At 60.9% G+C, this 56,604-nt stretch carries 49 protein-coding genes, 1 tRNA gene and 1 pseudogene; 26 read left to right on the top strand and 25 right to left on the bottom strand.

Translation table 11 applies throughout. The annotated features are described in order from the left end of the window. Positions 1–65: 65 nt before the first annotated feature. Together gap and tkt are read right to left on the bottom strand one after the other, a co-directional pair. Complete coding sequence (gap, locus tag J1777_RS09355; RefSeq protein WP_207575463.1) at positions 66–1,064, bottom strand: type I glyceraldehyde-3-phosphate dehydrogenase; 999 nt, start codon at positions 1,062–1,064, stop codon at positions 66–68. 43 nt (positions 1,065–1,107) lie between these two features. Beyond that, positions 1,108–3,129 carry a transketolase gene (tkt, locus tag J1777_RS09350; protein ID WP_207575462.1) on the bottom strand — a complete coding sequence of 674 codons (2,022 nt, stop codon included), beginning with the start codon at positions 3,127–3,129 and terminating at the stop codon, positions 1,108–1,110. Between the two features lie 181 nt (positions 3,130–3,310). On the opposite strand from tkt, the gene J1777_RS09345 reads away from it, so the two are divergent. Together J1777_RS09345 and J1777_RS09340 are read left to right on the top strand one after the other, a co-directional pair. Then, a complete protein-coding gene (locus tag J1777_RS09345) occupies positions 3,311–4,045 on the top strand; it encodes a nucleotidyltransferase family protein (RefSeq protein WP_207575461.1) in 735 nt (244 codons plus the stop codon). A gap of 74 nt (positions 4,046–4,119) precedes the next feature. Further along, positions 4,120–5,604 (top strand): M20 family metallopeptidase, encoded by a 1,485-nt coding sequence (locus J1777_RS09340; protein WP_207575460.1) that lies wholly within the window; start codon positions 4,120–4,122, stop codon positions 5,602–5,604. Positions 5,605–5,711: 107 nt separating this feature from the next. Here the strand turns inward: J1777_RS09340 and J1777_RS09335 are convergent, their stop codons facing one another. The 4 genes from J1777_RS09335 to J1777_RS09320 all read right to left on the bottom strand — a co-directional run bounded on the left by J1777_RS09335 (position 5,712) and on the right by J1777_RS09320 (position 9,591). Then, positions 5,712–6,125, bottom strand: coding sequence for a barstar family protein (locus J1777_RS09335; RefSeq protein WP_207575459.1), 414 nt, complete (start codon positions 6,123–6,125; stop codon positions 5,712–5,714). 13 nt (positions 6,126–6,138) lie between these two features. Beyond that, a complete protein-coding gene (locus J1777_RS09330; protein ID WP_341352954.1) occupies positions 6,139–6,459 on the bottom strand; it encodes a guanyl-specific ribonuclease in 321 nt (106 codons plus the stop codon). A 181-nt stretch (positions 6,460–6,640) separates the two neighbouring features. Next, positions 6,641–8,953, bottom strand: coding sequence for an NADP-dependent malic enzyme (locus tag J1777_RS09325; RefSeq protein WP_207575458.1), 2,313 nt, complete (start codon positions 8,951–8,953; stop codon positions 6,641–6,643). 395 nt (positions 8,954–9,348) lie between these two features. Beyond that, the gene (locus tag J1777_RS09320; RefSeq protein WP_423220540.1) at positions 9,349–9,591 is read right to left on the bottom strand and encodes a DUF2061 domain-containing protein; all 243 of its coding nucleotides are present in this window, start codon (positions 9,589–9,591) and stop codon (positions 9,349–9,351) included. Positions 9,592–9,791: 200 nt separating this feature from the next. Between J1777_RS09320 and J1777_RS09315 the strand changes: the two genes are divergently transcribed. The 3 genes from J1777_RS09315 (at position 9,792) to J1777_RS09305 (ending at position 12,204) form a co-directional block, all read left to right on the top strand. Further along, complete coding sequence (locus J1777_RS09315) at positions 9,792–10,310, top strand: GNAT family N-acetyltransferase (protein ID WP_207575456.1); 519 nt, start codon at positions 9,792–9,794, stop codon at positions 10,308–10,310. Positions 10,311–10,428: 118 nt separating this feature from the next. Continuing rightward, positions 10,429–11,592 carry a GGDEF domain-containing protein gene (locus J1777_RS09310; protein ID WP_207575455.1) on the top strand — a complete coding sequence of 388 codons (1,164 nt, stop codon included), beginning with the start codon at positions 10,429–10,431 and terminating at the stop codon, positions 11,590–11,592. A 108-nt stretch (positions 11,593–11,700) separates the two neighbouring features. Beyond that, positions 11,701–12,204: an NUDIX hydrolase gene (locus J1777_RS09305; RefSeq protein WP_207575454.1), complete on the top strand. Its 504-nt coding sequence runs from the start codon at positions 11,701–11,703 to the stop codon at positions 12,202–12,204. A gap of 79 nt (positions 12,205–12,283) precedes the next feature. On the opposite strand, the gene trxA is transcribed toward J1777_RS09305, so the two are convergent. Next, positions 12,284–13,240: a thioredoxin gene (gene trxA, locus J1777_RS09300; protein WP_207575453.1), complete on the bottom strand. Its 957-nt coding sequence runs from the start codon at positions 13,238–13,240 to the stop codon at positions 12,284–12,286. Between the two features lie 350 nt (positions 13,241–13,590). Between trxA and purB the strand changes: the two genes are divergently transcribed. The 5 genes from purB to J1777_RS09275 all read left to right on the top strand — a co-directional run bounded on the left by purB (position 13,591) and on the right by J1777_RS09275 (position 18,587). Beyond that, entirely contained in the window at positions 13,591–14,967 is a 1,377-nt protein-coding gene (purB, locus tag J1777_RS09295) for an adenylosuccinate lyase (RefSeq protein WP_207575452.1), read from the top strand. Positions 14,968–15,083: 116 nt separating this feature from the next. Beyond that, positions 15,084–15,644, top strand: coding sequence for a YaeQ family protein (locus J1777_RS09290; protein WP_207575451.1), 561 nt, complete (start codon positions 15,084–15,086; stop codon positions 15,642–15,644). 74 nt (positions 15,645–15,718) lie between these two features. Next, entirely contained in the window at positions 15,719–16,912 is a 1,194-nt protein-coding gene (locus J1777_RS09285) for a phosphoglycerate kinase (protein ID WP_207575450.1), read from the top strand. 437 nt (positions 16,913–17,349) lie between these two features. Next, complete coding sequence (locus J1777_RS09280) at positions 17,350–18,036, top strand: hypothetical protein (RefSeq protein WP_207575449.1); 687 nt, start codon at positions 17,350–17,352, stop codon at positions 18,034–18,036. After that, positions 18,036–18,587, top strand: coding sequence for a FlgO family outer membrane protein (locus tag J1777_RS09275; protein ID WP_207575448.1), 552 nt, complete (start codon positions 18,036–18,038; stop codon positions 18,585–18,587). Before J1777_RS09280 ends, J1777_RS09275 begins: the two co-directional genes overlap by 1 nt. A 165-nt stretch (positions 18,588–18,752) precedes the next feature. Here J1777_RS09275 and J1777_RS09270 read toward each other — a convergent pair whose 3' ends face one another. The 6 genes from J1777_RS09270 to J1777_RS09245 form a co-directional block, all read right to left on the bottom strand. Next, the gene (locus J1777_RS09270; RefSeq protein WP_207575447.1) at positions 18,753–20,303 is read right to left on the bottom strand and encodes a methyl-accepting chemotaxis protein; all 1,551 of its coding nucleotides are present in this window, start codon (positions 20,301–20,303) and stop codon (positions 18,753–18,755) included. Positions 20,304–20,516: 213 nt separating this feature from the next. Then, positions 20,517–21,935 (bottom strand): Re/Si-specific NAD(P)(+) transhydrogenase subunit beta, encoded by a 1,419-nt coding sequence (pntB, locus tag J1777_RS09265; RefSeq protein WP_207575446.1) that lies wholly within the window; start codon positions 21,933–21,935, stop codon positions 20,517–20,519. Positions 21,936–21,962: 27 nt separating this feature from the next. Then, positions 21,963–23,537 carry a Re/Si-specific NAD(P)(+) transhydrogenase subunit alpha gene (locus J1777_RS09260; RefSeq protein WP_242700474.1) on the bottom strand — a complete coding sequence of 525 codons (1,575 nt, stop codon included), beginning with the start codon at positions 23,535–23,537 and terminating at the stop codon, positions 21,963–21,965. A 241-nt stretch (positions 23,538–23,778) separates the two neighbouring features. Beyond that, a complete protein-coding gene (fba, locus tag J1777_RS09255; protein ID WP_207575444.1) occupies positions 23,779–24,843 on the bottom strand; it encodes a class II fructose-bisphosphate aldolase in 1,065 nt (354 codons plus the stop codon). 116 nt (positions 24,844–24,959) lie between these two features. After that, positions 24,960–26,396, bottom strand: a complete 1,437-nt coding sequence (gene pyk / locus J1777_RS09250) for a pyruvate kinase (RefSeq protein WP_207575473.1) — start codon at positions 26,394–26,396, stop codon at positions 24,960–24,962. A gap of 126 nt (positions 26,397–26,522) precedes the next feature. Continuing rightward, the gene (locus J1777_RS09245) at positions 26,523–27,452 is read right to left on the bottom strand and encodes a hypothetical protein (protein ID WP_207575443.1); all 930 of its coding nucleotides are present in this window, start codon (positions 27,450–27,452) and stop codon (positions 26,523–26,525) included. A gap of 216 nt (positions 27,453–27,668) precedes the next feature. Here J1777_RS09245 and J1777_RS09240 point away from each other — a divergent pair, with 216 nt between their 5' ends. Next, positions 27,669–28,379 (top strand): histidine phosphatase family protein, encoded by a 711-nt coding sequence (locus J1777_RS09240; protein WP_207575442.1) that lies wholly within the window; start codon positions 27,669–27,671, stop codon positions 28,377–28,379. Next, positions 28,376–30,541: a putative bifunctional diguanylate cyclase/phosphodiesterase gene (locus J1777_RS09235; RefSeq protein ID WP_207575441.1), complete on the top strand. Its 2,166-nt coding sequence runs from the start codon at positions 28,376–28,378 to the stop codon at positions 30,539–30,541. Before J1777_RS09240 ends, J1777_RS09235 begins: the two co-directional genes overlap by 4 nt. Positions 30,542–30,608: 67 nt before the next feature. On the opposite strand, the gene J1777_RS09230 is transcribed toward J1777_RS09235, so the two are convergent. From J1777_RS09230 to J1777_RS09220, 3 genes are all read right to left on the bottom strand, one after another. Beyond that, positions 30,609–31,928 (bottom strand): hemolysin family protein, encoded by a 1,320-nt coding sequence (locus tag J1777_RS09230; RefSeq protein ID WP_207575440.1) that lies wholly within the window; start codon positions 31,926–31,928, stop codon positions 30,609–30,611. Between the two features lie 18 nt (positions 31,929–31,946). Further along, the gene (locus J1777_RS09225) at positions 31,947–32,783 is read right to left on the bottom strand and encodes an undecaprenyl-diphosphate phosphatase (RefSeq protein ID WP_207575439.1); all 837 of its coding nucleotides are present in this window, start codon (positions 32,781–32,783) and stop codon (positions 31,947–31,949) included. Positions 32,784–32,980: 197 nt separating this feature from the next. Next, on the bottom strand, positions 32,981–33,274 hold the full coding sequence (locus J1777_RS09220; protein ID WP_207575438.1) for a hypothetical protein: 294 nt from the start codon (positions 33,272–33,274) through the stop codon (positions 32,981–32,983). On the opposite strand from J1777_RS09220, the gene dinG reads away from it, so the two are divergent. Further along, positions 33,252–35,429, top strand: a complete 2,178-nt coding sequence (gene dinG, locus J1777_RS09215; RefSeq protein ID WP_207575437.1) for an ATP-dependent DNA helicase DinG — start codon at positions 33,252–33,254, stop codon at positions 35,427–35,429. The two genes, J1777_RS09220 and dinG, sit on opposite strands and share 23 nt — an antisense overlap. An 807-nt stretch (positions 35,430–36,236) precedes the next feature. Here dinG and J1777_RS09210 read toward each other — a convergent pair. Further along, the gene (locus J1777_RS09210) at positions 36,237–36,734 is read right to left on the bottom strand and encodes a Spy/CpxP family protein refolding chaperone (protein ID WP_207575436.1); all 498 of its coding nucleotides are present in this window, start codon (positions 36,732–36,734) and stop codon (positions 36,237–36,239) included. Positions 36,735–36,958: 224 nt separating this feature from the next. Here J1777_RS09210 and J1777_RS09205 point away from each other — a divergent pair, with 224 nt between their 5' ends. Beyond that, a complete protein-coding gene (locus J1777_RS09205) occupies positions 36,959–37,996 on the top strand; it encodes a recombination-associated protein RdgC (protein ID WP_207575435.1) in 1,038 nt (345 codons plus the stop codon). A gap of 9 nt (positions 37,997–38,005) precedes the next feature. Here J1777_RS09205 and J1777_RS09200 read toward each other — a convergent pair whose 3' ends face one another. Further along, positions 38,006–38,800, bottom strand: a complete 795-nt coding sequence (locus tag J1777_RS09200) for an HTH domain-containing protein (protein ID WP_207575434.1) — start codon at positions 38,798–38,800, stop codon at positions 38,006–38,008. 434 nt (positions 38,801–39,234) lie between these two features. On the opposite strand from J1777_RS09200, the gene J1777_RS09195 reads away from it, so the two are divergent. Then, positions 39,235–39,612 (top strand): type I restriction endonuclease subunit R, EcoR124 family, encoded by a 378-nt coding sequence (locus J1777_RS09195; RefSeq protein WP_341352953.1) that lies wholly within the window; start codon positions 39,235–39,237, stop codon positions 39,610–39,612. On the opposite strand, the gene cueR is transcribed toward J1777_RS09195, so the two are convergent. Both cueR and J1777_RS09185 read right to left on the bottom strand, forming a co-directional pair. Continuing rightward, positions 39,609–40,031: a Cu(I)-responsive transcriptional regulator gene (gene cueR, locus J1777_RS09190; RefSeq protein ID WP_242700473.1), complete on the bottom strand. Its 423-nt coding sequence runs from the start codon at positions 40,029–40,031 to the stop codon at positions 39,609–39,611. The two genes, J1777_RS09195 and cueR, sit on opposite strands and share 4 nt — an antisense overlap. Continuing rightward, positions 40,018–40,215, bottom strand: a complete 198-nt coding sequence (locus tag J1777_RS09185; protein ID WP_207575432.1) for a heavy-metal-associated domain-containing protein — start codon at positions 40,213–40,215, stop codon at positions 40,018–40,020. Before J1777_RS09185 ends, cueR begins: the two co-directional genes overlap by 14 nt. Before the next feature lie 175 nt (positions 40,216–40,390). Between J1777_RS09185 and J1777_RS09180 the strand changes: the two genes are divergently transcribed. Beyond that, positions 40,391–42,013, top strand: a complete 1,623-nt coding sequence (locus J1777_RS09180) for a methyl-accepting chemotaxis protein (protein WP_423220539.1) — start codon at positions 40,391–40,393, stop codon at positions 42,011–42,013. Between the two features lie 68 nt (positions 42,014–42,081). Here the strand turns inward: J1777_RS09180 and gstA are convergent, their stop codons facing one another. Further along, positions 42,082–42,690: a glutathione transferase GstA gene (gstA, locus tag J1777_RS09175; protein ID WP_207575430.1), complete on the bottom strand. Its 609-nt coding sequence runs from the start codon at positions 42,688–42,690 to the stop codon at positions 42,082–42,084. Between the two features lie 216 nt (positions 42,691–42,906). Between gstA and mnmG the strand changes: the two genes are divergently transcribed. The 5 genes from mnmG (at position 42,907) to J1777_RS09150 (ending at position 47,904) form a co-directional block, all read left to right on the top strand. Continuing rightward, positions 42,907–44,865: a tRNA uridine-5-carboxymethylaminomethyl(34) synthesis enzyme MnmG gene (mnmG, locus tag J1777_RS09170; protein ID WP_207575429.1), complete on the top strand. Its 1,959-nt coding sequence runs from the start codon at positions 42,907–42,909 to the stop codon at positions 44,863–44,865. Continuing rightward, a complete protein-coding gene (rsmG, locus tag J1777_RS09165) occupies positions 44,862–45,536 on the top strand; it encodes a 16S rRNA (guanine(527)-N(7))-methyltransferase RsmG (RefSeq protein ID WP_207575428.1) in 675 nt (224 codons plus the stop codon). Before mnmG ends, rsmG begins: the two co-directional genes overlap by 4 nt. A gap of 61 nt (positions 45,537–45,597) precedes the next feature. Beyond that, positions 45,598–46,368, top strand: coding sequence for a ParA family protein (locus tag J1777_RS09160; protein ID WP_207575427.1), 771 nt, complete (start codon positions 45,598–45,600; stop codon positions 46,366–46,368). A 77-nt stretch (positions 46,369–46,445) separates the two neighbouring features. Further along, complete coding sequence (locus tag J1777_RS09155) at positions 46,446–47,012, top strand: RBBP9/YdeN family alpha/beta hydrolase (RefSeq protein WP_207575426.1); 567 nt, start codon at positions 46,446–46,448, stop codon at positions 47,010–47,012. Further along, the gene (locus tag J1777_RS09150) at positions 46,999–47,904 is read left to right on the top strand and encodes a ParB/RepB/Spo0J family partition protein (RefSeq protein WP_207575425.1); all 906 of its coding nucleotides are present in this window, start codon (positions 46,999–47,001) and stop codon (positions 47,902–47,904) included. The genes J1777_RS09155 and J1777_RS09150 overlap by 14 nt, the downstream gene beginning before the upstream one ends. 100 nt (positions 47,905–48,004) lie before the next feature. Here the strand turns inward: J1777_RS09150 and J1777_RS09145 are convergent, their stop codons facing one another. Both J1777_RS09145 and J1777_RS09140 read right to left on the bottom strand, forming a co-directional pair. Then, entirely contained in the window at positions 48,005–48,829 is an 825-nt protein-coding gene (locus tag J1777_RS09145) for a hypothetical protein (RefSeq protein WP_207575424.1), read from the bottom strand. An 89-nt stretch (positions 48,830–48,918) separates the two neighbouring features. Further along, entirely contained in the window at positions 48,919–49,530 is a 612-nt protein-coding gene (locus J1777_RS09140; RefSeq protein WP_207575423.1) for a tetratricopeptide repeat protein, read from the bottom strand. Between the two features lie 111 nt (positions 49,531–49,641). Between J1777_RS09140 and J1777_RS09135 the strand changes: the two genes are divergently transcribed. Next, a complete protein-coding gene (locus tag J1777_RS09135; protein ID WP_207575422.1) occupies positions 49,642–50,529 on the top strand; it encodes a class I SAM-dependent methyltransferase in 888 nt (295 codons plus the stop codon). 24 nt (positions 50,530–50,553) lie between these two features. Here J1777_RS09135 and J1777_RS09130 read toward each other — a convergent pair whose 3' ends face one another. Continuing rightward, positions 50,554–51,075 carry a flavodoxin family protein gene (locus tag J1777_RS09130; RefSeq protein ID WP_242700472.1) on the bottom strand — a complete coding sequence of 174 codons (522 nt, stop codon included), beginning with the start codon at positions 51,073–51,075 and terminating at the stop codon, positions 50,554–50,556. A 149-nt stretch (positions 51,076–51,224) separates the two neighbouring features. Between J1777_RS09130 and J1777_RS09125 the strand changes: the two genes are divergently transcribed. Further along, entirely contained in the window at positions 51,225–52,475 is a 1,251-nt protein-coding gene (locus tag J1777_RS09125) for an MFS transporter (protein WP_207575421.1), read from the top strand. Positions 52,476–52,582: 107 nt separating this feature from the next. Further along, positions 52,583–54,211, top strand: coding sequence for a peptide chain release factor 3 (locus J1777_RS09120; protein ID WP_207575420.1), 1,629 nt, complete (start codon positions 52,583–52,585; stop codon positions 54,209–54,211). Between the two features lie 70 nt (positions 54,212–54,281). Here the strand turns inward: J1777_RS09120 and J1777_RS09115 are convergent. Beyond that, a tRNA-Thr gene (locus J1777_RS09115) sits at positions 54,282–54,356 on the bottom strand. Positions 54,357–54,501: 145 nt separating this feature from the next. Between J1777_RS09115 and serA the strand changes: the two genes are divergently transcribed. After that, positions 54,502–55,731, top strand: a complete 1,230-nt coding sequence (gene serA, locus J1777_RS09110) for a phosphoglycerate dehydrogenase (RefSeq protein WP_207575419.1) — start codon at positions 54,502–54,504, stop codon at positions 55,729–55,731. Between the two features lie 21 nt (positions 55,732–55,752). Next, a pseudogene (locus J1777_RS09105) lies at positions 55,753–56,604 on the top strand (hypothetical protein); the annotation flags it as partial.

The raw sequence follows: 56,604 nt of genomic DNA, 5'->3' as shown, positions 1-56,604 counted from the left end.
TGATGTTGAAATCCTTTATTTACAAGCGCAACAAGCTATGGTTTTATATTGACCACGGTGCCGGCTTACTTGGCAATCACGCGCACCATTTCCAGGCACTTGTTGGAGTAGCCCCATTCGTTGTCGTACCAGGCCACGACTTTCAGGAAGGTTTTGTCCAGGGCAATGCCGGCTTCAGCGTCGAACACGCTGGTGCAGCTTTCGCCACGGAAGTCGGTGGCCACCACTTTGTCTTCGGTGTAGGCCAACACGCCTTTCAAAGCGCCTTCGGACTGGGCTTTCATTTCAGCGCAGATGTCTTTGTAGTCGGCTTCTTTTTCCAGCTCGACGGTCAAATCGACCACCGAAACGTCGGAGGTGGGCACGCGGAAGCTCATGCCGGTGAGCTTTTTGTTCAGCGCCGGAATCACCACGCCCACCGCCTTGGCCGCGCCAGTGCTGCTGGGGATGATGTTTTCCAGAATGCCACGGCCACCGCGCCAGTCTTTGTTGCTGGGGCCGTCCACGGTTTTTTGCGTGGCGGTCGCTGCGTGCACGGTGGTCATCAGGCCGCGCTTGATGCCCCACTTGTCGTTCAGCACCTTGGCCACGGGGGCCAGGCAGTTGGTGGTGCAGCTGGCGTTGGAGACGATGTCCTGGCCGGCGTACTCGGCGTGGTTCACGCCAAAGACGAACATGGGGGTGCTGTCCTTGGAGGGGGCCGACATCAGCACCTTTTTGGCACCGGCAGCAATGTGCTTGCGGGCGCTGGCATCGTCCAGGAACAGGCCGGTGGCTTCAATCACCACGTCGGCACCGACTTCGCCCCACTTCAGATTGGCCGGGTCGCGCTCTTGCGTCAGGCGGATGGTTTTGCCATTCACCACCAGGTTGCCATCCTTGACGGCCACATCGCCCTTGAAGCGGCCATGCACGCTGTCGTACTTGAGCATGTAGGCCAGGTAGTCGGGCTCCAGCAGGTCGTTGATGCCGACCACTTCGATGTCCGAGAAGTTCTGCACGCACGCGCGGAACACCATGCGGCCAATGCGGCCAAAACCGTTGATACCAATCTTGATAGCCATAGTTGCCTCTACTTTCTGGATAAATGGCGAGAGAAAAAAAAACTTAAGCCAGCACTTGCTTGACGGTGGCCGCCACGTTGGCGGCGGTAAAGCCAAAGTGCTCGAACAGCACCGGCGCGGGGGCCGAGTCACCAAAGCGGTCGATGCCAACGACGGCACTGACGCCGTATTTCCACCAGCCATCGCTGCTGCCCATTTCCACGGCAATGCGTGGGATGTCGTCGGGCAGCACGGCCGCTTGCACTTCGTCGCTTTGGCGGTCGAACACGCTGGTGCTGGGCATGGAGACTACGCGCACGGCGATGTTCTCGGCCGCCAGCAGTTGCTGCGCCTGCAACGCCAGCTGCACTTCCGAGCCGGTGGCAATGATCACGGCCTGCGCTGCGCCGCCTTCGGGCTCGGACAGCACATAGGCACCGTTGGCGATCTGGTCCAGGGCGGCTTCGCTCTTGGCCAGGTAGGGCAGGTTTTGGCGCGACAGCAAGAGCGCGGTGGGGCGGTTGGCCTGGGCCAGGGCCAGCGTCCAGGCCACGGCGGTTTCGGCGGTGTCGGCGGGTCGCCACACGTCCAGGCCCGGAATCAGGCGCAGGCTGGCGGCGTGCTCGATGGGCTGGTGCGTGGGGCCGTCTTCGCCCAGGCCAATCGAGTCGTGCGTGAGCACATGGATGACGCGCTGGCGCATCAGCGCGGCCATGCGGATGGCGTTGCGGCTGTAGTCGCTGAACGTCATGAAGGTGCCGCCGTAGGGGATGTAGCCACCGTGCAGGGTGATGCCGTTCATGATGGCGGCCATGCCAAATTCGCGCACGCCGTAGTTGATGTGGCGGCCAATCTGGCCGTCTTCGGTTTTCACCACGTTGCCCTTGTCATCCACGCGCAGGGCGGGGGTGCCCTTGGTGTTGGTGAGGTTGGAGCCGGTCAGGTCGGCACTGCCACCCAGCAGCTCGGGCAGGGCGGCGGTCAGGCCTTCCAGCGCCAGCTGGCTGGCTTTGCGCGTGGCCACGGTGGCGGCTTCATCGTGCGCCTGCGAGGCAATTTGCGCGGCAATTTCAGCAAAGTTGGCGGGCAGCTCGCCGCGCATGCGGCGGGTGAAGGCAGCGGCCTGCTCAGGGTAGGCGGCGCTGTAGGCGGCAAAGCGCTCGTTCCAGGCGGCTTCGCGCTGGGCACCGGCGGCCTTGGCATCCCAATCGGCGTACACCTCGGCGGGGATTTCAAATGGGCCATGGCTCCAGCCCAGGGCAGCACGGGTCAGGGCGATTTCATCGGCCCCCAGCGGCTCGCCGTGCGCCTTGGCGGTGCCAGCGCGGTTGGGCGAGCCAAAGCCGATGCTGGTGCGGCAGCAGATCAGCGTGGGTTTGTCGCCGCTTTGCTTGGCCTGGGCAATGGCGGCGCTGACGGCGGCGGTGTTGTGACCATCCACGGCGCGGATCACGTTCCAGCCATAGGCCTCGAAGCGGGCGGGGGTGTCGTCGCCAAACCAGGGGGTGACCTGGCCGTCGATGCTGATGCCGTTGTCGTCCCACAGGGCGATCAGTTTGTTCAGCTTCCAGGCACCGGCCAGGGCGCAGGCCTCGTGGCTGATGCCTTCCATCAGGCAGCCATCGCCCAAAAAGACGTAGGTGTGGTGATCGACGATGCTGTGGCCGTCGCGGTTGAACTCCGCGGCCAGCAGCTTTTCAGCCAGCGCCATGCCCACGGCATTGGTAATGCCCTGGCCCAGCGGGCCGGTGGTGGTTTCCACGCCGGGGGTGTGGCCCACTTCGGGGTGGCCGGCGGTTTTGCTGCCCAGCTGGCGGAAGTTTTTCAGCTCTTCAATGGGCAGGGCGTAACCCGTCAGGTGCAAGAGTGCGTAAATCAGCATCGAGCCGTGGCCGTTGGACAGCACAAAGCGGTCGCGGTTGGCCCACTGCGGGTTGGCCGGGTTGTGCTGCAGATGCTGGCCCCACAGCGCCACGGCCATGTCGGCCATGCCCATGGGGGCACCGGGGTGGCCGGATTTGGCTTGTTGAACAGCGTCCATAGCCAAGGCGCGGATCGCGTTGGCCATCGTCTGGGTGTTTGCCATGGGAGAAAAGCTCCGAGTGGATGGAAGTGAATGGAGAGAAAACCCCGGATTTTAACGGCGCAAAGCCCTCGGGTTTCCACGTGGTTACAGAGCCCAGGTTCTTGGGGGTAGTAAGTGAGGATACTGGGCAACCACTACATTCACGGCTCTTGCCGTATCCATTGCTTTGTTCCTTGCTGGTATGACTCCTTCTTTTTCCTCGCCGGCGGCCATGCTGCTGGCCGCCGGCCGCGGTGAGCGCATGCGCCCGCTGACCGACCACACCCCAAAACCCCTGCTGCCCGTGCAGGGCCGAGCGCTGCTGGATTGGCACATCGCCGCGCTGCTGCGCGATGGCGTGGCGCAGGTGCTGATCAATACCGCCTGGCTGGGCGCACACATTCCGCAGCACCTGGATGCCACTTGGCGCGGCAGCCCGCTGCAATTGCGCTATTCGCATGAGCAGGACGATTTTGGCCATGCCCTGGAAACCGCGGGCGGCATTGCCCGCGCCCTGCCCCAGTTGCCGCCGGTGTTCTGGCTGGCCGCGGGCGATGTGTTTGTGCCAGACTTTGTGTTTGACCCGGCCGCCCATGCCGCCTTTGCCGCCAGCGACGATCTGGCCCACCTGTGGCTGGTGCCCAACCCAGCGCACAACCCGCAGGGCGACTTTGGCCTGGCCGCTGGCCGGGCGCTCAACCTTCCTGCCGACAGCCCCATGCCGCGCTACACCTACAGCACCATTGGGCTGTTCAAAGCGGCACTGTTTAGCGCCCCGTGGTGTGCGCTGGCCCCCGGCAACCCCACCGGCCAGGCCGCCCCCCTGGCCCCACTGCTGCGCCGCGCCATGGATGCCGGGCGGGTGGGGGCCAGCCTCTACACCGGCCGCTGGACCGATGTGGGCACGCCCCAGCGCTGGGCCGAGTTGCAACAATAGGCGCAAAATTTTCACCCCTCTTTGCCCCCTCTTCTGCACACTTTTGCGCATTCCTGCGCACAACGGACTTCACCATGACGCACTCCCCCCTCAACCCCAGCCAGGCGCTGGCGCAAGTGAGCCACCAGTGGGACCGCAGCATCCTGCCCCAGCTCAAGGACTACATTGCCATTCCCGCCAAATCGCCCATGTTTGCGCCCGACTGGCAGCAGCAAGGCCTGCTCGACCAAGTGGTGCGCAACGCCGCCCAGTGGGTGGAGGCGCAAAAGGTGGCGGGCCTGAAGCTAGAAATTTTGCGCCTGCCGGGGCGCACGCCGCTGTTGTTTTTTGAAGTGGCGGGCACGCAAGAGAACGCCGCCAGCCGTCCCACGGTGCTGATGTATGGCCACCTCGATAAGCAGCCCGAGTTTGACGGCTGGCGCCGCGATCTGGGGCCGTGGACCCCTGTGCTCGAGGGCGACAAACTCTACGGCCGGGGCGGCGCAGACGATGGCTACGCCATTTACGCCAGCATTGCCGCCATCCAGGCGCTGAAAAGCCAGAACACGCCGCACCCGCGCATCGTCGGCCTGATTGAAACCAGCGAGGAAAGCGGCTCGGGCGACCTGCTGCCCTATATCGACGCACTCCAACCCCAGCTGGGCGATATCGGCCTGGTGATCTGCCTGGACAGCGGCGCGGGCAACTACGACCAGCTGTGGCTGACCACCAGCCTGCGCGGCATGGCCAGCGGCACCCTCAAAGTGCAAATCCTGACCGAAGGTGTGCACTCGGGCGATGCCTCGGGCGTGGTGCCCTCGTCGTTTCGCATCCTGCGCCAGGTGCTGGACCGGCTGGAGGACAGCGCCACCGGCCGCATCCTGCCCGCCAGCTTTCACTGCACCATCCCCACCGAGCGCGTGCAGCAGGCGCAGGCCACTGCCGCCATTTTGGGCAACACCACCTGGAACACCTTCCCCTGGGCGCAGCACGATTGCGGCAGTGGCAGCCCCCGTTTTGCCCTGCCCATGACGGACGACCCCGCCCAGGCGCTGCTCCAACGCACCTGGCATCCCACCCTGTCCGTCACCGGTGCCGAAGGCCTGCCCGCCCTGCGCGATGCGGGCAATGTGCTGCGGCCCTACACGGCGTTTCAACTGAGCCTGCGCCTGCCGCCGCTGGCCGATGCCGCCACCTGTGTGGAAGAACTCAAAACCCTGCTGGAAGACAACGCGCCCTACCACGCCAAAGTCACCTTTGAAGGGGCCTCAAGCGCCAACGGCTGGAACGCCCCCGGCATGGCCCCGTGGTTTGAAACCGCCCTGCACGCCGCCAGCCGCGCCCACTTTGGCGCCGACTGCGGCTACATCGGCCAAGGCGGCACGATTCCGCTGATGAACATGCTCAGCCAAGGCTTTCCTAAAGCGCAAATGATGGTCTGCGGCGTGCTCGGCCCCAAAAGCAACGCCCACGGCCCGAACGAGTTTTTGCATGTGCCCTATGCGAAAAAGCTGACCGCCGCCGTGGCGCAGGTGGTGGCGGCCATGGCAGCCAACGCGGCAGCCACAGCCACGGGGTAAAGCAGCAAAGCTTTAAAAAAGAAAGCACCTTGCGCAGGTGCTTTCTTGATTTTTGGCGTTAAACCCGTGAAAACGTTTTATTTAAAGCGGTAGCAGCTCTTGGTTTTTTACAAATACGAATAAAAACACCGAAACGCCACGCCCTGCTCAGCCCAGAAATCGGCCGCATCCTGAAAGCAATCGAGCAATTGCTCGCGCACGGTTTTGTCAAACTTGGCGGTGACGGGCAGTTGGTCCAGCACCACGACAAAGCCCGGCTGCTGGCAAGCGCGGGCCAGGGGGGTGGTCAGGCAGTCGTACAGGGCATCAAAGTTTTTGCCAAAGTAGGCGGGCAGGTGAAATTCCTGGCCAATCAGCTCCAGGGCCTCGGCCTTGGTGTCGATGTGGGCCAGGTTGGCATACAGAAAATGCTGGCCGCTGGCCTGCGCGGCGGCTTGCAAGTCGGGCACGCGAAAGGCGCGGATGGACTGCACCACCTGGGGTGGGAGGTTGCTCAGTAAATGGGCGGTATCAGCAGTCATGGCAGGGGTGGGCTTAAGGGGTGATGCGGGCAAAACTGGCGTAGTGGTCGGCGGTGTAGTAGCAGGCATCGGGCCGGGTGGCTTGCCAGCCGCCGCAGACGATGCGCCGCGCCCCCCGGCTGCGTTCGCGCGGGGTTTTGACGGTGTATTCGCGGTAGTAGCCGCGTTTTTCGGCCGGCAACAGGCGCTCGCGGTTGCCAAAGATGCTGCCGTCTTTGTCGTAGGGAAAGGGGCCACCGTTGTGGATGCGCTCATAGGTGGTGCGGGCCTGCACGGGCAGCTGGGCCAGGCTGACTTGACTGGCCGTTTGGTCGGCGCAGGCGGTGTGCAACACGCTGGCTGCCAGCGCGGCCGCCACCAGCCGCCAGCGGCGGGGTGCTACAAGGTTTGCAGTACGCTGCGCAAGTGAAATAAGAGATTTCACAGATAAAGGCTTAAAAGTAAGGTGAAGTGTGCGCGAGCAGCTCTTAAAAACAAACTCGCGCCCAGGTTGTGCCAGCAAGGTTTAGCGCGGATTAGCGCCCCACGTTGGCATCGGCCACGGTCAGCGCGGTCATGTTCACGATGCGGCGCACGGTGGCGCTGGGGGTGAGGATGTGTACCGGGCGGTTGGCCCCCAGCAGCACCGGGCCGATGGCGATGCCGCCGCCAGCGGCTTGCTTGAGCAGGTTGTAGCTGATGTTGGCCGCGTCGATGTTGGGCATGACCAGCAGGTTGGCATCGCCCTCCAAGGTGCTGCGCGGCATGAGGGCGCGGCGGGCATCGCCATCCAGGGCGACATCGCCGTGCATCTCGCCATCGACTTCCAGCCACGGGGCTTTGCTGCGCAGCAGCGCCAGGGTTTGGCTCATTTTGACGGCGCTGGGCTGGGTGCTGGAGCCAAAGTTGCTGTGCGAGAGCAGGGCCACCTTGGGCTTGATGCCAAAGCGGCGCACCTCTTCGGCGGCCATGATGGTGATCTCGGCCAGCAGCTCGGCGCTGGGGTCGTAATTGACGTGGGTATCGACGATGAACACCTGGCGCTCGGGCAGCAGCAGGCAGTTCATGCAGGCGTAGGTGTGCGCTGTGGGGCTGCGGCCAATGACCTGGTCGATGTACTGCAGGTGCAGCTGGGTGGTGCCCCAGGTGCCGCAGATCAGGCCATCGACTTCGCCCTTGTGCAGCAGCATGGAGCCGATCAGCGTCAGGCGGCGGCGCATTTCGATCTTGGCCATGGGGGCGGTCATGCCCTTGCGCTCGGTCATCTGGTGGTAGGTCTGCCAAAAGTCGTGGTAGCGCGCGTCGTGCTCGACATTGACCACGTCGTAATCGCGCCCTTCTTGCAGGCGCAGGCCGAATTTTTCGATGCGCTTGGCAATCACGCTGGGCCGGCCAATCAGGGTGGGGCGGGCGATGCGCTCGTCAATCACCACCTGGGCGGCGCGCAGCACGCGCTCTTCTTCGCCTTCGGCGAAGGCGACACGTTTTTTGGTCGCCTTTTTCGCGGCCATGACGATGGGTTTCATCATCGTGCCCGAGGCATAGACAAAGGTTTTGAGCTGCTCGCGGTAGGCGGCCATGTCGGCAATCGGGCGCTGGGCCACGCCGCATTCGGCCGCCGCTTGCGCCACGGCCGGTGCCACGATGAGCATCAGGCGCGGATCAAACGGTTTGGGAATCAGGTATTCGGGGCCAAAGCTCAGGGTGTGGCCAATGTAGGCGGCGGCCACTTCTTCGCTTTGCTCGGCCTTGGCCAAATCGGCAATGGCGTGAACGGCGGCCACTTCCATCTCTTTGGTGATGGTGGTGGCACCGCAGTCCAGCGCGCCCCGGAAGATGTAGGGGAAGCACAGGACGTTATTCACCTGGTTGGGGTAGTCGGTGCGGCCCGTGGCGATGATGGCATCGCTGCGCACGGCTTTGACATCCTCGGGCAGGATTTCGGGCGTGGGGTTGGCCAGGGCAAAGATGATGGGCTTGGCGGCCATGGTGGCCACCATCTCTTTTTTCAGCACATTGCCCGCCGACAGGCCCAGGAAGGCATCGGCCCCCTCAATCACCTGGGCCAGGGTGCGCAGCTCGGTTTTTTGGGCAAACAGGGCTTTGTCCTCGTCCATCAACTCGGCGCGGCCCTCATAGACCACACCGGCCAGGTCGGTGACAAAGACGTTTTCGCGCTTCAGGCCCAGCACCAGCAGCAAATTCAAGCAGGCCAAGGCCGCCGCACCGGCACCAGAGGCCACCAGTTTGACCTCCTCAATTTTTTTGCCCGCCACGCTCAAGGCATTGACCATGGCCGCCGCCACGGTGATGGCGGTACCGTGCTGGTCGTCGTGGAACACGGGGATGTTCAGGCGCTTGCGCAGCTCGCGCTCGACGTAAAAGCAGTCGGGCGCTTTGATGTCTTCGAGGTTGATGGCGCCAAAGGTGGGCTCCAGCGCGGCAATCACTTCCACCAGTTTTTGGGGGTCTTTTTCGTTGATTTCGATGTCAAACACATCAACCCCGGCGAACTTTTTGAACAGCACGGCCTTGCCCTCCATCACCGGCTTGGAGGCCAGCGCACCAATGTCGCCCAGGCCCAGCACGGCGGTGCCGTTGGAGATCACGCCCACCAGATTGCCCCGACTGGTGTAATTGAAGGCGGCGGCGGGGTCTTTCACGATTTCTTCGCACGGCGCAGCCACACCGGGGGAATACGCCAGCGCCAAATCGTGCTGGTTGGCCATGGGTTTGGTGGCCGCAATGGCCAATTTGCCGGGCTTGGGAAACTGGTGGTACTCCAGTGCGGACTGGCGCAACAGTGCTTTTTTATCAACCAGGGCGGGGGAGGTGGTGTTTTGGGGCATGGCAGGCGGGCGGTGTCTGCGCCTGGGACCATTGAGCACAGTCCAAGGCGCAGGCAAGTCAATGAAACAAAAACAGCTTGGCATTGTAGGCTGCTGCCCAAAGAAATGCCCTTGGGTAGGAGGCTTGCCCTTGAGAAAAATTACTGAAAAACGCCCGGTAGAACCAGCAGGTTCTAAGAACGTGTTCACAATCTCCTCGCGGGTGTGCAGTCGCGGCCTCGGGCGGTCTGCGGCGTTGCAAATCCTCGCCATAGCTACCGCTATGTCTGTGGTTTGCGCCTTGCAGCCCATCCCGATCCGCATCCCGCACCCCTTCGCGCGCAGATCGTGAACACGTTCTAAACAAAAAAAGAGCTATTAGCGCAGTAAATACAATAAAAATATCTATTAATGCACTAATTCAATGGTGTGGCTTGCGCAACATGCTCTTTATTTTTTCGATCCCATAATTTTTCGTGGAGAAAAAAGAACAGCATCTGCACCGTTGGCTCCAGCAAACTCAAGGTCATGGCCACCCACCAATTGCCGGTGACCACATAGGCCACCGCAATGGCCACGGTGATGTGCAGGCAGTAATAGCTCAAGGTTTTCAGCAGGGTGTGCCGGTGGCGGCGCAGCAAGGCGCTGATACCTGTCACGATGGGGGCGGTGGCAGTGGTGGCAGTGGTGGCAGTGGCGGTGTTCATGGCGATCTCCTCAAGGTGCTCAAATAATAATGATTCTTATTGACTGATGGATCTTTTTTCCCTATCTCCAAAATCTGCAAATTCGATTACGCTTGCCCAGTGCCTGTTTCTTTTGCTTCGCTCCCCACTTTCGCATGCCTGCTGACCTGCTTTTGCCTACCGTACCCTGGACACTTCGGCCCTTGACCCCCGCCGATGTGGACGATGTGATGCGCATTCAAGCGCAAACCTATGGTGCCCCATTTCAAGAGGACAAGGCGGTCTTTGCGCGGCGACTGGCCGCGCGGCACCAATGTTCGCTGGGTGTGCAGCGCACCACCGATGCCAGCCTGCTGGCCTATGCGGCAGCGTATTGGTCGGCACCGGGCCACATTACGCCGTTGAATGGTGATTTTGAGCTGCCGATTGCAGGCCCATCGTCCTTGTATTTGCACGATATTTCAGTGCTGCCCGCGCTGGCAGGGCAAAAAGTGGCCCACGCCTTGGTGGTGCACCTGATTGAATTAGCACGCTCCAAGCACATGACTTCTATGGGCCTGGTTGCCGTGCAAGGTTCGGCCCGGTTTTGGCAGCGCTATGGCTTTGCGGAACACAAAATCTCCGATCCAACGCAGCGCCAGCACCTGGCCAGCTACGGCACAGGGGCGCACTACATGGTGCGGCGCTTGTAGCGTGTGTTGTGAGCGCAGGTGCGCCATGCGCGCTGGCGCATAGCACAGCAAAAAGCCTGATCTGCATCAATGCTATCCTTGCTTTTTGCGACTTTTTCTGTTGCCCCCAGCGCCCCCTATGACCGCCGATGTCCCCACCCTGTTGTTGATGATCATTGTGACCTCGCTGGTAACTTCTGGGGCCTTGCTGGTACTCAACGGCAACCAGCGCAATGACGGTTTGCAGTATTGGGCCGGCGGCCTGCTGCTAAGCGCCTTGGCGCATGCACTGCTGCTGTTGTATGGGCGTATTCCGTACCTTCTGGCCATTGTGCTGGGCAACGCGCTGCTGTCCTCGGCCTTGGCCAGTTTTTGGCTGGCGGTGCGCCGCTTTCATGGCTTGGCACTGCATTGGGCCCGCACGCTGGCACTGCTTGCCGCCATCGCGCTACTCATGTGGCTGTTACAGCACCAGTTTGCCAGCCGCGTGGTCATCATGGGGCTGATCCTGGGCCTGCAGGCGGCGCTGGTGCTGTGGGTACTGCGCCAGCGCGCGTTGGGTGCAGAGCAGCAGCGCAGCCGGGGGGCGTTGCTGCTGGTCTGTGGACTGGGCCTGATTGTGCTGACCATGCTGCTGCGGGCCGGTGCGGCGCTGTTTTTCTCCCTCAACATTGCCAGCATCTTGCAAAGCAATTTGGTGCAAACGCTGACCTTCATGGTCTCGTTCTTGGCCACCTTGGTCAGCTCATTTGGCTTTGTGTTTATGGCCAAAGAGCGTGCCGATCAGGCCAACCTGCGCCTGGCCAGCCAAGACCCGCTGACCGGTGCCGCCAACCGCCGCGCCCTGATGCAAGCGCTGGAGACCGAGCTGGCCCGCGCCAGCCGCCAACACACGCCCCTGGCGCTGCTGATGGTGGACATCGACCACTTCAAGCGCGTCAATGACCACTACGGCCATTTGGCCGGCGACCACGTGCTGCGCCACATCGTCGGCGTGCTGCGCCAGCGCCTGCGTGCGTCCGATGTGCTGGGCCGCTACGGCGGTGAAGAATTCATGCTGCTGCTGCCCGACACCGACCTGCACGGCGCGGCGCAACTGGCCGAGCAACTGCGCCAAGCCGTGCAAGCCGCGCCCTGCGAATGGCAAGGCCAGCGCATCCCATTTACGGTCAGCATTGGCGTGGCCGCCAGCGCCGACACGCCGGCCGACCCCAGCCGCACCAGTGAGGCCCTGCTGCAAGCGGCCGACCAAGCGCTGTACCGCGCCAAAGACGATGGACGCAACCGGGTCGCGCTGGCTTAGCCGCGCCCCACCGTCTTGCCCTGGCCACACCAGATGCAAGGGCGGCACGCCAAACAATTTCTGCATTTTTCAGCGGCCTGGGGGTTGGACTGCCGATAATGCCCGGTTATGCCTGATCGCTGGAAACCCAATGTCACGGTGGCGGCCATTGTGCAGCGGCACGACCGCTTTCTCTTGGTCGAAGAGCACACCCGCGACGGTCTGCGCCTGAACACCCCGGCCGGCCACCTAGACCCTGCCGAAACCCCGCAGCAAGCCTGCGTGCGCGAGGTGCTGGAAGAGGCCGCTTACGACTTCACCCCCACCGCGCTGGTTGGCGTGTACATGAACCGCTTTGTGCGCACCCGCACCGGCGCAGACATTACCTATTTGCGCTTTGCCTTCACCGGCGACCTGGGCCAGCACCATGCCCAGCAGCGGCTGGACGAGGGCATTGTGCGCACCGTCTGGCTCACCTACGAAGAGCTGCAAGCCAGCGCCCACCTGCACCGCAGCCCCGTGGTGCTGCAAAGCATTGGCGACTACCTGGCCGGTCAGCGCTTTGACCTGAACCTGATCCAAGCCGATGCCAGCATTTTTAGCCCGCCTTCGGCCATGGCGGTGCCGCTCTGAGGGGGGGGCGGCCTGGTGCTGATACGCTACAAACAATAAAGCGCCTACCGCAGGCGCTTTATTATTTTTAAGGTATTTTTTAGTTCAAAGCCATACTGAGCTTGCGGCGGTAGCTATTGATAAGCTGAGTCACGGTGTCTTGCTGGGCGGCATTTTTGCCCGGCAGCTCGATGCCACCGGCGGTTTTTCCGGGCACGGCATCTTGCTTTTTCGGCTTGGGCGGGGTGAGCAATTCCAAAATGGCGATGAACAGCTTGCGCGCGGCCTGCTCGTTCCAGGTTTTGTCGCGCAGGATGATTTCCAGCAACTCGTCCATGCTGTCGGTCCACTGCCCGGCCGCAGCCAGCAGCTGGGCCTTGGCAAAGCGGGTGTCAAAGTCACGCTTGTTGTGCTCAATGGCGGCATCAAACTGCGCCAGCGGCCAGTCGGCGCGGGGGTCGGTTTGGGCAAAGGCCACACACTGCAGCCATTCTTGCAAGGCGGCAAAGCGCAGCGGCTGAGGGATGCGCTTGAGCGGCTCGTGCAGCAGTGCGCTGGCTTCTTCCAAGCCGCCGCTGGCGATCAAGAGGCGCACGTAGTCAAAGCGGGCATCGTCGTTGCTGGGATCGGCGGCCACGGCTTCGGCCAGTTTTTGCAGGGCGGCCTCGGTGTCGCCCTCCTGCATGAGCTGCTGGGCCTCTTGCGCATCGGCTTCGGCGTGCAAAGCGTCTTCGCTGGGCAGGTGTTTGTCCAAGAATTGGCGCACCTGACCCTCGGTTTGTGCGCCCATAAAGCCATCCACGGGCTGGCCGCCGACCATCAGCACACAGGTGGGCACGCTGCGCACGCCAAACATGGCGGCAATTTGCTGGTTGGCATCGACATCGACTTTCGCCAAGATAAAGCGCCCGCCGTAATCGGCCTCCAGCTTCTCCAGCACGGGCACCAGCGTTTTGCAGGGGCCGCACCAAGTGGCCCAAAAATCGACCAGCACCGGGGTGTGCATCGAGGCGGCGATCACCTCGGTTTCAAACGTCTCTAGCGTGATGTCAATCATTTTTTTACTCCTGGGGATGATGGCGGGATTCTCTCGGATATATCGAGGCACTGCGCCGTTTTGCCAGACACCGAGGCAAACATTCATAAAAAACGTAAAAAACTTGTAAAGCGCTGGAACTTCTGCCTTCATGCCCCACCTTATGCTGGGTAAGACCTCTGGTTTTGCGGACTTTTTCGCTGTGGGGCACGGCCATCGTCTTGAATGCCAAGCCTGGGGGTGTCTCTCCTCCCTCCCTCTCTTAAATTGCCCACGGGTTGCCCTGCAGCGTTTTTTTATTCTTGGCCCCAGCTTGTTTCGCGCAGGCTGGGGCCTTCGCTTTTCTGGGGTGGCATTTACAATCGCCGCCCATGAACCTGTCTGCCCTTACCGCCCTTTCTCCGCTGGACGGCCGCTACGCCGCCAAACTTGCCACCCTGCGCCCCATCATGAGCGAATACGGCTATATGCACCGCCGTGTTCAGGTGGAGGTGACGTGGTTCATCGCCCTGTCCGATGCCGGGCTGCCCGAATTTGCGCCGCTGTCCAGCGCGGCGCGTGATTTTTTGCTGGGCCTGGTGGCCAACTTCAGCGAGGCCGATGCCCAGGCCATCAAGGATGAAGAAAAGGTCACCAACCACGACGTAAAAGCCGTCGAGTACTGGATCAAAAAACAATTCAAAGGCCATGCCGAGCTGGAAAAAGCCGCCGAATTTGTCCACTTTGCCTGCACCAGCGAAGACATCAACAACACCAGCCACGCCCTGCAAATGCGCGCTGGGCGCGAGGTAGTGGTCAGCGGGCTGAACGCCATCACCACCAAGCTGCGCAGCATGGCGCACCAGTTTGCCGCCGTGCCCATGCTCAGCCGCACCCACGGCCAAACGGCCAGCCCCACCACCGTGGGCAAAGAGTTTGCCAACGTGTTTGTGCGCCTGAGCCAAGCCATCGAGCAGATCGAGGCCGTGCAAATCCTGGCCAAAATGAACGGCGCTGTGGGCAACTACAACGCCCACCTGAGCGCTTACCCCACGCACGATTGGGAGGCCTTCAGCCGCCATGTGGTGGAAAGCGCCGAACCCGTCGGCCTGGGCCTGACCTTCCAGCCCTATTCGATCCAGATCGAACCGCACGACTACATGGCCCAGGTGTTTGATGCTGTGGCCCGTGCCAACACCATCTTGATCGACCTGTCGCGCGACATCTGGGGCTACGTCAGCCTGGGCTACTTCAAGCAAAAGTTGAAGGACGGCGAAATTGGCTCTTCCACCATGCCGCACAAGGTCAATCCCATCGACTTTGAAAACGCCGAGGGCAACCTGGGTCTGGCCAACGCCGTGCTGCGCCACCTGGCCGAAAAACTGCCCATCAGCCGCTGGCAGCGCGACCTGACCGATTCGACCGTGCTGCGCAACATTGGCGTGGCGCTGGGCTACGCCACGCTGGCCTACAACTCGCTCATGACCGGGCTGAACAAGCTCGAACTCAACGAAGAGCGCCTGGCCGAAGACCTGGATGCCGCCTGGGAAGTGCTGGCCGAACCCATCCAAACCGTCATGCGCCGCTACGGTGTGGCCGGGGCCTACGAAAAGCTCAAAGAAGTCACCCGTGGCAAGAGCGTGCTGGCCGAGGATTTGCACCAACTCATCCGCAGCCTGGACATCCCCGAAGCCGACAAACAGCGCCTGCTGGCCATGACCCCGGCCAGCTACATCGGCAAAGCCACCGAGCTGGCCCAACGCGTTTGAAGCCCTATTTAATAGCTCCAACCGCTGATTAAATAATCATTTCAATCCATAAAGAGCTGCTAAACCAGGTATAGCCTGCGCTAGCAGCTCTTATTTTTTATATACCCCCACGCCTTATGGCCCTGAAATCCACCATCTTCAAAGCCAACCTGTCGATTGCCGACATCGACCACGGCTACTACGCCGACCACAACCTCACCCTGGCGCGCCACCCCAGCGAAACCGACGAACGCATGATGGTGCGGCTGGTGGCGCTGGCGCTGAACGCCTGGCAGTTGCAGGCGCTGTGCAACGGCGACGGCACGCTGGCCTTTGGCACGGGCCTGTCTGACCCGGACGATCCGGACGTCCACATCACCGACTTCACCGGCGCCAAGCGCCTGTGGATTGAAGTGGGCCAGCCCGAGGAAAAACCCCTGAGCAAAGCCTGCAGCAAAGCCGACCACGTGCTGCTCTACCCCTTTGGCCCGGCGGCCGAAGTGTGGTGGAAGGGCATGGAGGGCAAAGTGGCCCGCCAAAAAAAACTGGCCGTCTGGCGCATCCCGGCCGACACCGCGCAGGAACTGGCCGCCTTGGCGCAGCGCAGCATGCAGCTGCAAGCGACGATTCAAGAGGGCGAGCTGACCCTGTCCAGCGAGCAAGGCATGGCGGTTGTGGCACCGGTGCTGTGGAAGTAACCTGCCCGTAACCGGGCGGGGCTACGCTCTACAATACCGCGCAAAAATTTTTTCACTTTCTCTATCGAGCTGCCATGCACATCCTGCGTTTTTCCGACCTCTGCGCCCAGGGCCAAGCCCAAGGCAAGCGTGTATTTATCCGTGCCGACCTGAACGTGCCCCTGAACGATGCCGGCCAGATCACCGAAGACACGCGCGTGCGTGCCTCGGTGCCCGCCATTGAAATGGCGCTGAAAGCAGGCGCTGCCGTCATGGTCACCAGCCACCTGGGCCGCCCCACCGAAGGCGAGTTCAAAGCCGAAGACTCGCTGGCCCCCGTAGCCAAGCGCCTGTCCGAGCTGCTGGGCCGTGAAGTGCCCTTGGTGGCCAACTGGGTGGATGGTGTGCAAGTGCAACCTGGCCAAGTGGTGCTGCTGGAAAACTGCCGCGTGAACGTGGGCGAGAAAAAGAACAACGAGGCGCTGGCGAAAAAGCTGGCCGCGCTGTGCGACATCTTTGTGCACGATGCCTTTGGCACCGCCCACCGCGCCGAGGGCACGACCTACGGCATCGCCCAGTTCGCCCCCATCGCCTGCGCCGGCCCGCTGCTGTCGGCCGAGATCGACGCCATTCAAACCGCCCTGGCCAACCCGGCACGCCCGCTGGCAGCCATCGTGGCCGGTTCCAAGGTATCGACCAAACTGACCATCCTGCAAAGTCTGGCCAAAAACGTCGATCAACTGATTGTGGGTGGCGGCATTGCCAACACCTTCATGCTGGCGGCGGGCCTGAACATCGGCAAATCTTTGGCAGAACCCGATTTGGTCGGCGAGGCCAAAGCCGTCATCGCCGCCATGGCCGCGCGCGGTGCCGAGGTGCCGATTCCCACCGACGTGGTGACCGCCAAAACCTTTGCCGCCGATGCCGTGGCCACCGTGAAAAAAGCCACCGAAGTGGCCGACGACGACCTGATTTTGGATATTGGCCCCGAAACCGCCGCCAAACTGGCCGCGCAGCTCAAGGCGGCCGGCACCATCGTCTGGAACGGCCCGGTGGGCGTGTTCGAGTTCGACCAGTTTGCCGGTGGCACAAAAGCCATCGCCCAGGCGATTGCCGAGTCAAAAGCCTTCAGCATCGCCGGTGGTGGCGACACCTTGGCTGCCATTGCCAAATACGGCATCGAAGACAAGGTGGGCTACATCTCCACCGGCGGCGGTGCCTTCTTGGAAGTGCTGGAAGGCAAAACCCTGCCCGCGTTTGAAGTTTTGCAGAAACGCGCTGCAGGCTAACAACCACCTTGCATACACCCAAAAAAAGCCGCTTGTAATAACCAAGCGGCTTTTTGCATCTAAACCAGAAAAATGTTGTTTTGCAACGTCATTTGGCAACAGGATGTTTAGAAATTCTATTTTTTTGGATTGGACGTGCTAAAGGTCAAAAAACTGCCAGTATTTTCGATTTTGCAAAAACGTGCCCAGAGGTAAAAACTGCCTTGCCATCCTAAAAAAAGCCGCTTGCAATAGCCAGACGACTTTTTTAGCTGAGCCTAAGAAATGTTGTTTTGCAACGTCATTTCTCCGCAATATGCTTAGAAAGCCTATCCTTTTCCTAGAATAATAGCCAGCTTAATGCGTCGCCAGCCTAGCGCTGTGCACCTTCTTGCGGGCCATCAAACCATGCCCTGCATTCTTCAGGGCAGAAGCCCAATTTAGTACAAGGAAAATCTATGCGCTTATGGAAAAGCATTGGTCTTATGGCCTTGGTGGGCGGCAGCGCGACCGTCTTAACTGCCTGCGGTTCGGCACCCATTCCAGTGGCCACCAACTTTGACTACGCCACCCAACAAAAAGCCCGTTCGGCAGGGCATTGGGATGTCATGTCGCGTGACGTTGTCGTACAGAGTTTGCAGACACTTGAAGGTATCGGAATTCAGCGCAACACCCCTGTGTATGTTGCTCTGCCCAAGCAAGCCAGCGAATTTGATCAGGGTTTCCGAGAAATGCTGCTGACCAAGTTAGTGCAAAGCGGCGTAAGCGTGCTGGACAACAACCGCGGTGCTGATTTACAAATTTCTTATACCACCCAGGTGGTAGTTCATAAGAGCGATCGTCCCTACTTCATCCCCGGCCAGTTCACCATGCTGGCCGGCGGCTTAATGGCCGCATATGGTTTGCGCACGGAGCATTTAGATGTCAAATTGCTGGGCACGTTGGGCTTGGCCGGTGCTGCTGATTTTGCAGCCAGCGTCAATGCTGGCGGTCCCACCCACACGGAGGTAATTTTGACCACTTCAGTCAAGCGCGGCGATCAATATCTCGCCCGCAAAACCGATGTGTATTACCTAGAAGATGTCGATGCCCCGCTGTTCTGGAAGCAGGTGCCCGCTACTCGCTTTAACGTGGTGGATCGATAATGAAAAAACAAGCATTTTTGACAATTTTTCTGGCTGCTGCGCTCGCCGGTTGTGCAACCCAAACCGTGCAAAGCCCAGCCTACGTGGGTCCAACATATACCGCTGCGTCCAGCAACCCGTTTATCAATAGCAGCCGTGAAGCGGTGGATACCCTGATGAACGGATTTGATCCAGGATCACTGGGCAAGGCTCCGGTTCTGGTAGCCACAGTCGTCAATATCAACGACTTGAAAAACTCGGCCCCTTTAGGCAGGACGTTGGGTGAGATGTATGCATCTCAACTGGCCAACAAGGGCTTGAACGTCACGGAAATGAAACTGCGCGGCGATGTTTATGTGCGGGAAGGAACCGGGGAGTTGCTGCTGTCACGCGAAATTCGTGAAATTGCCGCACAACACGCTGCGGGGTTGGTTTTGGTAGGTACATATTCTCAAGCCAGCCAATACACCTATATCAGCATGAAACTGGTACGCACCACGGACAGTCGCATCATGCGCAGCCACGATTACGCGATTCCGAATGACATGGATGTGCGCCGCATGCTGAAATAATCAGCAGCACATAATTCACGATTTAAAAAACCTGTACTGAACTCACCCCAAAGCTTGGATGCATTCCAAGCTTTGGGGTGTTTTTCATGACGCAACGCGATCAGAAATTCAAGCTTGCGATGGTTTCGGCCTACGAGGTGGGATTAGGCGGTTTTTTTACGCCCTCTACTGCGCCAAGCGGGTGTGGTCTTCCAGGCGGAACGCGGCCACGGAGTGCAGCAGCTCTTGGCCCTGGGTCTGCAAGCTGGTCGCGGCGGCGGCGCTTTCTTCGACCAGGGCGGTGTTTTGCTGCGTCACCTGGTCCATTTGCATGATGGCCTCGCCCACCTGGGCCACGCCGGTGCTTTGCTCGCTGCTGGCGACGCTGATTTCACCCACGATGGCCGTTACCTGGCGGATGGCGCTGACCACCTCGTCCATGGTGGCCCCGGCCTGATCGGCCAAGGTGCTGCCCTGTTCGACGCGGGTCACGCTGGCGGAAATCAAATCCTTGATCTCTTTGGCGGCCTCGGCGCTGCGCCCGGCCAGGGCGCGCACTTCGGAGGCCACGACGGCAAAGCCGCGCCCCTGTTCGCCGGCGCGGGCCGCTTCGACGGCCGCATTCAGCGCCAGGATGTTGGTTTGAAAGGCAATGCTGTCGATCACGCCAATGATGTCGGCAATCCGGTGCGAGCCCTCGTTGATGCCGCGCATGGTCTGCACGACCTGCTCGACCACCGCCCCGCCCTGCGCGGCCACGCTGGAGGCGTTCACTGCCAGCGCGTTGGCTTGGCGGGCGTTGTCGGCGTTTTGCCGCACGGTGGCGGTCAGCTCTTCCATGGAGGCGGCGGTTTGCTGCAAGGCGCTGGCCTGGCTTTCGGTGCGGGCCGACAAATCATGGTTGCCTTGCGCGATCTCGGCGGAGGCGTGGCCAATGCCCACCGCAGCATCGCGCACCTGCGCCACCAATTGGCGCAAGCTGGCCTGCATGCGCCCCAGGTCGGCCATCAGCCCCAGCGTGGCCGGGCCGCCCTGGTCGGCTGCGCCCAGCGTTAAATCGCCCTCGGCCACGCGGCGCAAGGCGCTGCGCGCCTGGGCCAGGTCGCCGCCCAATTCGCGGCGCAGGGTGCGCAGCATGACCCCGGTCAGGGCCAGCGCGGCCACTGCCGCCACCAAGGCCAGGGCGGCGGCCAGCAGTTGCATGCGCTTGGCCTGCGCCTGGGTGGCGGCATTGGCGGCAGCGGCGGCCGTGCGGGCGGTCTCCAGCTGCTGCAGCAAGGCCGAGCGCAGTGCCCGCCAGGCCGGGGTTTCTTGTGTGTTGAGCAAGGCGGCCGCCTGGGCCGCATCGCTTTGCGCCAGGGCCTGCACTTGCTGCTGGGCGGCAAGCTGGTGGTTGCGCAGCGCCAGCAGGGCCTGCACATCGGCTTCGAAGGCGGTGCCACGGGCGCTGGCCAGCGTGGCGGTGTGCGCCTGGGCAAAGGCGGACTGGGCGGCATCAAAGTTGGTGTACGCGGTGCGGTTGGCCGGGTCGAGCAAGATGTTGCGCAGCGCCTGGCCACTTTGCAGGCCCTGGGCATACATCTCGGACAGGCCCGTGACCACCGCCTGCTCAACGCCGATATAGCGGTTGAAGTCGTGCTGGGTGCGCACCAGGCTCCACAAGGCCAGGCCCAAGGCCAGCACAAACAAGCTGGACGGAATGACGGTGCACAGCACCAAACGGGTCGTGAATTTCATCACCAACTGCCTCCCTTTTTGCCCCAAAAAAAGCCACCAAGGCTGCGCAACAGAGATTTGCTATTGCCAAGCTTGGACAGTTTCAAAAAAGCAGAAGTCTACCCAGATCTAAAAACAAAGCTGCTAGCGCTTAATTTTCAACAAATTTAGGGGTTTAAGCCTTGAAATTATTTTTAATTAAGCGGTAGCAGCTATTGATTTAGGAGTGATTTTTTACCCCCTCAAGGCCCCGAGCACTTCATCGAGCATTTTTTTCGCATCGCCAAACAGCATTCGGTTGTTCTCTTTGTAGAACAGCGGGTTGTCCACGCCGGCGTAGCCGCTGGCCATGCTGCGCTTCATGACGATGCTGGTCTTGGCCTTCCACACCTCCAGCACGGGCATGCCGGCGATGGGGCTGTCCGGGTCGTCCTGGGCGGCGGGGTTCACGATGTCGTTGGCACCGATGACGATGGCCACGTCGGTGTCCGGGAAGTCGTCGTTGATCTCGTCCATCTCCATCACGATGTCGTAGGGCACCTTGGCCTCGGCCAGCAGCACGTTCATGTGGCCGGGCATGCGGCCGGCGACGGGGTGGATGGCAAAGCGCACTTGCACACCTTTGTCGCGCAGGGTTTTGACGATGTCATTCACGGTGTGCTGTGCCTGCGCCACGGCCATGCCGTAGCCGGGGACGATGATGACGCGCTTGGCTTCGCGCAGCAGTTCGGCGGTATCGGCAGCGCTGACGGGCACCACCTCGCCTTGCGGCTGGGCCGGTTCGCCTGCGGCGGCTTTCTTTTTGGTCGGCGCACCGCCGCCAAAGCCCCCAGCAATCACGCTGATGAAGTTGCGGTTCATGGCGTTGCACATGATGTACGACAGGATGGCGCCGCTGGAGCCCACCAGCGCCCCGGTGACGATGAGCAGGTCGTTGGACAGCATGAAGCCCGTGGCCGCCGCAGCCCAGCCGGAGTAGCTGTTGAGCATGGAGACTACCACCGGCATATCCGCCCCGCCAATGGCCATGACCATGTGGATGCCAAACAGCAGGGCAATCACCGCCATAACGATCAGCGGCACCATGCCGGACTGCACATCGGGCGCGTTGAGAAATTCGCGGCCAAAGTAAATCACCACCAGCAGCGCCACCAAATTGAGCCAATGGCGGGCGGGCAGCAGCAGCGGTTTACCGCCGATCTTGCCGTTCAGCTTGCCAAAGGCAATCAACGAGCCGCTGAAGGTGATGGCCCCAATGAGGATGCCAATGTAGATTTCCACCTCGTGGATGGTTTTCTCCACTCCTTCTAAAAGAATAGCTGTATCCACATAGCTGGCAAAGCCTACCAGGCAGGCGGCCAGGCCAACCAAGCTGTGCATCAGCGCCACCAGCTCGGGCATTTGCGTCATCTTCACCACGCGGGCGGCGTACAGGCCAATGCCGCCGCCAATGGCCAAGGCCCCCACAATCCAGGCCAGGCCCGAGGGGCCGACCCGGGGGCCGAACACCGTGGCCAGCACCGCCAGCGCCATGCCAACCATGCCCAGCAGGTTGCCCCGGCGCGAGGTTTCGGGGTTGGACAGGCCGCCCAGGCTCAGGATAAAAAGAATGGCCGCCCCCAGGTAGGCCACGGTTGCAAGACTTTGGGACATTTCGATGTTTCCTTCTTGTTGCTCTTCTTACTTACGGAACATGGCCAGCATGCGGCGCGTGACGGCAAAGCCGCCGAACATGTTGATGGCGGTCAGCACCAGGGCGGCAAACGCCAGCCAGGCAATCAAGCCATCGGGGCGGCCTGCCGTGCCCATTTCGGGCGGCGCAATTTGCACCAGCGCCCCAATGGCGATGATGCTGGAGATGGCGTTGGTCACACTCATCAGCGGCGTGTGCAGGGCGGGGGTAACGTTCCACACCACCATGTAGCCAATAAAGCAGGCCAGCACAAACACCGTGAAATGCCCCAAAAAGGCTGCCGGGGCATAGGCACCAATGACCCAAAACAGCCCCGCCAACACGGCAAACACGATGCTCAAGGTTTTGCCCGACATGGGTTGGCCTGGGCCGTGGGCGGATTTTTTCTCGGCCACCGGGGCCGCAGCCGCCTTGGGGGCCGGGGCCGGGGCGGTTTTGAGCGGGGGCGCGGGCCAGGTCAGTGCCCCGTCTTTGACCACGGTCAGGCCCCGGATGGCGTCATCTTCCATGTTCACCACGGCCACGCCATCCTTGGCCTTGCACAGCTCTTCCAGCAGGCGCAGCAGGTTGGTGGCATACAGCGTGGACGATTGCTTGGCCAGGCGCGAGGCCAGATCGGTGTAACCAAGAATGGTCACGCCATGGCGCACCACGGCCTCGTTGGGCACCGTGAGCTCGCAATTGCCGCCTTGCTCGGCAGCCATATCAACAATGACGCTGCCGGGCTTCATGCTTTGCACCATCTCGGCGGTGATCAGCTTGGGCGCGGGTTTGCCCGGAATGAGCGCGGTGGTGATGATGATGTCGGCGTTTTTGGCCTCTTGCGCGTACATCTGGCGCTGCGCGGCCTGAAAACCCTCGCTCATGACCTTGGCGTAGCCGCCACCGCCTGCGCCGTCTTCCTCGTAATCGACCTTGACAAACTCACCGCCCAGGGATTTGACCTGGTCGGCCACCTCGGCACGGGTGTCGTTGGCGCGCACGATGGCGCCCAGGTTGGCCGCCGTGCCAATCGCGGCCAAACCGGCCACGCCAGCGCCCGCAATAAACACTTTGGCCGGGGGCACTTTGCCTGCGGCGGTGATCTGGCCATTGAAATAGCGGCCAAAGGCGTTGGCCGCCTCGATCACGGCGCGGTAGCCGGACACCCCGGCGGTGGAGGTGAGCGCATCCATTTTCTGCGCCCGGCTCAGGGTGCGCGGCAGGCAGTCGATGGCCAGCACGGTGGCCTGCTTGGCCTGCAGCGCCTCCATCAGCGCCGGGTTTTGCGCGGGCCAGATAAAACCAATCAGCAAGGTGCCGGGGCGCATCAGCGCCACCTCGTCCGCCGTGGGCGGGCGCACCTTGAGCACGATGTCCGACGCTGCCCACAGCGTGGCCGCATCGGGCAGCACCTCGGCCCCCACGGCCTGGTAGGCCGCATCGTCGCAGTGGGCGGCCACACCCGCACCCGATTGCACGGCCACGGAAAAGCCCAGTTGCACCAGCTTGCTGACCACCTCCGGCACGGTGGCAACCCGCTTTTCCAGCGGCAGGATTTCGCAGGGGATACCAATTTTCATGTTCGCCATCCTTTTTATGCGTTTTAAGCATAAATATTTACATTCTCTTAATAAAAAGCTTACTTGAAAATTGCAGATTATTTTCCGCACGGTCGTTTCTTTTGTAGAAATACGACATCGCGTTTGCCTACGCCTGCCGCACCAAAAAAAACCCGCTGTGCAGGGCACAGCGGGTTTGCAGTGGGGTTTGCCGTTGGCTTTAGCGGCCGTTTAACGGCCGCTCAGGGGCCGAACGCGCGCTTTAGTTCACGGTTTGTTTGAGTTCACCGGCCGCGTATTTCTTGGCCATTTGCTCCAGGGTGTAGCCCTTGATTTTGCCGCCCTGGCCTTCGCAGCCAAATTCCAGGTAACGCTGTTTGCAAATGGCCTTGGCCGCTTCGCGCGCGGGTTTCATCCATTCGCGCATATCGAATTTCTCGGGGTTTTCAAACTGGAATTTGCGCACCGCGCCGGTCATGGCCATGCGGATGTCGGTGTCGATGTTTACCTTGCGCACGCCGTGTTTGATGGCTTCTTGAATCTCTTTGACGGGCACGCCGTAGGTCTGCTTCATCTTGCCGCCAAACTGGTTGATGATGGCCAACAGGTCTTGCGGCACCGAGCTGGAGCCGTGCATCACCAAATGGGTGTTGGGCAGGCGGGCGTGAATTTCTTTGACGCGCTGGATCGAGAGCACATCGCCTGTGGGCGGGCGGGTGAATTTGTACGCACCATGGCTGGTGCCGATGGCAATGGCCAGAGCATCGAGCTGGGTGGCTTGCACGAACTGGGCGGCTTCTTCGGGGTCGGTCAGCATTTGGCTGTGGTCGAGTTTGCCCACGGCCCCCACGCCGTCTTCTTCCCCGGCTTCGCCGGTTTCCAGGCTGCCCAGGCAACCGAGTTCGCCCTCCACGGTGGCACCAATTTTGTGGGCCATGGCCACCACTTCCTGGGTGACGCGCACGTTGTAGTCAAAGTCGGACGGGGTTTTGCCATCGGCCAGCAAGCTGCCATCCATCATCACCGAGCCAAAGCCCAGCTCCAAAGCGCCCTGGCAGATGGCGGGGCTGGTGCCGTGGTCTTGGTGCATCACCAGCGGAATGTGGGGATAGGCTTCGGTGGCGGCCAAGATCAGGTGCTTGATGAAGGATTCACCGGCGTATTTGCGGGCACCGGCACTGGCCTGCAGGATGACGGGGGCACCCACTTCATCGGCCGCGGCCATGACGGCTTGCACCTGCTCGAGGTTGTTCACGTTGAAAGCGGGAATGCCGTAGCCGGCTTCGGCGGCGTGGTCGAGCATTTCGCGCATGGAAATCAAAGGCATGGTCGTGTCCGATCAAAAAAAGAAGAGAAAAAACTGAAACTGGTAACTTGGCCGTAACCGGCGATTTTAGCGGGCCGCTGCATGCACAGGGTCAGCTTGGCTATTCCTGGGCGGGGTTAAGCCACCCGGCAAATTTGCAGCATATTCGTGCCGCCGGGCTGGCCCATGGGTTCGCCGCAGGTGATGGCATACACATCGCCGGGCTGCACAATGCCGCGCTCGCGCAGGTGGTTTTCGGCCTGCTGCAGGGCCCGGTCGCGCTCGGCGCTGGTGTCCATAAGCAGGGGGCTGACGTTGCGGTACAGCGCCATCTTGCGCTGGGTGGCTATTTTGGGGGTCAGGGCATAGATGGGAATGTGGATGCGGTGGCGGCTCATCCACAGCGCGGTCGAGCCGCTGTCGGTCATGGCCACGATGGCTTTGGCCCCCAGGTGGTGGGCGGTGAACAGCGCCCCCAGGGCAATGGATTGGTCGATGCGGGTCAGGTGCCGTGGGGCAAAGTGGCCGTCTGCGCCAATGTCTTCTGCGGCCTCGGCGGCGGCGCAGATGTGGGCCATTTCGCGCACGGTTTCCAGCGGGTATTTGCCCACCGCCGTTTCGGCGCTGAGCATGACGGCATCGGTGCCATCGAGCACGGCATTGGCCACGTCGCTGACCTCGGCGCGGGTGGGCAGGGCGTTGGTGATCATGCTTTCCATCATCTGCGTGGCAGTGATAACCAGTTTGTCCATCTGCCGCGCCATGCGGATCATTTTTTTCTGCAGTGCAGGCACGGCGGCGTTGCCCACTTCCACCGCCAAATCGCCCCGGGCGACCATGATGCCGTCGCTCACGCGCAAGATGTCTTCCAGGTGCGGGATGGCTTCGGCGCGTTCCATTTTGGCAATCAGGCCGGGGCGGTGGCCGGTGCCGGCGGCGGCCACGGTACACAGCTGGCGGGCCATTTCCATATCGGTGGCGTTTTTTGGGAAGCTCACCGCCACATAGTCTGCGCCCAGTTGTATGGCGGTTTCGATGTCTTTCATGTCCTTGGCGGTCAGCGCCGGGGCCGTCAGGCCACCGCCTTGTTTGTTGATGCCTTTGTTGTCGGACAGCTCACCGCCCACCACCACTTCGGTGTGTACCGCCTCGCCCAGCACCCGCTGCACGCGCAGCACGATCAAGCCATCGTTGAGCAGCAGCACATCGCCCGCGCGCACATCGCGCGGCAGCTCTTTGTAATCCAGCCCCACGCCGCCTTGGTCACCCAGGGTGCTGCGGGCCGCATCGAGGGTAAAACTGGCCCCTTCCTGCAACTGCACCTTGCCCTGGGCAAACTTGCCCACGCGGATTTTGGGCCCCTGCAGGTCGGCCATGATGGCCACCTCGCGCCCGGCGCGGCGCGAGGCTTCGCGCACGACCTCGGCCCGGGCAAGATGGTCTTGGGCGCTGCCATGGCTAAAGTTGAAGCGCACCACGTTCACCCCTGTTGAGATCATGCGGGTTAGAACCTCTAAATCACTTGAAACAGGGCCGAGAGTAGCAACGATTTTGGTAGCACGACGGATATACATCGCGGGGGGCATAGGCAGGCTCCGAAGGTTAGGAAAAAAGTAGCCCGCCTATCCTAGCCCACGGCCTGACTCCCCCATGGGCTTGCCCATGCGCCAAGCGCGCCAAGCACCCAGGCAGCGCCCCTTTCAGGCGCGGCCAGCGCCTCGGTGCTGGCACTCAATGCCTCCATCGGCGTCTGCTGGCGGGGGGCGTAGCGCAAGGCTGCGCTGGGCATAAACACTTTCTAAAACGCTAGCGTTATCCATCAGTGGGATAAGGGTTTTTGCTATTTTTTCCCACTGGTTTTGCACCTGCTGCCATTGGGCTTGCCACAGCGCCAGGCGGTCACTGGCCGGGGCGTGCCGCACCGCCGTGTACCAGTCCAAACTGCGGGTGCAGGCCACGGCCTCCAAAGCACGCACGCTTTGGCGCAAAGCGGCGCAGGCGGCCAGGGTGGTGCGCAGGTGGTCTGCGCCCAGTTGCGGGATATGCACTGCTGCGCGGGCCAGGGTGCGCTCCTGGGCCAGCACGGCGTTGAGCTGTGCCACCAGCGGCGCGTTGCGCTCGCGTTCCAATTCAGGCGCGTAGCAGACGGGGGAGGCCCGCTCGGCGCTGGAGGCAGCAAACATCGGCCACAGGCGATTGGCTTCTGCCAGCACGTGGGCCAAGGGCTGGGCATCCGCAGCCAAGCAGCCGCCATGCGCCCCCTGGTCAAGCGCTTGCACCAGGCTGCGCCCATCGGCAAGGCCATCGGCCACCACGGGAATGCCCAGCACCGCCAAGGCGGTTGGCAATTCGTCCGCCGGCACCACCACCGCAGCAGCGCCCGCTTCTTGCGCCTGCAGGGCCTGCCAAGCAGAACGGGCCTGCGCAATCAGTTGGTGTTTTTTTGGGTGTGTGACCTCCACACTGTGCCAGTGCAAACCAAGGCAGGCTTGCCACACCGGCTCGCCATGGGCCGCCCAGCCCACCCCGTGTACCACCGTGGCATCCCCTAACGGCGCAGCCACCACGGGCACGCGCCGCCCCAGCAGCTCAGAAAAATCGGTAGCAGGCAACACAGTGGGGCAAGGCATGGGCAACTCCTCAACCATCGGTGCGCCCATGATGCAAAGTCTGCGCCGCGTGTGCTCACTGGCCCCGGCGGCACTGGCGTTGGCAGCAGGGGTATGTACGCAGGGAAGGTGCGAAGGGGGTGTGCGAAGGGGGCCATCGTCAGGCCACTTTTATTCCTATTTTTGGGGCAATTACCGTAAACTTCGGCGCAATTACCAGACTTTTCATCCCCTTACATGCTGCGCAGCTTTTACCTTCTCCTCTTCAGCGTAACGCTCTGCGCCAGTGCCCAGGCTGCCGGCCCCACCGCAGCCACCGCTGCCGCTTCAGCCTCTGAACCTGCGGCCCTGGCACCGCTGCCCAAGCGCTCCACATTCCAAGTGATTGCCGCCACCGCTGCGCATGTGCAGCAACTGCGCCAAGGCGGCTTGGTGGTGTATATGCGCCACGGCCCCAGCGATGCGCACCGCCCCGACCAATTGCCGCTGCAACTGGACAACTGCGACAGCCAGCGCCCCCTGTCCGAGGCCGGGCGGGCGCTACTCAAAACCATTGGCCGCGACTTTGCCAAGCTGCAACTGCCGTACGCCGAGCTCATCATCAGCCCGTTTTGCCGGGTGCAAGAAAGCGCCCAGCTGGTGTTCAACCGCACCGGCACCATCGACCCGGCGCTGCGCTACACCGCCGCCATGCCGGACGCTGAAAAGCAGCCCGCCGTGCAGCGCACGCGCCACTGGATTTCGTTGCCGGTGGCCAGCGCCGGGCACAACCGCGTGGTCATCGCGCATGGCCCCAACATTGCCGAACTCATGGACCACCTCCCGCCCGAGGGCGGCGTGCTCCTGTTTCGGCCCCTGGGCACGCAACACCCGGTGGGTTTTGAATACCTGGCCAGCATTGAGCCGCACCACTGGCCCGCGCTGCTGCGCCAGCTGGCCCCATTATGAAAACCACCCACCACCTGCTGCGCCTGTTGCTGTTGCCTTTTTTCCTGGTGGCCTTGGTCGCATTGGTGCTGATTTACACCACGCAAAGCCAGCTCAACCAGCAATTTGAGCTCACCCAACAGGCGCAATACGCTGACCTGCAGGTGCTGCACAACGCCAGCCAATTTGCCGCCGACCTGGGGCAAATCCAGCAGCGCATGGAGCAAGCCTTCAGCGGGGCCCAAGATGCCAGCCTGGACGAATTGCAGCTCTACCGCATCCACAGCGGCATTGCCAACGACCTGCATACCCTGGGCCAGCAAGTGGCCCAGCTGGCCCAATCCACACTGGTGCAAGAGGCCAACCACGGCAGCGCGGCCGGTTTGCTGCGCGAGTTTGAAAACTACCGCCGCTTTGTCATCATGAGCACCGATGTCCTGGCAGTCGATCCGCGCGTGGCCAGCCGTTTTTGGGCGCAAGCACAGCGCCACTACAACGACTTTGCCCTCTTCGCCGCCCGCATTGAGCAGCGCCTGACGGACCGCGCCCTGCAGCGCAATGCGCAGCAAAGCCAAACCCACCAGCAACTGGCGCAACGCATGGGGGCCATTGGCCTGGGTGGGCTGGTGCTGGCCCTGGCTGCCAGCTACTGGCTGGCCCGGCGCACCAGCCTGCGCATGCAAAGCATTGCCGATGCGCTGGTGCAAATGGTGGATGCGCCCCACAGCCAGCCCAACTTGCTGCACATCCAAAAACTGCACCAACAAAGCCATGGCCCGGTGCAGCAACTGGCCGGTGCGGTGCTGGCCTTTCGCCGTGCCTTGCAACGCCAGCACCAGGCCGAAGAGCAAGCGCTGGAGCTGCTGTTTTACGACCCCCTGACGCAATTGCCCAACCGCCGCCTGCTGCGCGAACGCCTGCAGCAGGCGCTGACCCGCCACGCCCCGCTGGCACTGCTGGCGCTGGATTTGGACGGCTTTCAGCACATCAACGACTCCTGCGGCCACCAGGTGGGCGACCAGGTTTTGCAAGCCGTGGCCCAGCGCCTGCGCACCACCACCCAGGGCTGTGAAGTGCTGGCACGCACTGGCGGCAACAGCTTTGCGGTACTGCTCACCGGCCTGGGCCACGCTGCCACCGACACCGCGGCGCAGGCCGAGCGCATGGCCGAGGCCATGCAAAGCGCCCTGGCCGAGCCGCTGCCACTGCAGCACACCACCCACTACATCAGCGCCAGCATCGGCATCACCCTGTTCCAGGCCCCCTTGGGCAATCTTGACCTGCCGCTGCAGCACGCCGAAGCGGCCATGTACCAGGCCAAGACCGCCGGGCGCGGCCTGGTGCGCTTTTTTGACCCCGACACCCAAGCCCGCATCGAGGCCCGCCTGCACCTGGAAAACGACTTGCGCCAAGCCATTGCCGGCGAGCAGTTGCGCTTGTTCTACCAACTGCAAGTCGATGGCCAAGGCCGCGCCTGCGGGGCCGAAGTGCTGCTGCGCTGGCAGCACCCGCAGCGTGGCATGGTCTCGCCCGGCGAATTCATCCCCCTGGCCGAGGCCAGCGACCTGATCTTGCCCATCGGCCTGTGGGTGCTGCAGGGCGCTTGCCAACAACTGCACGCCTGGGCGCAGCAGCCCCATTTGGCCGCGTTGAGCATCGCCGTCAATGTCAGCGCCAAGCAGTTTCGCCAGCCTGACTTTGTGCAGCAGGTCTGCCAGGCCATCGCCACCAGCGGTGCGCCCGCGCAGCGCCTGAAGCTGGAGCTGACCGAAAGCGTGGTACTGGAGGAGGTGGAAAACACCATCGAAAAAATGGCCCAGCTGCGCGCCCTGGGCGTGCGTTTTTCCATGGACGACTTTGGCACCGGCTACTCCTCGCTGCAATACCTCAAGCGCCTGCCGCTGGACCAGCTCAAAATCGAGCAAGGCTTTGTGCGCGACATTACCAACGACAGCAACGATGCGGCCATTGTGCAAACCATCATCGCCATGGGGCGCTCGCTGGGGCTGGAGGTGATTGCCGAAGGGGTTGAGACCCCAGCGCAGCACGCCTTTTTAAGCACCCACGGCTGCGACCTGTTTCAGGGCTATCTGTTTGCCAAACCCCAACCGATTGACCAAGCCGAGCGCCTGCTGCAAGCGTGGCACAGCCATCACGATACTAAAATAAACTATAGCATTTAGCGCTTTTTATACGTCGTTTTTTATTAAAAAATCATAAAAAACGTTTATTTAAAAGCGCTTCAAGCTATTAATTTAAATCATCCTCCAGGGGCATGGGCAGCTGCACGGCTTGCACTTTGTCGATGATCTTGCCGTCCATATCGACCACCTCAAACTCCCAGCCCTGCCAAACGACCTTGTCGGTTTCCGTCGGCAGGCGGCCTGTGAGCAGCATGAGCATGCCGCTCAGGGTTTGGTAGCGGCCCTTGTCTTCCTCGGGCAGGTGCTTCAGCCCCAGGCGGTCTTTGAGCTCAAAAATAGGAATGTGGCCATCGAGCAGCCAGCTGCCATCGCTGCGCTGCACGGCCCAGGCATCGGCGGGGTCTTCCGGGACAAATTCGCCGGTGATGGCCTCAATCAGATCGCGCAAATCCACCACGCCCAGCACCTCGCCGTACTCATCAATCACAAACGACAGGCGCGCCCCACAGGCTTTGAAATTTTCCAACAGCTCCAAGCCCGTGATCGTCTCGGGGATGTACACCGGCTTTTCCCACAGCGCCTGAAATTGCGCCAGGCTGCGCGGGCTTTGGTTTTGAATGACGTGCAGCAGCCATTGGCGGATATTGAGCACGCCCAGAATTTTTTCCAGATTGCCATCAATCACCGGAAAGCGCGTGTGCCCATGCGCCGCAATCAGCGCCAAATGGGTTTCAAAACTGTCGTTGATGTCCAGGCACACCACGTCTGAGCGCGGCACCATCAGCGAAGAAATCTGCCGATCGTCCAGCCGAAACAGGTTGCGCACCATGCGGTGCTCGTGCGCCTCAATCGCGCCGGAGGTGGTGCCCTCGGCCAAAACCGCGTGGATTTCTTCCTCGGTGACCGCTTGCTCCGCCGTCTCGCGCACGCCCAGCAGGCGCAGCACGCCTTGGGTAGAAAGCGAGAGCAAGAACACGAAAGGCCGCGTCATCTGCGCCAGCCACTGAATCGGGCGGGCCACCAGCCGGGCGATGGCCTCGGGGTTGGACTGGCCCAGGCGCTTGGGCACCAGCTCGCCAATGACGATGGATAAATAAGTAATTCCCACCACCGCCACGGCCGTGCCCACCGTGCTGGCGGTGCTCGCTGACAGACCCGCGTGCGCTTGCAGCCACTGCGCCATGGGCTGGGCCAAGGCCGCCTCGCCAAACACGCCATTGAGCACGCCAATCGAGGTAATGCCAATTTGAATCGTCGAGAGAAAGCGCGTGGGATGTTCGCCCAGCGCCAAAGCGGCCGCGGCCGCACGGTCCCCCTCATCCAAGTATTTTTGCAGCCGTGCCTTGCGGGCCGTCACCAAGGCAATCTCGGCCATGGCAAACAGGCCATTCAACACAATCAGCCCAAGCAATATCAGCACTTGCATGGTGAGGCTTTCACAAAATTACTGCACCACCCCAGCGCCCAGGCCCAGCAGCAGCAAACTGCCCAGCACGATGCGGTACACCACAAACACGCCAAAGCCCTTGGTCGAAATCAGCCGCATAAACCAGACGATGACCGCATAGCCCACCGCAAACGCCACGCCCGTGGCCACCAGCGTCATGGCCCATTGCTCGCCACTCATGGGCTCGCGCTTGAACAACAGCATGTAAAAGCCCGACAGCAGCACCGCCGGAATGGCCAGCAAAAAAGAAAACCGCGCCGCAGCATCGCGCGTCAGCCCCAGCAGCAAGCCCACCGTAATGGTGCCGCCCGAGCGCGACACCCCCGGAATCAAGGCCATCGCCTGGGCCAAGCCCAGCAGCACGCCATCTTTCACGGTCAGCTGGGCGATGCTGCGCGTTTGGCTGCCACGCCTTTCGGCCCAGGCCAAAATCACGCCAAACACAATCAGCATGATGGCCGTAAGCAGCAGGGTGCGAAACGTCGTCTCAATCAAGTCGCGCAGCAGCAGCCCCAGCACACAAATCGGAATGGTGCCCAAAATCACCAGCCAGGCCACCTTGGCATCCACGCTCAGCGCCTCGCGCCCCAAGCGCGGCAGGCTGCGCCACCAGGCCAGCAGCATCCGCATTACATCGCGGCGAAAGTAAATCAGCACCGCCAGCTCGGTGCCCAGCTGGGTAATGGCGGTGAAGGCCGCCCCCGGATCGCCCCCCCCCGGCAACAGCGGCCCCAGGATGCGCAAATGCGCGCTGGAAGAAATGGGAAGAAATTCCGTCAGGCCCTGCACCAGCCCCAACACCAGGGCATCCACCCAACCAAACGCGGCATACATAACAACAAGCGCCTTTCGCATCCATCAACGACAAATTCCCCCGCACCAAAGGGCCAGGAAGAGGGGGCCTAGTGTAGCGATGCCGCCAAGCGGGCGTGGCTGGATGGCTTGATCAGTATTTAAAAATACAAAATACAGCAAGACTTATTTTCAAACTCTTTATTTTGTATTTTTTATTATTAAATGTAGGCTGTTTTTCATGCTGTGTGGCTTGCTTGCCAGACGGCGTTTTGAAAAACAATTTTCAGTTCTGCACAGCGTGTTGATAAGGTTTTTTCATGTTTTAAAAAAAGCTGTTGGCCAAAACATCCACAGCATTTTGCACATCGCTCCACACCGCACTGATATGGGTTTTGGGTGCCAAAAATACTGCATAAATAAAACACCATAAAATTTGCTACGACAATTTCTGTTTCAATATTTATAAATCGGCCCACAGGGTCGAATTTTTTGTTTTTACCTCCCCTTATGAGCACTTCCGCATGGGCCACACACGCCCTCCAGGCCTTTGACAACGTGGTCGCCGCCCAAGCCCATTTGCGGCCCCGCGCTGGCCAGCGGGAGATGGCCGCCCAAGTGGCCCACACCTTTGCCCACGCCCACTTGGGCAAACCCACCGAGGGCGAAGACAGCCCCCCCAACACTGCGGTGGCCCCCTCTATCGCCGTCATCCAAGCGGGCACCGGCGTGGGCAAATCCCTGGCTTACAGCGCCCCGGCCATTGCCATGGCCCTGCAGCGGGGCACGCGGGTGATGATCTCCACCGCCACCGTGGCCCTGCAAGAGCAGCTGGTAAACAAAGACTTGCCCGCCCTGGCCGCACATTTGGGCCAGCCGTTTCGCTATGCCCTGGCCAAAGGGCGAGGGCGCTTTGTGTGCCAGCTCAAACTCGAGCGCCTGGTCGGCTCCAGCGATTTGTACCCCGAAGAAGCCGATGATTTATTTGGCGAAACCTTGCCCGCCAAGCCGGTGGCCCAGGCTGAACGCCAAGCCCAGCAACAGTTCTACGCCAGCATGGCCGAGGCCCTGGCCCAAGGCCGCTGGGACGGCGACCGCGACAGCCTGGACACGCCCCCCGCCCCCGAAGCCTGGAGCCCCGTGGCCGCCGAAGGCAGCTCCTGCACCGGGCGGCATTGCCCGGCGTTCCAAAGCTGCAGCTACTACGAGCGGCGCAAGGAATTGGTCGCCGCCCAGGTCATCGTCGTCAATCACGACCTGCTGCTGTCCTCCCTGGGCGCACGCCTGCTGCCCGAGCTGGACAACTGCCTGCTGGTGCTGGACGAGGCCCACCACCTGCCCGCCACCGCCCTGGCGCAATTTGCCAGCAATATGGATTTATCCCGCCTGCAGTGGCTGGACAAGCTCACCAGCCGGGCCTTGCGCATTGGCCAGCTGCTGGAAGTAGAAGAAATTGCCGACATCCCGCAGCACAGCAGCGGCTTGCGCCAAGCCATGGGGCAGCTGGCCCAGGCCGCCATGGCGCAGTACGGCGAAACCCTGAAAAGCCCCGAGGCGCGCTTTGGCCCGGCCAGTGCCCGCATCCCCCGGGGCGTGCTGCCCGAAGCGCTCCTGCCGCCGCTGGAGGCCGTCTTGGCGCACAGCACGGGCTTGCTGGACGTTTTGCGCGCCATTGCCAAGGCCCTGCGCAGCACCATCAAAGAAACCCCGGACGAAGCCCCGCGCTTGGCCGCCCTGTACGCGCAGTTGGGCAGCCTGGCCCCACGCCTGGAAGCGGTTTTTGCCACCACCGAGCTGCTGCTGCACACCCCCGCCCCCGGCCAAGCCCCTGCCGCCAAATGGTTCACCCTGGAAATGGATGGCGAATGGATCGCTCTGCAAGCCCACGCCAGCCCGATCCTGCCCGGCAGCACGCTGCGCCAGCATTTGTGGAGCCAGGTACGCGGCGGGGTGCTGACCTCGGCCACGCTGACCAGTTGCGGCAGTTTTGATTTTTTTCTGCGCGAAGTGGGGCTGCACGACCTGCCCACACTGGCCACCTTGGAGGTGGCCAGCCCCTTTGACTACCCCAGCCAAGGCGTGCTGTGGGCCCACCACACCCAGGCCGACCCCAAACACGCCGGGCCCTTTACCCAAGAGATGGTGCACACCTTGCTGCACGACTTGGCCAGCGTGCAGACCGGGGCCTTGGTGTTATTCACATCGAAAGAGCAAATGCGCCAGGCTGTGGATGCCTTGCCCAGTGCCCTGCGCTCCAAAGTCCTGGTGCAAAACACCATGCCGCGGTTTGCGCTGCTCAACAAGCACCGCGAGCAGGTTGAAGCCGGGCAAGCCTCGATCATTTTTGGCATGCAATCGTTTGGCGAAGGGCTGGACCTGCCCGGCGCGTTGTGCGCCAGCCTGTTCATCACCAAACTGCCCTTTGCGCCCCCAGACGACCCCGTGGGAGAGGCCCGGGCCGAATGGTTGCGCAGCAGCGGGCGCAATCCGTTTACCGATTTGGTTGTTCCGGCCACCGCCATCCGCTTGGCGCAATGGGTTGGGCGGGCCATTCGCACCGAGCACGACCAGGCCCAGGTGTATTGCTATGACCGGCGGCTGTGTGTCACCAGTTATGGCCAGCAAATTCAAAAAAGCTTGCCTGATTTTTCGTTTCAGCAGCGTTTTGCACAGCTTGCGCACAATTAATTTTTTTAAAATAGATAGCAGGAAACGTTGTTTTTGTAAGCGTTTTGGCTGAAAAATATTTTTCTTTTCGTTATTTACACAAATTATTCAAAGTATTTCCACAGCACAGCGTTGTTTTGAATTTTTTTCTGTTCAGCGTTTTGCTAGTTTTATTTTATTTATTTTAAATATTTAGTAGGTAGTAGTAGTAAGGCTTGTCTTTTTGTGGATAAGCCTGTTTTTTTTATTTTTTTCATTGCATTAGCGCGCCGCCAACCATGGGGGCCTGGGCCCTGTTTGCGCAGGAACAAGGGCTGAACAAGATTCAAGATCGTGAAAAATTTGTGGATAACCCAAGGTTGTTCGCTCAACGATGCACAGGCCCGCGCAGTCAAAAAATCAAAGCAAGTTATTGAAAATAAATAGTTTTATTGCAATTTTCAGGCTGTGGATAGCCATTGCTGCACACCAACTGGCCGTTTGCTGTCTTGCGTGAGCAAAACAAGGCCAGCACGGCTGGGGGGTTGGCTGCCGCCACTATTCTTTATATTTAATATTGATAGATAGTAGTAATAGTAAGCCCCGCTGTTTTTGTGCATAACCCTCACTATTTTTTAAATTTCAAGGGCTTAAGCTTGGTCAAAGCCTGGGGTCAGCACGGCTGGCGGCGGTACCCGGAATGTGGGTAGATGGCTAAAAAATTTTTTCTCTGTGGACAAAGCGGTAGTTGATCGCCAACACACCACAGGCTTATCCACACAGATTTTTAAAAAAAAGGCATAAAAAAACAGGCCCGAAGGCCTGTTAAAAATGACATTCGCTGCCGCGTTAGCGCCAGTCACCCCGGCGCTTGCCCATCTGGCTGCGCCCTGCGTGGGGCAAGCTGTCAAAGGCTTTTTGCTGCTGCGCATTCAAGCTGGCGTAAAAGCTGCGCGTCGCCTGGTCACGTCGTTCGGCGTGTTTTTGGTGGCTGGTGCGCATTTGGGCCTTCCAGTCCAAGCGCTCTAAGGTGTTCATGTCTTTCGGATGTTTGGCCGGGGCCACGCGGGGTGGCGGTTGCATGGCGGCCACATAAGCCTCCCACTGGGCTTGTTGCTGGGGTTGCAGCTGCAAAAGATTTTTCTGGCGCTCCCAGTGCTGCTGCTGCTTTTCTTGGTGCCGTGCGTGGCGCTCAGCCTGATGCTGGGCCAAGCGCTCATGCGGCGCTTGGGTTTGGACTTGGGCTGCAGGTGCAGCAGCGGGGCTGGCTTGGGCTATGGCCGTGGTAGCCAGCAGGCCAGAAAAACTGACCATAGCGGCCAGGCGCAGTACAGACGTGCGGTTCATGATCCATCCTTTCAAAGCAGGGACAAGAGAGAATAAAAGCTGCCAGAAAAAACAATTTCAGCTTTCGGGCAGTGCATGGCCGCTAGTGTGTCGGGCGCATGTAAGGTTTTGGTGTGGCTTTGCGGCGCTTAGGTAAAGTAGCGCAAAGCCTATTTAATTTGAATCAAAACAGGCAAAAACGCTTACCAGTAAAGCGCAAGTAGCTATTTTTTTTATAAAGCAATATGTTTAAAAACATGGTGATGTACCGCATTGCGGCGCAATGGCAAGGCGATTTGGTGGCGGTGGAGCAGGCGTTGCAACAAGCGCTGTTCAGCCCTTGTTCGGCCACCCAAGAAGCGTCTGATGGCTGGGTGCCCCCCCGGGGCGAAGCCCATGGGGCCTTGGTGGAAAGCATTGGCGGGCAGTGGCTGCTGCGCTTTCACAGCGAAAGCAAAATCCTCCCGGCCAGCGTGGTGCAGCAACGGGTGCAGGACAAGTGCAGCGCCATTGAACGTGAATCGGGCCGCAAACCCGGCAAAAAAGAGCAGCGCGATCTCAAAGAAGAAGCCCGGCTGGACTTGCTGCCCCAGGCATTTACCAAGCAAAGCAGCGTGTGGGTGTGGATTGACCCGCAGGCGCATTTGCTGGTAGTCGATGCCAGCGCCCAAACCAAGGCCGATGCCGTGGTCAGCAGCTTGGTCGAGCATGTCCCGGGCTTGGCCCTGGCTTTGATTGACACCCGCACCAGCCCCCAGGCGGCCATGGCGCAGTGGCTGCTAACGCACGAGGCCCCGGCGGAATTTTCGATTGACCAAAGCTGCGAGCTCAAAGCCAGCGATGACAGCAAAGCCGTGGTGCGCTACACCCGCCACCCTTTGGATATTGACGAAGTGCGCACCCATATTGCGCACGGCAAGCTGCCCACCCAACTGGCCATGACCTGGCAGGGGCGCGTCAGTTTTGTGCTGACCGAAGCGCTGCAGCTGAAGAAAATTATTTTTCAAGAGCCCGTACAAAGCGAGGGCAAAGACGAGGGCGGCCTGGATGCCGATATGGCCATCGCCACGGGCGAGCTGCGCTTGCTGGTGCCCGACTTGCTCGCCGCTTTGGACGGCGAAGGCCGCAGCCTGGGCTTAGAGACCATGGAAAACACCACGGCCGCACCCCCCACGGCACCCGCTAAAACCCCACCGCGCCAAGGCAAGGACACCACCACCAACATCACCACCGGGCCAGGCCAAGCCCCCGTGGACACTGCGCCGAACGATGCGCCGTTTTAAGTCGTCGGGTCACAGGTGATTCTTGGCCAAGACACTGGCGACATCCGTCATTAACTTTGCGGTCTTCAGCTGCGGATCTTCGTGTTGAAAATATTCGAAGGCCTCAAGGTCCTGCCCCCGCTGACGATTCAATCCGGGCTCCATGGCTTCAATCAGAATGGCTTCCAGTGTTGCAATCATGTTGTTGGCTGAATAGTTGGCGGGCATCTGACCTAGCGTTCCGTCTTCCTCCACCGGATTTAGGCCGAACCAAGAAAACCGATCCCACCGAAATGACAGCCTGTTTTTTGTGTGCTGGAGCAGGCGCTGGCCAATCGAGTCATCTGTCGAGCGGCCTACGTAAATCACATCCCGCCCATCATGGAGCAGGTAAATACCCCGCTGCCCACCAAAATCGACTTTGTCGGCGAACTCCTTATTGAAACCCCACAGTTTTGGGTTGTTTTTCCAGGCCACAGCATCCCGCCGCCAATACATGCCGAACGCGGTGATGATTTGTGACTGCGCTTCATCCTGTTCCACCATCAAAGGAGACTGTGCTGCGAGGTGAGCACTCTCAGTTGGTGACAGTCCGGACTTGAGCGCAAAAACGCCCTTGTTCGTGCGGACGTACGGCGATGCATCTCCTTCGTGCTTGATGGAGGCAGAAATCTGCGCATTGACCGTTGCGGCAGGGGTGGCACCGACGGAGGTGCGCAGGCCCTGGTCGATGATCTTTTCGGCAATTTCGTTGTAGTGAAGGCCGTTCGGAAACTGTGCCAGCACTTGATTGATTGCCTCTTTCCATGTCAGTTCATGCACCATGCCATCCTCTCAGGTGGTTACGTTGTTGATTTTTGATAGCAGCTGCCCATTCCAGAGCCAATAGGCTGGGCCTTGCGCTGCAGTGACCTTGCGTCCGTAATTCTGTGGTGCCATCACTGCAGCCTTGGAGAGACTGACACACAAAAGCAAATAAAGAACTTAAAAACAATAGCTGCTTGCGCTTATCCAGCAATCGCTAAGTGCCAATTTGTCTTATAAAAAATTAAGGCATCCATCGGTGCCTTGCTGTTTTGGCTCCTGCGCCCCACTACCATCGCTGCCATCGTGGCATCGGCTCCCAGCAGGGGGCACGCACCGCCAACACTTCGAGAAAGATACATGACCAGCACACAACAACGCGCAGAACTGCAACGCCGCATTTGGCAAATCGCCAACGATGTCCGGGGGGCCGTGGACGGCTGGGACTTCAAGCAGTGCGCCGCGCAATCCGCGCCAGCATTGGCAACCGCGCCAAAGAAGGGTTGGTGGTGGACTTTATCCAGCAGACCAACTTAGACCCCATTGGCGATAAAGCCAGCGTGATTGAAGCGTTTTTTACGTTTGCCCAGGCCGAGCTACAGCGCGAAGCCCAAGCCTTGATTGATGAGGAACAGCTCAATGCCGCTGCGGCCAAGCGCTACATCAGCACCTCTCTTAAACGCGAATTTGCCAGCGACAACGGCACCGAGCTGAATGCGGTGCTGCCCAAAATGAGCCCGCTGAACCCGCAGTACCTGAGCAAAAAGCAAACCGTGTTTCAGAAGATCGCCGCGTTTGTGGAGAAATTTAAAGGGGTGGGCGGGGCGCTTTAAAGCGGTGAGCCCAAATCGTCCAGGATGGGGCAGTCCGGGCGTTCGTCGCCTTTGCAGCAGGACACTAGCGTTTGCAGGCTGCGTTGCATGGCTTGCATGGCGGCGATGCGTTCGTTGAGTTGGTGGATGTGTGCCTGGGCAATGTGCTTGACCTGGGCACTGGCCCGCAGTTTGTCGCGCCACAGGGCCAAGAGCTGGCGGATTTCTTCTATAGAAAAGCCCAAATCGCGGCAGCGGCGGATAAAGCGCAGGGTGTGCACATCGTTGGTGGTGTACTGGCGGTAGCCGCTGTCGGTGCGGGCCACTTCGGGGAGCAGCCCCAGCGCCTCGTAATGGCGCACCATCCGTGCCGATACCCCTGCCCGCGTTGCCGCTGTGCCAATGGGAACCGGCCAGGTCCACGGTTTAGGCGACGGCATAGCCTTCTTCAGCGATGGCGGCGGCCAGGGCCTCGCGGCTGGCATGCTCGGATTGGACGACCACCTTGTTGGCGGGGCGATCAATCTGAATGTGCGCCTGGGCATCCACCCCGTGCAGGGCTTGTTGTACTGCGCGTTCGCAGTGGCCGCAGGTCATGCCGGTGACAGTAAAAATGTGTTCCATGGGTTTTCCTCTTTCAAAATATTGCAACAAGCCTAGGATGGTGCTCCTTTGCACCATGTCAAGGTCAAGCGTTATTCTTGCAACAATTCTTCACAAATTGGCTGACAATAGCCCCTGACTTTTTCATCTGCCAGTGCAGTTTTTATGCAAAAAAACCGATAAAGAAGGTGTTTTTATGAATTTAATGGCCTTGATACGCATGTTTACCATTCGATTGCGGATGGAAGGCGCCATTGGCGTGGTCTTGTTGCTGTTAGGTTTGCTCGGTGGCGTTGGCATGTGGAGCATGCTGCGCATTCATGACTTGCACCAAGACTTTATGCAAGTGCCCTGGCAGCAAAACCAGCAATTGCAGCAAATGCAAAGCAAGTTGGATGCGTTGCAATTGAAAGAAAAAGAGGTGCTCATCACCTTCTCGCGCAGTGCCAATCTGGATGATTCGTATAGCCAATGGAAGGCAGGCGTGCAGGCCGTGCAGGGACAGATGCAGCAAATCAGCCAAACCATCGATGCCAGCCAGAAAACCAATCTTGAAAAATTGGGCCAATCGGTGCAAGCTTATGTTGATGGCTTTGGCCCATTGGTGCAAGGTTTGCAAGCCAACCCTTATGTGAGTATGGAAGAAACCTTGGAAGCGGCGAATGTGCCCTACCAACACCTGCTGGCCGCCCAGCAAGCTTTGGGCGCTTTGCAAATGCAATTGCACGAACAGGCCCAAGCCTTTGAGGCCAAAGGGGCCTCGGTGAAGGATGAGGCGCAATGGCTGTTTTTGGCGGCGGTGTTGCTCACTGTGCTGGTGGTGGGGCCACTGACGTGGATGAATATGCTGGCCATTTGCCGCCCTCTGGCCCAGGCACAAAAACTGGCCAAAGCCATTGCCATGGGGGATTTAACCCAAAGCATTGATAGCACGGGGAAAGACGAAGTGGCCGATTTGCAAAGAGATTTGCAAGCCATGCAAAGCAATTTGGCCCAGCTGGTGGGGCAGGTGCAATTGGCCAGCAACAGCATTGCCATTGCGAGCCAAGAAATTGCCAGCGGCAATACCGATTTGTCTTCGCGCACGGAGCAAACGGCTAGCAACTTGCAGCAAACGGTGGCTTCACTGGAGGAGCTGACCAGCACGGTGCAGCAAACGGCGGATGCGGCAGGCCAGGCCAACCAACTGGCCGCAGTGGCTTCGCAAACAGCGGGGCAGGGCGGGGCGGTGGTGCAAGGGGCGGTGGTCAGCATGCAAGAGATTGCCGATTCCAGCCGCCGCATTGCCGACATCATTGGCCTGATTGATTCCATTGCGTTTCAAACCAATATCTTGGCCCTGAACGCGGCGGTTGAAGCTGCCCGCGCCGGCGAGCAGGGCCGGGGCTTTGCGGTGGTGGCGGGGGAGGTGCGCTCTTTGGCGCACCGCAGCGCAGATGCCGCCAATGAGATTAAAAAGCTGATTGGCACCAGTGTTGCCGCCGTGGATGGTGGGGTGCGCAATGCGCAAGATGCGGGCACGACCATGCAAGAGATCGTCAGTGGCATTGAAAAGGTGGTGGGCATTATTCGCGACATCACTGCGACCGCCAATGAGCAATCCAGCGGTATTGCCGAAGTGAACCAGGCCGTGGGCCATATTGACCAAATGACCCAGCAAAATGCCGCTTTGGTCGAGCAGTCTGCGGCGGCAGCCCAGTCGCTGAACGAGCAGGCGCAACGCCTGGCCCAAGTGGTGGGGCAATTTAAATTGGCCGCCGGGCAGGGCCGGGCCACCAGCCAGCCGGGGCCCGCCGCGGCACCTTATTTGCTGCAGTGATGCTGCTGGCTGCCAGGCATAAAAAAAGGTTCCACGTGGAACCTTTTTTTATGCAATGGCGGGTGGAATTACTTCAGCAGTCCCTCGGCTTTCAGTGCCGCTTGTACGCCGGGGCGGGCAGCAACGCGGGCCAGGTAAGCCTGCAGGTTGGCAAACCCAGACAAATCGACACCAACAAATTTGCCCCAGTTGGAGACGGTGAACAAATACGCATCGGCCACGCTGAAGGCATCGCCCAGCACATAGTCTTTGCCGGCCAGTTGCTCATTCACCCAGGTGAAACGCTGCAACAGGCGCTGCTTGACGGTGGGCTTGAAGTCTTCCGGGGTGCCGGGCACGAACAAGGGCGAGAAGCCTTTGTGCAATTCGGTGCCAATGAAGTTGAGCCATTCCAGTGCGCGGTAGCGCTGCATGCTGCCCACGGGGCCGATCAGGCCTTTGTCTGGGGCTTGGTCGGCCAGGTATTGGCTGATGACCGGGCCTTCGCGCAGGGTTTGGCCATCGTCCAAGACCAAGAAGGGCACGTAGCCCAGCGGGTTGATGGTGTAAAAGTCGGTGCCATCGGCCAGTTGGTGAGTTTTGGTGCTGGCCACAATGGCTTCGACGGCCAAGCCCGCTTCGCAAGCAACGATATGGGGTGCGAGGGAGCAAGCGCCGGGGCTGTAATAGAGTTTCATGGTGCAGGGCAAAGGTGGTTGATAAGCGTGGCATCGTAGAACTTTTTCAAGGCCTTGGCCGCATTGTCACTATCTGCAAAAAGTGCGAAAGAATGGGAAAATCGCTGGTTTTTCTTGCGCCAACAGTGTTTTAACGCACCTCCCTTTTTCTATTTTTTATCCCTGGCGCAACAGGGCTGTGCCGTACAACGCGGCCTTGGTTTGGAGTTTTTAATCATGCTGTACCCCCAAGAATTTGATGTCATCGTGGTCGGTGGTGGCCACGCTGGCACCGAGGCCGCCCTGGCCGCCGCTCGCATGGGCTGTAAAACCCTGCTGCTTACCCACAATATTGAAACCCTCGGGCAAATGAGTTGCAACCCTTCGATTGGGGGGATTGGCAAAGGCCATTTGGTCAAAGAGGTCGATGCCATGGGCGGTGCCATGGCCCTGGCGACTGATAAAGCGGGCATTCAATTTCGTATTTTGAACAGCTCCAAAGGCCCGGCCGTGCGGGCCACCCGTGCCCAGGCCGACCGGATTTTGTACAAAGCAGCCATCCGCGAGATGCTGGAGAACCAGCCCAACCTGTGGCTGTTTCAGCAGGCGGTGGATGATTTGCTGGTCGAGGGCGATCGCGTGGTGGGTGCGGTGACGCAAATTGGCATTCAGTTTCGTGCCCGTGCGGTGGTGCTGACCGTGGGGACGTTTTTGGACGGAAAAATCCACGTTGGCCTGCGCAACCACGAAGGCGGCCGCGCGGGCGACCCCCCTTCCATGGGCTTGTCCGCACGCTTGAAAGAATTGAAGTTGCCCCAGGGCCGCTTGAAAACGGGCACGCCGCCGCGCATTGATGGCCGCAGCATTGACTTTAGCCAGTGCTCCGAGCAGCCCGGCGATGGCATGCCCGGCGGCGTGAATGAGGGGGTGCTGCCAGTGTTCAGCTACCGGGGCCATGCCAGCATGCACCCGCAGCAAATGCCGTGCTGGGTGACGCACACCAACCAGCAGACGCACGACATCATTCGCAGCGGCTTTGACCGCAGCCCCATGTTCACCGGCAAGATCGAAGGCGTGGGGCCGCGCTATTGCCCCAGCGTGGAAGACAAAATCAACCGTTTTGCCGACAAAGACAGCCACCAGATTTTCTTGGAGCCCGAAGGGCTGACGACCAACGAGTATTACCCCAACGGCATTTCGACCAGCTTGCCCTTTGATATTCAGTACGCGCTGGTGCGTTCGATCAAAGGGCTGGAGAACGCCCACATCCTGCGCCCTGGCTATGCGATTGAGTACGACTACTTCGATCCGCGCGAGCTGAAAAGCAGTTTTGAAACACGCCAAATTCAAGGCCTGTTTTTTGCTGGGCAAATCAATGGCACCACCGGCTACGAAGAGGCTGCGGCCCAGGGCATGTTTGCCGGGATTAATGCCGGCCTGCAAGTGCGTGGCCAGGGCCCCTGGCTGCCGCGCCGCGATGAGGCGTATTTGGGCGTGCTGATTGACGACCTGATTACCAAAGGCGTGACCGAGCCTTACCGCATGTTTACCAGCCGGGCCGAGTTCCGCTTGCAGCTGCGCGAAGACAACGCCGATATGCGCCTGACCGAAGTGGGGCGCAGCCTGGGCGTGGTGGCCGATGCCCAGTGGGATTTGTTCAACCGCAAGCGCGATGCGGTGGCGCGTGAAACCGAGCGGCTCAAAGCCACGTGGGTGAACCCGCGCATCCTGCCGCAGAGTGAAGCCGAGCGGGTGCTGGGCAAGGGCATTGACCACGAATACAACCTGTTTGATCTGCTGCGCCGCCCCGGCGTGGATTACACCAGCCTGCTGGGCATGGACGATGGCAAATACGCCAGTGCCGATGTTTCACGTGAAACCTTGGGCGATTTGCAGGCGGCAGTGGTGGAGCAGGTGGAGATTGCCGCCAAGTATTCCGGCTACATCGACCGCCAAAAAGAAGAGGTGCAGCGGGCGGCGCATTACGAGAGTCTGAAGCTGCCGGCCGATTTGGATTACATGCAAGTGGCTGCGCTGTCGATTGAGGTGCGGCAAACGCTGCAAAAGCACCGCCCTGAAACCCTGGGCCAGGCCTCGCGCATTTCTGGGGTGACCCCGGCGGCGGTGTCGCTGCTGATGATTCACCTGAAAAAAGGCGGCTTTAAAGGCTTTGCCGTGGCGCAGGTGCAGGCATGAAGCCCGCCGCGTCGCATCATGATTTGGCGGCCACTTTGCAGGCCGGTGTGCAGGCTTTGGGCTTGGACTTGAGCAGCGCCCAGCAGCAAAGCTTGTTGGATTTTTTAGACCTGCTGCAAAAGTGGAACAAGGTGTACAACCTGACAGCAGTGCGCAACCCGCAGGAAATGCTCACCCACCATTTGCTCGATAGTTTGGCGGCGGTGCCCGCCTTGCAGCGCCATTTGGCCACCCAGCCTGGGGCTGCGCGGCTGTTGGATGTGGGCTGCGGTGGTGGTTTGCCCGGCGTGGTGTTTGCCATTTGCTGCCCGCAGCTGACGGTGCATTGCGTGGATACCGTGGCCAAAAAAGCGGCCTTTATCCAGCAGGCGGCGGCCAGTTTGCATTTGCCCAATTTGACGGGCATTCATGCCCGGGTGGAGTCGCTGACCGGCCCCTATGCGGTGGTGAGCAGCCGGGCCTTTGCTGCGCTGGCCGACTTTACTGCCTGGTCGCGCTCGGCCATTGCGGCCGATGGGGTGTGGCTGGCGATGAAGGGCAAACAGCCCGACGATGAAATCGCGGCCCTTGATGCCCAGATTGCCCAGGTGTTTCACGTGGAACCTTTGACCGTGCCCGGCTTGGATGCACAGCGTTGCATTGTTTGGTTGCGCCCCGTGCGGGCGGCGTAATTTAAATTCAGGCGCTGATTTACACTAGCCGCCATTTTTGACATTCGGGTAGGGACGTTGCATGGCCAAGGTTTTTTGTATTGCCAACCAAAAGGGCGGAGTCGGTAAAACCACCACGGCGGTGAATTTGGCCGCAGGCTTGGCCAAAATTGGCCAGCGGGTTTTGTTGGTTGATTTGGATCCGCAGGGCAACGCCACCATGGGTGCCGGCGTGGACAAGCGGACTTTGGCCCTGAGCGTGTACGACGTGTTGCTCGAATCGGCCAGCGTGGCCGAGGCGGCGGTGCGCTCTGAACAATGCGGGTTTTCTGTGCTGGGGGCCAACCGGGAACTGAGCGGTGCCGAGATTGAGCTGGTCACCCTGGAGCGGCGCACCGAGCGCCTGAAAGCGGCTTTGGCGCAGGCCGATCGTGATTTTGATTTTGTGCTGATTGACTGCCCGCCCAGCCTGTCCATGCTGACGCTGAACGGGCTGTGCGCGGCGCATGGCGTGATCGTGCCCATGCAGTGCGAATATTTTGCGCTGGAGGGGCTGACCGATTTGGTGAACACCATCAAGCAGGTGCATGCCAATATGAACCCGGACTTGCAAATCATTGGCCTGCTGCGCGTGATGTTTGACCCGCGCACCACGCTGCAGCAGCAGGTGAGCGATCAGCTCAAAGAGCATTTTGGCGACAAGGTGTTCAACAGCGTGATTCCGCGCAATGTGCGCCTGGCCGAAGCGCCCAGCTACGGTTTGCCCGGTGTGGTGTTTGACCCTTCGGCCAAGGGCAGCAAAGCGTTTATTGAGTTTGCCCAGGAAATGGTGCAGCGCATTAAAAAAATGTAATAGCAGTTTGCGCTTGATTCTTCAGTTATTTTTAGTGTTTTTATCTTTTAATCGTTTAAATTTCAGCGGTAACAGCTATGAATAAAGAGTATTCGGTCTTGCTTTTGCCCGGTTGGCAAAACTCCGATGCCGACCATTGGCAAAGCCGCTGGGAGCAGGCGCATGGCTACCAGCGGGTGCAGCAGCACAACTGGCAGCAGCCCCTGCGTGGCGATTGGACGGTGCAGTTGAATGAAGCCGTGCTTGCTGCGCCCACGGCGGTGGTGCTGGTGGCGCACAGCCTGGGCTGCATCTTGACGGCTTGGTGGGCCCGCCATGCTCCGCCTGCGGTGGTGGGCAAAGTGCAGGCGGCCCTGTTGGTGGCACCGGGCGATGTTGAGCAAGCCGACCTGCGCCAGCACCTGCCTGGCTGGGTGCCCATTGCCCGCCAGCGCTTGCCGTTTGCGGCGGTAGTGGTCGGCAGCCAAAATGACCCCTATTGCCGTTTGGCGCGGGCCCAGCAGCTGGCCGCCGATTGGGGCGCGCAGTGGGTGGATGCCGGTGCGGCCGGCCATATCAATAGCGCCAGCCAGCTGGGCGATTGGCCGCAGGGCCACGCGCTATTGCAAGATTTAGTAAAGGACACTGTTCATGGCAAGCGCTAAACCCAAAGGTTTGGGCCGGGGGCTGGAAGCCTTGTTAGGCCCCAAAGTGAGTGAGGCCAGCCCGGCCGCGGCCTCCGATGCCCCTTCCACGCTGCCCCTCACCGCCCTGGTGCCCGGCCAATACCAGCCGCGCACGCGCATGGACGAGGGCGCGTTGTACGAGCTGGCCGAAAGCATTCGCGCCCAGGGCATCATGCAGCCCATTTTGGTGCGCAAGCTGGCCGCGGGGCCGCAGGCTGGGCAGTACGAAATCATTGCCGGGGAACGCCGTTTTCGCGCTGCCACCTTGGCGGGATTGACCGACGTGCCCGTGCTGGTGCGCGATGTGCCCGACGAGGCCGCCGCCGCCATGGCCTTGATTGAAAACATTCAGCGCGAAGACCTCAACCCGCTGGAAGAGGCCCAGGGCCTGCAGCGCCTGGTACACGAGTTTGGCCACACGCACGAGCAGGCGGCGGCCGCAGTGGGGCGCAGCCGCTCGGCGGCCAGCAATTTGCTGCGCCTGCTGCACCTGGCCGAGCCGGTGCAAACCATGCTCATCGCCGGGGACATTGACATGGGCCATGCCCGGGCGCTGCTAAGTTTGGACAAGGCCGAGCAAATCACCACCGCCAACCAAGTGGCGGCGCGCAAGCTGTCGGTGCGCGAGACCGAAGCGCTGGTGAAAAAAGTTGCTGCCGGGGACGACGGCCGCAGCCCCAGCGCCCGCAGTGTGGCGGCCAAATCGGGCGATGTGCTGCGCGTGGAGGAGGAGCTGTCCGACCTGCTCATGGCCCAGGTGCAGGTGCGCCTGAAAAAATCGGGCAAGCAGCACACCGGGGAGGTGGCCATTGCATTTGGCTCGCTGGAGGCGCTCAATGGGCTGATCGAGCGCTTGCGCCAGTGCCCATAGGCTTGGCGCTGCCCATAAAAAAACCTTCGCAAAGTGGCGAAGGTTTTTTTATGTTCCACGTGGCCGCTGCATGGCACAGCGGCCCCCACGGGGGTGGGGCTTAGTTGCCCACTTTCAGCTGGCCACCACGGCCCAGACCGCCTTTGACTTCCTGGGCTTTGTAGTTGCGCAGGGACACCACCATGTTGTTGTAGGCATCCATGAATGCAGCGACGGTGGCTTTGCCTTCGGGCGAGCGCGAGAAGCCACCCAGGCCGGCACCACCGGCACCACCCAGCGCACCCATGGCGGCGCCAAAGTTGGTGGCCGTGGCGTTGCCCTCAGAGATGGAAATTTGCACGCCAGAACGGATGTCGAACATGCTCAAGGTCACGACCGAAGCCTTGCTCTGCATGGCGCCACCGATGGCCGCGCCCACGCTGCCAAACAGGCCACCCACACCGGCGGCCATGCCACCGACGGCATCGTTGTCAATGATGATGGACGGCTCCAGGTAGTAATCGGCGGCCACGCGCTGGCCTTTTTGCTGTTTGGAGCCGGCACGGAACTCGCCAGAGTTGCGCTGCTTGTCGGTGATGGCGGAGAGCTTGCTCTCGGTGCGGCCACTGCCGATGGAGGTGATCACAAAGCAGTTCGATTGCTGTACGGCCAGGCGGATGAGGGGCTCAATGGTGGTGATTTTGGTGGCTGCGCCAAAGCTGCCGTACCACTCTTTGTCGCGACCATCGTCCACAGCCAGGGTGCCCAGGGGCGCATCGCAGCGCTCCAGCGACGGGTTGGCATTGACGCTGCTGGCACCACCGGCTGCACCGGTGGAGGCGGTGGCGGCGTTGCCAGTGGTAATGCTGCCACCACCGGGGGTGACACAGGCCGTCAAAGCCAAAGTGGAGAGCAGAGCCAGAAGACGCAGGGAAGGTTTACGCATGAAGAGTGCTTTCTTTCTAATTGCTAAAGATCAAAACAAAGGGAATAGGGGGAGGCGATGCACATTGGTGCGCATGGCACCAACGCACATCAGTAGCGCTGCCAGCCGTGGTGGCCCCAGTGCCAGTAATAGGGGGAGGGCGTAGATTGCATCCAGCGCTCCCAATCTTTGCGTGCCTGTTCACGCGCTTGGTATTGTGCCTGCTCGTCGTTCTTGATTTTTTCAGCCTGGGCCAGCAGCTTGCGGGCTTGGGCACTGCCTTGGGCGGCGGCGCGGCTGAGCCATTGCTGGGCTTCGGCGGCATCGCTGCCCATCTCGGCAACGCCCGAGAGGTACAAACGCCCCAGCAGCAGCTGGGCATCTACCAGATTTTGTTCTCCGGCCTTGCGCAGCCATTGCAGGCCTTGGTAGCTGTTGTGGGGCACTCCGTCACCCCGCATCAGGCGCAGCCCCAGATCGTAGGCCGCATGGGGGCTGTTTTCGGCCAAGGCTTCCAGTTGCTGCAGTCGCAGCTGGGCTTGTGCTTCGTGGGCGCTGGGTGCTGCCTGCGGCAGTGCGGCGCTGCGCGGCTGATCGGTGCAGCTGTTGCCTGTGCAGATGCGTACGGTCTCTGGGGTGGTAACTTGCGATTGTGGTGTTTGTGCCGCGCAGCCTGCCAAAATCAGGGCGCATGCCGCTCCAGTCCAGGATAGGGATCGCATGGGGACAGTCTTTCCTATGGATTAAATAGGTCGGGAGCATAGGGGAAAACTATAAATCGTGGCAATCCTTCCTACTACGGCACACGTATTTTTTTGCGAAAGCATTCAACGATGAAAACCTCTTTTTGGCAGCGCGGGTTGCTGTCCTTGGTCTGGCCTTTGCCCGCGCTGCTGGTCTGGGGTGGCGCTTGGTTGTTGTTTGTCGGTGGGCAGCGCTGGCTGCCTTGGTGGGCCGCCGCTGGTTTGGCGGTGGTGTTCAGTGTCGGTGCCAGCCTGTGGGGTAGTACCTGGTGGCGGCGGGGCTGGATTGCGGCGGGGTTTCCGCTGTCGTTTGCGGTGCTGGTGGCGGGCAGCTTGCCTGGCTGGGGCTGGCTGCTGCTGCTGGGCGGCCTGTTGCTGGTTTATCCCTTGAATGCCTGGCGCGATGCGCCGATTTTTCCCACGCCTTCCGGGGCGTTGCAGGGACTGGCAGCACAGTTGGCGCTGCCGCCGGGGGCCAAGGTGCTGGATGCCGGTTGCGGCCTGGGGGATGGCCTGCGGGCGTTGCGCCAGGCCTGGCCGCAGGCGCGCATTCACGGGGTGGAATGGAGCTGGGTGCTGCGCTGGGCCTGCGCCCTGCGCTGCCCCTGGGCCAGCGTGCGCCAGGGCAATATGTGGGTGGCCGACTGGGGGCCTTACCACCTGGTGTATTTGTTTCAACGGCCAGAGAGCATGAGCCGGGCCGCGGTGAAATCCATGGCAGAAATGCCACCTGGGGCCTGGCTGGTCAGTTTGAACTTTCCCTTGCCCGATACCCCGCCCACACTCAGCGCCAGCTTGCCCGATGGCCGGGCGGTGTATGCCTACCAATGCCCCATTGCCAGCATGGATGCGCAAGAAATTGCTGCCCACGAAGCCGCTGGCCACACGGCGGCGCTGACCCCCGACGGCGTGATGGTGCGCGGCCAGCGCCTGTATCCCTTGCCCCGCCGCCCGGGCGGACGGCGGCGTTCCACGTGAAACCGTAGCCGCCGCGTTTGCGCCTCAGAACACCCCCAACGCCAGCCCCTGCGCCAGCGCCTCGCCCAGGGCGTGGCAGCGCTCCAGGTCGTGTTTGCCGATCTGTTTGGCGGCCAGGATGGCCTCGGGGGTCTGGGCGTGGGTGCAGACGATGAGCGGCTCGGCCACGGCCTTGAGGCGCCAGCCGGTGGCAATGCGCGCGATTTGGCGTGCTGCGCCCGCGCCGTCGCTGCCGGCGCACACCAGGCTGGCGTAGGGGCGGCCGCTGATGCGATCAAGCACCGGGTAGTAGCAGCGGTCGAAAAAGTCTTTGAGCATGCCGCTCATTGCCGCCAGGTTCTCTGGCGTGGCAAAGAGGTAGCCGTCGGCCTGCAGCACCTGCGGCGGGCTGGCCTGCGCGGCATGCAGCCACAGTGTGGATACGCCGGGCACGGTCTGTGCGCCAGCCTGCGCGGCTTGCGCCATCTGGGCTGTGCCGCCGGTCAGTGAGTGGTAAACGATCAGCAGCATTTTGCGCGTGGTGGCAGGGGGCATGGTGGTGGACATTGGCGCATTGTCAGGCTTCTAAGAACGTGTTCACGATCTCCTCATGGGTATGTGGGCGCGGCTTCGGGTGGTTTGCGCCTCGCAATCCATCCCGAACCGCATCCCCCACACCTTCATTCGAGATCATGAACACGTTCTAAGATGCCGGCATGACCAATGCCACTGCAAGCACTTCTTTGGGGCACGATGCCCGCACCATTGGCCTGGTGGGTTTGGCCCACGGGGCTTCGCATTTCTTTCATCTGCTGCTGCCGCCATTGTTTCCGTGGTTGATGGCGGAGTTTGGCTACAGCTATGTCGAGCTGGGCACAGTGGTGTCGGTGTTTTTTGTTGTCTCTGGCGTAGGGCAAATGCTGGCCGGTTTTTTGGTGGACAAAGTGGGGGCGCGGCCCATTCTGTTTGCGGCCTTGGCCAGTTTTGCGCTGGCCGGTTTGGTGGCCGCCAGTGCGCAAAACTACGCCATGCTGGTGGCGGCCGCGGTGTTGGCCGGTTTGGGCAATGCGCCCTTTCACCCCGTTGATTTCACGATTTTGAACCAGCGTGTTTCGCCCCAGAACATGGGCCACGCGTTTTCTGTCCATGGCATTTCGGGCAATGTGGGCTGGGCTGCGGCCCCGGTGTTCATGGCGGGGATCACCAGCTGGACCGGCTCGTGGCGCATCGCCTGCTTCAGCGGCGCGGTTTTGGCCTTGGTGGTGTTGGCCATCGTTGTGCACCAGCGCCGCTGGCTGGATGATCGTCCGCATTTAACGGCGGGTGCATCAAAAGGTATAGCTGTAGCCGCTGTTAAAACAGAAGAAAACCCCTTTTCCTTTCTTGCATTGCCTGTTGTATGGCTGTGCTTTGCTTTCTTTTTCTTTACGACGGCGGGTTTAAGTGCGGTGCAAAGCTTTGCCAGTCCGGCGCTTCACAGCCTGTATCCGCAGCTAAGTTTGGCAGTCACGTATTGGATGGTGACGGGCTTTATGCTGTGCAGCGCCGTTGGCATGGTGGGGGGCGGCTTTTTGGCAGCCCGAGTGCTGCGGCTGGACCGGGTGATTGCGGTCTTTTTGCTGCTGGCTGGGGCGTTGTTGGCCTTGGCGGGAACGGGTTGGTTGCCTGGCTATTTGGCCTTGGCGGTGGGCGCTGCGGCAGGTTTTGGTCAAGGCCTGGCCGGGCCTTCGCGCGATATGTTGATCAAGCAAGCGGCGCCGCCTGGGGCCACGGGCCGGGTGTATGGCACGGTGTATTCGGGGCTGGATTTGGGCTTTAGCGTGGCCGCGCCCATTTTTGGCTGGTTGATGGACCACCAGCAGCCCCAGGGGGTTTTTTACGGGGCGGCGTTGGCGCTGGCGGTGAGCGTGCTGGCCGCTGGGGCTGTGGGCTCCCAGGTGCAGCAACAGCGCCTGCAAGCGATTTAAGAACGTGTTTTAAAAGCACAGCAGGCTTTTACAATCGCACCCATTGCTGCAGGCCCGGGGAAACTCGGGCCTGTCTTTGTCTTTTGATTGCTTTTTTATTTTTTACTGTGTCTTACGCTTCAGAAACGCGGCGCCGCCGCACCTTTGCCATCATCTCCCACCCGGACGCGGGTAAAACCACGCTGACGGAAAAGCTGTTGCTGTTCTCCGGTGCCATCCAGATTGCCGGGGCGGTGAAAGGGCGCAAAGCCAGCCGCCACGCCACCTCGGACTGGATGGAGATTGAAAAACAGCGTGGCATTTCGGTGGCCTCCAGCGTGATGCAGATGAGCTACCGCGACCACGTCATCAACCTGCTGGACACGCCCGGCCACAAGGACTTCAGCGAGGACACCTACCGCGTGCTCACGGCCGTGGATTCGGCCCTGATGGTGGTCGATGCCGCCAATGGGGTGGAGGAGATGACCCGCCGCCTGATCGAGGTGTGCCGCCAGCGCGATACGCCCATCATCAGCTTTGTGAACAAAATGGACCGCGAGGTGCGCGACCCCCTGGACATCTTGGACGAGGTCGAGCGCGAGCTGGGCATGCCCTGCTGCCCCATCACCTGGCCGGTGGGCCAGGGCAAGCAGTTCGGCGGCATCATCGACCTGCGCACGCAAAGCATGACGGTGTTTGAGGCGGGCAGTGAAAAGCGCCCGCAAGATTTTGAAGTTATCCCGCTGGCTGAAGCCGACAAGCTGCGCCAGCGCTTTGGCAAAGCCTTTGACGATGCCCTGGAGAGCATGGAGCTGGCCGTGGGTGCCTCGGCTGCATGGAACCACGAGCAGTTTCTGGCGGCCAAGCTCACCCCGGTGTTTTTTGGCTCGGGGGTGAACAATTTTGGTGTGCAGGAAGTGCTCAATGCCGTGGTGGACATGTCGCCGCCGCCGGGCACGCGCCTGGCCTACCAGGAAGTGAACCGCCAGCGCCAAGAGGTGACGATTCGCCCCGAGGACAAGGGCTTTGCCGGTGTGGTGTTCAAGGTGCAGGCCAATATGGATGCCAACCACCGCGACCGCATCGCCTTTGTGCGCGTGGCCAGCGGCAAATACACGCCCGGCATGAAGATGAAGGTGCAGCGCACCGGCAAAGAACTGCGCCCCACCAGCGTCGTCACCTTCATGAGCCAGCGGCGCGAGGCGGTGGACGAAGCCTACGCGGGCGACATCATCGGCTTCACCATCCACGGCGGCGTGCAGCTGGGTGATTCGATCACCGACGGCCCCAACCTGCAGTTCACCGGCCTGCCGTTCTTTGCGCCGGAAATGTTCATGACCGTGGTGCTGAAAAATCCTTTGCGTTCCAAGCAGCTGCAACAGGGTTTGATGGAGCTGGGCGAAGAAGGTGCCATCCAGGTGTTCAAGCCCGATGCGGGCGGCAACATGCTGCTGGGTGCCGTGGGCCAGTTGCAGTTTGAAGTGGTGCAGCACCGCCTGAAAACCGAGTACGACTGCGACATTCGCCTGGAAGGCTGCCAGTACACCGGCGCGCGCTGGATCACGGCCGACACCCCTGCCGAACTGCGCCAGTTTGAGGCCGCCTACCCGCTGCGCCTGGCGCACGATGCGGCCAATACCCTGGCCTTCCTCTGCACCAGCCCCTACGACGTGCGCCTGGCGCAGGAGCGCTTTCCAAAAATCCACTTCCATCCGCTGCGCGAGCATGCCGGGCTGGAGCTGCAGGCCCGTGGCTAGGCTGGCCCAGGGTGCCCACTGAGCAATAAAAAAACCCGCTAATTCGAAAAAATTAGCGGGTTTTGTTGTGTGGTGCCCATGGGCAGGATTGAACTGCCGACCTCTCCCTTACCAAGGGAGTGCTCTACCACTGAGCCACATGGGCGAAGCCAAAGATTATATATCAGGATATGACCTTGGTGCTGCTATCTCGGCTAGGCCATACTTGCCGCCTTGATCTGGCGCACAGTGGCGGTGGGCCTAAAGGGAATCCGCTGTAATCGCCGAAGCTAACTTTGGAAAGTATCTTCATGACAAAAACCTCGCTGGACAAATCAAAAATCAAAATTTTGCTCTTGGAAGGGGTTCACAGCAGTGCTGTGCAAACCTTTACCAAGGCTGGTTACAGCAATGTGGAGCTGCTCGCGCACGCGCTGGAGGGCGATGAGCTCAAGGCCAAGATTGCCGATGTGCATTTTGTGGGCGTGCGTTCGCGCACCCAGCTGACGCGCGAGGTGCTGGAGGCGGCGAAAAAGCTGGTGGGCATTGGCTGCTTTTGCATTGGCACCAACCAGGTGGATTTGATCGCCGCGCAGGAAAAAGGCATTGTGGTGTTTAACGCCCCGTACTCCAACACCCGCTCGGTGGCTGAGTTGGTCTTGGCCGAGGCGATTTTGTTGCTGCGCGGCATTCCCGAGAAAAACGCCGTAGCGCACCGGGGTGGCTGGTTGAAATCGGCCGACAACGCGTTTGAGATTCGTGGCAAAACGCTGGGCATTGTGGGCTACGGCTCGATCGGCACACAGCTGTCGGTGCTGGCCGAGGGCTTGGGCATGCACGTGCTGTTCCACGACGTGGTGGCCAAGTTGCCGCTGGGCAATGCGCACCAGGCCGCCTCGCTGGAGGATTTGCTCTCGCGCAGCGACATCGTGACCTTGCACGTGCCCGAGTTGCCGTCCACGCAATGGATGATGGGCGAAAAAGAGTTTGCCGCCATGAAGCCTGGCAGCATCTTTATCAACGCGGCGCGGGGCACGGTGGTGGTGATTGATGCGCTGGCCAAGGCGCTCAAAAGCGGCAAGCTGCTGGGCGCGGCGGTGGATGTGTTTCCGGTCGAACCCAAGAGCAACAAGGATGAATTCATCTCGCCTTTGCGCGGGCTGGACAATGTGATTTTGACCCCGCACATTGGCGGCTCGACCATGGAGGCGCAGGCCAATATCGGCCTGGAAGTGGCCGACAAACTGGTGCGTTACAGCGACAACGGCACCACCATTTCGGCGGTGAACTTCCCCGAAGTGGCGCTGCCCGAGCATCCGGGGCAAAACCGCATCCTGCACGTACACCACAACGTGCCGGGCGTGCTCTCGGCCATCAACCAAGTGTTTGCTGAAAACGGCATCAACGTGGCGGGCCAGTATTTGCGCACCCACGAAAAACTGGGCTATGTGGTGATTGATCTGGAGCCTGGCTCATCGGCCCTGGCGCTGGAAAAACTGGCACAAGTGCCGGGCACGGTGCGCTGCCGGGTGCTGTTCTAAAACGCTGCGGGTGGCCGGGTTGTGAGCGATATTTTGCCGCCCAGCAATGCCGCTGCGGCCCCTCCCGCAGTGGCGGCGGCGGCTGCGTCAGCGGTGGCTGCGGCCTCCACGGCGGCGGCCAATGCTTCAACAATGCTAGCTGCATCCGCTGGTAATTCAGCAGAAGATGCTAGTTTTAATCAAAAAATACAGGAGCAATCAGCGGGAAGTGCTCCTGTAAGCAAGCAGCCTGCCGCCACCAATGCGGCCACCCCGGCAACGGCGGTGCCTGCTGCGGCCCCGGTGAGCGCCCCCCAGGCACCTGCGGCCACTGCGGCGGTGGCCCAGGCGCAGGCGGCTGCGGGCAGTTCGGTCAATCTTTCCCCACAAGCGCAGCAAACGGTGCGGGTGGAGGCCTTTACCCAGCTGGTGGCGCAATTGGTGCAGCAGGTCGGCGCTGGCGGGCCGCTGGCCGCTACGGCTTGGCCGGCCAATGGGGTGCCTGCAGCGGTGCTGGCCTTGCTCAGCAGCTTGGTGCAGCAGGCCACGGCGGGGCAGGCCTTGCCGCAGCAATTGCTCAGTGCCCAGGCCTGGCCGCAAAACTTGCTGCAGGCCGTGCTACAGCAAGCGGGGCGATCTGCGCCCTCAGCGCCAGCGGGCCCGCCCTCTGGGCACAGCCAGGGCGCAGCCATGGCGATGGCCGCGCAGCAGGGGCAGGGCAAGGCGGTCACCATTCCTGCGTTGCAAAACTGGCTGGTGCTGCAAGGCAGCATTGCGGCCCAAGATGGCACGCGGGGCATGAGTTTGATGCTCAAAGTCCCCGTGGCCTGGGCCCAGGCCCAAGCGGCCCTGGCGGTGGCCTTGCCGGGCGGGGGCAGTCCGGCCGGTGGGGGC

It is taken from the genome of Comamonas denitrificans (assembly GCF_017368815.1).
GTDB lineage: Bacteria > Pseudomonadota > Gammaproteobacteria > Burkholderiales > Burkholderiaceae_C > Comamonas > Comamonas denitrificans.
This window is presented reverse-complemented; position numbering and strand designations above follow the sequence as displayed.

Coding starts and splice junctions, on each gene's coding strand:
- J1777_RS09290 (WP_207575451.1), top strand. CDS start 15,084: ATGGCCCTGAAATCCACCATCTTCAAAGCCAACCTGTCGATTGCCGAC.
- J1777_RS09140 (WP_207575423.1), bottom strand. CDS start 49,530: ATGCGATCCCTATCCTGGACTGGAGCGGCATGCGCCCTGATTTTGGCA.
- J1777_RS09285 (WP_207575450.1), top strand. CDS start 15,719: ATGCACATCCTGCGTTTTTCCGACCTCTGCGCCCAGGGCCAAGCCCAA.
- J1777_RS09155 (WP_207575426.1), top strand. CDS start 46,446: ATGAATAAAGAGTATTCGGTCTTGCTTTTGCCCGGTTGGCAAAACTCC.
- J1777_RS09260 (WP_242700474.1), bottom strand. CDS start 23,537: ATGAAAATTGGTATCCCCTGCGAAATCCTGCCGCTGGAAAAGCGGGTT.
- mnmG (WP_207575429.1), top strand. CDS start 42,907: ATGCTGTACCCCCAAGAATTTGATGTCATCGTGGTCGGTGGTGGCCAC.
- gap (WP_207575463.1), bottom strand. CDS start 1,064: ATGGCTATCAAGATTGGTATCAACGGTTTTGGCCGCATTGGCCGCATG.
- trxA (WP_207575453.1), bottom strand. CDS start 13,240: ATGATTGACATCACGCTAGAGACGTTTGAAACCGAGGTGATCGCCGCC.
- J1777_RS09205 (WP_207575435.1), top strand. CDS start 36,959: ATGTTTAAAAACATGGTGATGTACCGCATTGCGGCGCAATGGCAAGGC.
- serA (WP_207575419.1), top strand. CDS start 54,502: ATGACAAAAACCTCGCTGGACAAATCAAAAATCAAAATTTTGCTCTTG.
- J1777_RS09270 (WP_207575447.1), bottom strand. CDS start 20,303: ATGAAATTCACGACCCGTTTGGTGCTGTGCACCGTCATTCCGTCCAGC.
- fba (WP_207575444.1), bottom strand. CDS start 24,843: ATGCCTTTGATTTCCATGCGCGAAATGCTCGACCACGCCGCCGAAGCC.
- J1777_RS09230 (WP_207575440.1), bottom strand. CDS start 31,928: ATGCAAGTGCTGATATTGCTTGGGCTGATTGTGTTGAATGGCCTGTTT.
- J1777_RS09305 (WP_207575454.1), top strand. CDS start 11,701: ATGCCTGATCGCTGGAAACCCAATGTCACGGTGGCGGCCATTGTGCAG.
- J1777_RS09310 (WP_207575455.1), top strand. CDS start 10,429: ATGACCGCCGATGTCCCCACCCTGTTGTTGATGATCATTGTGACCTCG.
- J1777_RS09345 (WP_207575461.1), top strand. CDS start 3,311: ATGACTCCTTCTTTTTCCTCGCCGGCGGCCATGCTGCTGGCCGCCGGC.
- cueR (WP_242700473.1), bottom strand. CDS start 40,031: ATGCCGTCGCCTAAACCGTGGACCTGGCCGGTTCCCATTGGCACAGCG.
- J1777_RS09225 (WP_207575439.1), bottom strand. CDS start 32,783: ATGTATGCCGCGTTTGGTTGGGTGGATGCCCTGGTGTTGGGGCTGGTG.
- J1777_RS09280 (WP_207575449.1), top strand. CDS start 17,350: ATGCGCTTATGGAAAAGCATTGGTCTTATGGCCTTGGTGGGCGGCAGC.
- tkt (WP_207575462.1), bottom strand. CDS start 3,129: ATGGCAAACACCCAGACGATGGCCAACGCGATCCGCGCCTTGGCTATG.
- J1777_RS09275 (WP_207575448.1), top strand. CDS start 18,036: ATGAAAAAACAAGCATTTTTGACAATTTTTCTGGCTGCTGCGCTCGCC.
- pntB (WP_207575446.1), bottom strand. CDS start 21,935: ATGTCCCAAAGTCTTGCAACCGTGGCCTACCTGGGGGCGGCCATTCTT.
- J1777_RS09135 (WP_207575422.1), top strand. CDS start 49,642: ATGAAAACCTCTTTTTGGCAGCGCGGGTTGCTGTCCTTGGTCTGGCCT.
- J1777_RS09325 (WP_207575458.1), bottom strand. CDS start 8,953: ATGCCCCAAAACACCACCTCCCCCGCCCTGGTTGATAAAAAAGCACTG.
- rsmG (WP_207575428.1), top strand. CDS start 44,862: ATGAAGCCCGCCGCGTCGCATCATGATTTGGCGGCCACTTTGCAGGCC.
- J1777_RS09340 (WP_207575460.1), top strand. CDS start 4,120: ATGACGCACTCCCCCCTCAACCCCAGCCAGGCGCTGGCGCAAGTGAGC.
- purB (WP_207575452.1), top strand. CDS start 13,591: ATGAACCTGTCTGCCCTTACCGCCCTTTCTCCGCTGGACGGCCGCTAC.
- J1777_RS09180 (WP_423220539.1), top strand. CDS start 40,391: ATGAATTTAATGGCCTTGATACGCATGTTTACCATTCGATTGCGGATG.
- J1777_RS09335 (WP_207575459.1), bottom strand. CDS start 6,125: ATGACTGCTGATACCGCCCATTTACTGAGCAACCTCCCACCCCAGGTG.
- J1777_RS09150 (WP_207575425.1), top strand. CDS start 46,999: ATGGCAAGCGCTAAACCCAAAGGTTTGGGCCGGGGGCTGGAAGCCTTG.
- J1777_RS09200 (WP_207575434.1), bottom strand. CDS start 38,800: ATGGTGCATGAACTGACATGGAAAGAGGCAATCAATCAAGTGCTGGCA.
- J1777_RS09245 (WP_207575443.1), bottom strand. CDS start 27,452: ATGCCTTGCCCCACTGTGTTGCCTGCTACCGATTTTTCTGAGCTGCTG.
- J1777_RS09235 (WP_207575441.1), top strand. CDS start 28,376: ATGAAAACCACCCACCACCTGCTGCGCCTGTTGCTGTTGCCTTTTTTC.
- J1777_RS09160 (WP_207575427.1), top strand. CDS start 45,598: ATGGCCAAGGTTTTTTGTATTGCCAACCAAAAGGGCGGAGTCGGTAAA.
- gstA (WP_207575430.1), bottom strand. CDS start 42,690: ATGAAACTCTATTACAGCCCCGGCGCTTGCTCCCTCGCACCCCATATC.
- J1777_RS09125 (WP_207575421.1), top strand. CDS start 51,225: ATGACCAATGCCACTGCAAGCACTTCTTTGGGGCACGATGCCCGCACC.
- J1777_RS09130 (WP_242700472.1), bottom strand. CDS start 51,075: ATGTCCACCACCATGCCCCCTGCCACCACGCGCAAAATGCTGCTGATC.
- dinG (WP_207575437.1), top strand. CDS start 33,252: ATGAGCACTTCCGCATGGGCCACACACGCCCTCCAGGCCTTTGACAAC.
- J1777_RS09240 (WP_207575442.1), top strand. CDS start 27,669: ATGCTGCGCAGCTTTTACCTTCTCCTCTTCAGCGTAACGCTCTGCGCC.
- J1777_RS09185 (WP_207575432.1), bottom strand. CDS start 40,215: ATGGAACACATTTTTACTGTCACCGGCATGACCTGCGGCCACTGCGAA.
- pyk (WP_207575473.1), bottom strand. CDS start 26,396: ATGTATATCCGTCGTGCTACCAAAATCGTTGCTACTCTCGGCCCTGTT.
- J1777_RS09145 (WP_207575424.1), bottom strand. CDS start 48,829: ATGCGTAAACCTTCCCTGCGTCTTCTGGCTCTGCTCTCCACTTTGGCT.
- J1777_RS09210 (WP_207575436.1), bottom strand. CDS start 36,734: ATGAACCGCACGTCTGTACTGCGCCTGGCCGCTATGGTCAGTTTTTCT.